We start from the raw sequence: 54,803 nt of genomic DNA, 5'->3' as shown, positions 1-54,803 counted from the left end.
ACTCGCGCTCGGGCTGGCCGTCTTCCGGCAACGCCAGAGGGAGGCATAGCGCGGTCCACAGGCGGGGTGGACCGACGTCGGCACCCCGCCCGGGACCCGGCCACCCCTCCAGCCGGCACAGGACACTGATCAGGCGGCGAGTGGGGCCGCACCGAAGGAGACGGCGAAGCGGCGGCACCAGATCGTGACGCTGGTCAGGGAATCCAGGTCAGCGGAAGCGGGGATCGGGTAGTTGGCATTGCCCTTGTTACCTTTGAGCTCGCCGAGTTCCAGCCACTCACCGTCGTCGAAGACCCTCCATTCGCCTTCCTTGACCGGTTGGTCGCTGAGCCAGACGCGCAGATCCGGCCCATCGGAGGTATCCAAGTTCTCGATCCGGAGCACCCGCTCCCCATTGGGAAGCTGCAGAACCTTCGCAACTCCGGAAGTCTCATGTTCATGGGTGATAAAGGTGCCCATAGACAGAACACGCGGCCCCTCCGGAGAAGCCGCCGGGGTCGCGACGTCTCCCGTCATGTCCTCCCCGGTCATGGTCGCCTCCCCGGTGGGGGCCTGTCCGGTCGCAGCCACGGGTGGCGGTTCGTTCACCTCGACCGTGGTGAACAACCGCCAGGGTTGAAACAGGTACAAGGCCACGGCGACCCCGGCGGCGACCACGATCCAGGTCACAGGGTGGCGGAACACGTTCCTCACTGAGGTCCCTCTCATTGCCCGATCCCGGACAAGCCCACTTCTCGGACAAGCCGTTCTCGGGCGAGTAGTCCTTGACAAACTCGCTCCCGAACAGCAGAGCATGTGAGAAAGCCGACAAGGCCTGTGTTCCGTCTTACGACAGTCTTACGACCTCCGCTCTGGAGAGAAACAGCGCCGGCGAATGGCGGGTCTGCGTTGAATTTCGCATCAAGTCGAGAATCGGGCCGCGTCGTCCTCCAGGCGGAGGGGGCCTGATCACGCCCGCGCCCCTCGCCGTCCCCACCGCCCGACCCCCCCGGGTCCCGCAGTAGCGCTTCTTCGACGCTGCAACCGCCCATAAGCGGTACGGCCTCTACCGCGACTTGGTAAGGCCGGGCGTACGCGTACGAGCCGGGGGTACGAGCCCCGCGGGGCGGACCGACAGGTGGGGAGGCGGGCTGGTGGAGCTTTCCGGCCTCCCGTTGGTGACCGGTCCGGACCTGGTGGCGGCGCGTACTCAGATGGGCCTGTCTCTTGGCTGGCACATCATCGTCGCGTGTCTGGGAGTCGGCATGCCGGCCATCACGCTGCTCGCCGAATGGCGGGGCCACCGGACGGGCGACGTACGCTACCGGTTGCTGGCCCGGCGCTGGGCCAAGGCGATGGGGGTGCTGTTCGCGGTCGGCGCGGTGTCGGGCACGATCCTGTCCTTCGAGATGGGCCTGCTGTGGCCGGGACTGATGGGCGTCTACGGCGAGGTCATCGGACTGCCGTTCTCGCTGGAAGGCATCGCGTTCTTCATCGAGGCCATCTTCCTGGGCATCTACCTCTACTCCTGGGACCGGCTGCCGCCAGTGCCGCACCTGCTGTCCGGTGTCCCGATCGTGCTGGCCGGGGTGGCCAGCGCGTTCTTCGTCGTCACCGCCAACGCCTGGATGCAGCAGCCCACCGGTTTCGACACCCGGAACGGGAGGATCATCGCGGTGGCCCCGTGGGCCGCCATGTTCAATCCGGCCACCCCGCCGCAGACCACGCACATGATCCTGGCCGCGTTCATGGTCGCCGGCTTCGCGATGGCCTCCGTGTACGCGGTGGCGATGCTGCGCGGGCGGCGGGACGCTTACCACCGGCTCGGCCTGCTCCTGCCGCTGACCGTCGCCGCGATCGTCACCCCCGTGCAGATCGGCGTCGGGGACTGGGCGGCCCGCTTCGTCGCCGAGAACCAGCCCGTGAAGCTGGCGGCCATGGAGGGCGTCTTCGAGACCCAGCGCGGCGCGCCGCTGCACGTGGGCGGCATCGCCATCGACGGCCAGTTGCGTTACGCCCTGAAGATCCCGAGAGGGCTGTCCCTGCTCGCCCACGGCGACCCGGATGCCGTGATCGTGGGCCTGAACCAGACCCCCAAGGCCGACTGGCCGCCGATCAACATCGTGCACCTGGCCTTCCAGGCCATGGTCGCGATGGGCTTCGCCCTGCTGCTCCTGGCCGTCTGGCTGGCGGTCTCCTGGCTACGCCGCCGCGAGCCGCCCTCCTCCCCTTGGTTCCTGCGCGCGGTCGCGGTGTCGGGACTGGCGGCGGTGATCGCGCTGGAGGCGGGCTGGATCGTCACCGAGGTCGGCCGGCAACCCTGGATCGTGTACGGCGTGCTCCGCACCTCCCAGGCGGTCAACCCGGCCCCCGGCCTGGTCTGGGGCTTCGTGCTGGTGACCCTGGTCTACTTGGTGCTGACCGTCGCCACCGTGTACGTGCTGCGCCGCCTGGCCCGGGACCAGCCCGTCCCGATCGCCCCGCAGGAACCCGACGTAACCGGTTTCAAGGTCACCTGACCATGCTTCCCGAGATCATGATCGTCGTCCTGTGGATCGGCCTGACCGCCTACGCCTTGTTCGCCGGAGCCGATTTCGGCGGCGGCATCTGGGATCTGCTGGCCGGGCGATCCGCGGCCGGGCGCCCGCAACGCGAGCTGGTCGAGCACTCCATCGGCCCGGTCTGGGAGGCCAACCACGTCTGGCTGATCTTCGTGATCGTGCTGATGTGGACCGGCATCCCGTCGGTCTTCGCCGCGGTCGCCTCCACGCTCTACATCCCGCTCACCCTGGTCGCGCTCGGCATCATCGCCAGAGGCTCCGCCTTCGCCTTCCGCAAGGTCAGCACCCGCCTCTGGCAGCAGCGCCTGTTCGGCGCGGCCTTCGCGTTCTCCTCGCTGGTCACGCCGTACTTCCTGGGTACGGCGGCCGGTGCGGTGGCCTCCCGCCGGGTGCCCCCGGGAATCGCCGAAGGTAATCTGGTGACCAGCTGGAACAACCCGACCTCGATCATCGCGGGACTGCTCGCGGTCGGCGTCACCGCCTACCTGGCCGCCGTCTTCCTCACCCGCGACGCCCAGCGGCTCGGCCGGCACGACCTCGCCGAGGCCTTCCGCCGCCGCGCCCTGATCACGGGCTGCCTGGTCGGCCTGCTCTCGGCCGCGGGCCTGATCGTCCTCTGGCTCGACGCCCCACGCCTGCTCACCGAACTCACCACCGGCCGCGCCCTCCCCCTCCTGGTGCTGTCGGTCGTATCCGGCCTGGCCTCCCTCCCCCTCCTCTGGCGCCGCGCCTACCTCGCCGTACGGCTGACCGCCGCGCTCGCCGTGGTCGGTCTGCTCTGGGGCTGGGGCGTCGGCCAGTACCCGGAACTGCTTCCCGGCGTGACCCTCGACCGCGCGGCGGCCACCGAAACCGTCCTGGCCGCGACGCTCGGCGCACTGGCGATCGGCGCCCTGCTGGTCGTGCCCTCCCTGTGGTGGCTCTACCGCACCTCCCAGCGCGGCCACTCCCCCAGTTGAACGGCCCGCGCCCAAGGGTGAGAATCCAGCCCATGGCGCGTTCGCGACTATTACCGGCTACCCATCGGATTGATCCCCCGGCGGGGCGCGAAGTTGACGCCCGGTGACGACTCAGCGGGTGGACAATTCCCGCATCGGCGGCCACAACATTCAGATCGGCCGCGTCGACGGGGATCTCGCCATCTTCCTCGATCGCCCCGGTTACCGGCTGGAGCTCCTCGAACCGCGAGCCATCGCCCATGTGCCTCGCTCGCGCCGTACCCCGTCATACCTGCTCGACGCCCGCCGGGAGATCGTCCCGTACCGGCGCCGCCCCGACGTCGAGCAGCACATCAGGCACTGGCTGCATGAAGACGACGAACCGGCCTCAATGGTGCTCATCCACGCGCCGGGCGGGCATGGGAAAACCCGCCTGGCCGCGCACCTGGCGACCGGCGCGCATACGAAGGGATGGACAGTCGCGCAGGCCGTCCCCAGGACAACAACGCCGGACCACATCAAACCCGCCGAGACGACCGACCGCGAAGGGCTCCTCGTCGTGGTCGACTACGCCGAGCGCTGGCCGCTCCCCGTACTGGTCGAGCTGGTGGACGACCTGGTACGCCGGTGCGGTAACCACCGGCTGCGGATCCTGCTCCTGGCCCGGCCCCAGGCCGAACTATGGGAGAGCATCCGGGCCGAACTGACCAGATCCGCGATCGACCTGCCCGCCCCGATCGCGTTGACCGCGTACGACGCCGGACCGGTCGACGAGATGTTCAACGACGCCGTCGCCGCCTTCGGGCAGCACCTCCCGGAACTGGCGTCGAACCAGGCGCCGATCCCGGTGCCCCATCATCTGAAAAGTGTCCAATCCCCCCTGACCGTGCACATGACGGCTCTCGCCGCTTTGTGCGCCAGGTACGACGACGTCCCGCTCCCGGGCCTGGACGACCTGTCCGATTTCCTGCTCGACCACGAGCGCCGCTACTGGCACGCCGACCCGGCGGACACCTCGCGCATCGAGCGCATGGTCCTGGTCGCCTGCCTGTTCGGCCCGCTCGACGACACCGCCCGCGCCCGCTCCTGGCTCCGCCGCGCCCACCTCGCGGACGGCGACGCCGAAGCCGAATCCCTCCTGGGCGCCCACCGCCGTCTCTACCCACCGGACGCCTCCGGGACAGGCCACGCCGTCCTGCCTCCGCTCCGCCCCGACCGCTTCGCCGAGGACTTCCTCGCCGCCCAGCTGAGCCGCCCGCACACCACCGAACTCCTGACCGAGCTGTTCGGCCACGCCACCCCGGCCGAGACCCGCCAAGGCCTGATCATGCTCGCCGCCACGGCGAACCGGCACACCTCCCCCCGTGCCGCCTTCTTCGCCCTCGCCGCCGGCCCGGCCGCCTCCCACGCCGGCGCGCCCGTGGTCGCCGCCGTCGTGCGTCACGCCACCCTTGACCAGGCCATCGCCGTACTGGATGCCCTGCCCGAGCAGAGCGTCGAACTTCTGCGGCCGAGGCGTGACCTCGCGGAGCGGATCGTACGGGAACTGCCCTCCGACGCGACCCCCGAGGTTCGCGCCGCCCAGTTGAGAAAGCTGGGAGCGTCGCGGGCAGCGGCCGGGGACCGGAAAGGAGCACTGGACGCCGCCCTCGAAGCGGTGCGAATCCACAGCGAAGCGCCCCCATCCGAATCGCGTATTCACGAGTACGCCCTGGCCCTGGAGTCGCTCGGAAATCGCCTCGCGGAGGTCGGAGACCGGCAGCTCGCGCTGCACATGACCTCGCTGGCCGCCGCCCGGTACGCGCAGCTCATCGAAATCGACCCGCGCCGTATCCCCGACTACGCCACCGCCCTGTATTACCTCGGCAACCACCTGTCGGCGACGGGCGACCGGACCACCGCGCTCAAGGCCACCCAGCGGGCCACCGACCTCTTTCGGATCATGGCCGAAGTGAACCCGACGTTCCGGCCCCTGCTCGCCGCCGCTCTCACCGATCTGGGCAACCGCCGGTTCGAAACCGGAGATCCGCAAGGCGCGGTCGAATCCGCGCGCGAGGCCATGAGCATTCACCGAATGCCGGCCGAGGCGGAGCCCGGCGCATATCTGCCCAATCTGGCGGGGGCCCTGAGCAATCTCGGGTCCGCGCTCTCCAAAGTCGGTGATTTCCGGGCGGCGCTCGACCACGCCCGTGAAGCGACGGCCATTCACCGCACCCTCGCCGAGGAGGAGCCCGATGCCTACCGTCCCCACCTCGCGAAAAGCCTGAACAATCTGGGTTTACGCCTGTCCAACGTGGGAGATCCGCAGGGCGCGGTGGAGGCCACCCGTGAGGCCGTGGCCATATTGCGTATCCTCGCCCAAGCCGAGCCGGACGCCTTCCTCCCCGATCTGGCCACATCCCTGATCAACCTGGGAGGTCGATTGAGGGACGTCGGAGAACAGTTCGCCGCCCTTGAAGCCGCCCGGGAAGCCGTCACCATCTCCCGTACGCTGGCCGAGGCCGAACCCGACGCCTTCATTCCCTACCTCGGCCGCTCTCTTATCAATTTCGGGCTTTTCCTGGCGGACATCGGTGCCGTGGACAGCGCGCTCGAATCCCTCCAGGAAGCGGTCGCCATCATCCGTGCGCTCACCGAGGCGGAACCCCGCACCTACCTTCCCCTCCTGGCCCTGTCCCTGTTCAACTGGGGAACCGTGCTCGCCACGTCCAGGGACACCCTGGCCGCGATCAATGTAACCAGGGAAAGCATCGAGATCATCCGCCCGCTCGCCGAAACCGAGCCCGCCGGTCACCTCGCCGACCTGGCCAGGTCCCTCATCAGCCTGGGGAACTACCTGACCACCGCAGGCGACCACCTGGCCGCCAGGGAGGCCAGACGCGAGGTCCTCTCCATCACCCGAACACTGGCCGAAACAGACCGCGCGGCCTGTCTCCGCAGTCTCGCCCACAGCCTCCTGTCGTACCTGCGATCGTGCGAATCAAGCAGCGAGCTCCGAGCCGCGACAGTCGAACTCATCGAGGTCTACAAGGAGATGAACCAGCAGTTTCCCGGCAGGTACCACAACTCCTTGGCAAAGGCACACTTCATCCTGCACCTGGTCGGCAAACCAGACAGATAGGAGATAATCCAGCCCATGGCACGTTCACGGTTGTTGTGGGCAATCGTCGGATTGCTCACCGGCCTAGCCTTGGCCGGTTTAGCCGCTTATTTCGTAAAAGTCGGATTGGACGACGCCGACAAGACCGCCAGCGTCATCGGCGCGTTCATCGGCCTCATCGGCCTGGGCCTCGCCGGGTACGGCATCGTTCTGTCCCGGCAAGCGCTACTCCTTTCCAAAGCAGAACCGGAACGTACGCAGGATTCAGGATCCGCGACACCGGAAGCGAAGCCGGCCCCGGGAAGCCAAGTAGTGTCCAACTCCTGGATCGGCGGCGACAACATCCAGATCGGCCAGGCCAGGGACGTGAACATCGACCGCCGACGGGACAGCTGAGCTCGCCGACGGTCAGTTGAGGGCGAGGAGGCTGACGGCGACGGCGGCGATGCCGAGGCCGGTCAGTTGGGTGTGGTGGATGCGTTCGGTCAGGACGATTCGGGCCAGGAGGACGGTGCCGGCCGGGTAGAGGGCGGTGATGACGGCAACGACGGAGAGGTCGCCGGTGCGGGCGGCCAGGAGGAAGGCGAGGTTGGCCAGGGAGTCGAGCATTCCCGCGGCGGCGCAGAGGGCGAGGGCCGGGCGTTGGGGGCCCAGGCGTTTGCGGAGTAGGGCGGCTACCGTCAGGACGAGGGCGGAGGAGACGGCGCGGCCGGTGATGAGAGGGGCGAGGCCGCTGTCGGTGGGAGCCTGATGGAGGCAGATGAGCTGGGCGGCGATGGCGGTGCCCGCGCCCAGGGCCAGCAGCAGGGCGGTGCGGCTGGGGCGGGAGGCGCCTGTGCCGGGGCCGGCGCTGACCAGGACCACGGCTGTCAGCGCGAGCGGGAGGCCGAGCAGGGCGTACGTGGTGAGTTGTTCACCTTGGGCCAGGCCGAGGCCGACCGGTAGGACCGCGGAGACCAGTGCGGTCACGGGAGAGAGCACGCTCATGGGGCCGACGGCCAGGGTGCGGTAGAGCAGTGCGAAGGCCGCGGCCGATGCGACTCCGGAGGCGGCGCCCCAGGCCAGGGCAGCCGGGCTCCAGTGCGCGCCGAGGAGGGGCCAGAGGGCGAGTTCGATGGCGAGGCTGGCGGGGGCTGCGATGATGACGGTGCGCAGGACGTGCGCGCCGCGGGCGCTGAGCCCGCCGAGGAAGTCGGCACAGCCGTAGGCGAGGGAGCTGGCCAGGGCCAGCAGGAGAGCGGTCACGACAGAGGCCTTTCAATAGAACGACCAGAGCGTACATTAAAATGACCGCAGAGGAGGAACGGGAAGCAGTGGGGCAGATGACGACGGCTCTGCAGGCGGTGGCGTCCAACGTGAAGGCGGCCCGGCTGCGGGCGGGCCTGACCGCGGAGCAGCTCAGCAGCCGGGCGCAGGTGAGCAAGGGCGCGCTGGTCAGCCTGGAGAACGCCCAGGGTAACCCCAACCTGGCCACGCTGGTGCGCCTCGCCGACGCCCTGGGCATGTCGGTGTCGGCCCTCACCGAAGGTCCCCAGCACCGGGACATCCAGATCGTCGAGACCGCCGACGTCGAACCCCTGTGGACCGGAGAGCTCGGCGGCGAGGTCCGCCTCATGCTGACCACCAGCGGCCCGGCACCGGTGGAGGTGTGGCGCTGGCGCCTGCACCCCGGTGAGGCGTACCCCAGCCACCCGCACCCGACCGGGGTCGTGGAGACCGTCAGCGTCACCCACGGCTGCCTGATCCTCGTCCTCGACGGCACCGAGCACCAGGTCCCCGCCGGAGCCACCGCCACCTTCGACGCCGACGTCCCCCACACCTACCGAGGCGGCGGCACCGAGCCCTGCGAGTTCCTCATGACCGTGCACCTGCCGCCGCGCACCACCAGCGGATAGCAACCCTCGACCAGACGGCACCGCGGCGAGGAGTCAGGTCGCGCGGCCGTACCACGTCACGGATGTGCCGTTGCTGAAAGATTGGGTCTGGGTGGGGGTGAAGAGTGTGGGTTGGAAGGCTCCGGTGATGGCGGAGATGCCGGCTCCCGCGATGACTGGGTAGGTCTTGATGACCAGTTCGTCCAGTTCGGGCAGCAGTGAGCCCGCGAGGGTGCCGCCGCCGCAGAGCCAGACGTCCGAGCCTTCCTGTTTCTTGAGTTCGCGGACGAGTTCGGCAGGGTTGTCGCGGACGAGTTCCACGGATGGGTCGTCGATCGTGGGGATCGTGGTTGATACGACGTACTGCTTGAGATGGGCGTAGGGGCTGGTGATACCGACGTCGAGGGCGGGCTGGTAGGTGGACTTGCCCATGATCACTGTGTCGAAGTGTTTGTTTGGGGCGTCGAGGGCTATTTGGGAGCGTATGTGGGTGGGCAAGGTCTCGGGGTACTCACTGGCCAGCCAGGCGCCCAGGTCGTTCGGTATGGGATAGAAGTCGAACTCTCCGCTGGGGCCTGCGATGTAGCCGTCGATGCTCATGCCGACGTAGTAGACCAACTTGCGCATGCGATTACTCCGGTTGAAGTACTCTGTGTGTAGTGGTTTGAACGTAGTACTACAACTGGAGTGGTGTCAAAGCGTGGTGCGACAGAATCCTGCGAGGCGGGCGGCGTTGTTGGATGCCGCCATCGACGTTCTGGCACGCGAAGGTGCGCGTGGGCTGACCTTCCGCGCCGTCGATGGGCAGGCCGAAGTTCCTCCTGGAACGTCCTCGAACTACTTCTCCAACCGTGACGATCTACTCACTCAGGCGGGAGCGCGCATCTACGAGCATCTGACTCCCGACGCCGTGACCACCGCGCGAAGCCTCGAAGGGCCCCGCGACCGCAACCGGGTCACCGAGCTCATGCACGACCTGGTGGGCCGGATCACCGGCTTCCGCACCGGCTACCTCGCCCTTCTGGAACTCCGGCTAGAGGCCACCCGCCGCCCGGACCTGCGTGCCGTGCTCACCCGGCAGATCAGAGCCGACCTCGACGCCAACATCGACTACCACTTGAGCTCGGGTCTCCCCGGCGACGCCACCACAGTGGAGGTGCTCTACCTGGCCATGAACTGGCTCATCGTGGAACAGCTCACCCTGCCCGAGGTGTTCGGCGAACAACGCCTGCACGAACTGGTCGAACGAGCCGTGGACCGCCTCGTCCCGGAATCACCATCGCCGTCTGGCAGGAGGAGCAGTGGCCGATCGTAAAGGGGCTGGTGGCGCGGTGATGCGAGCCCACCGCGGACGCGCGGGCGGACGCCGAGGGTTGGACCTCCAACCCCCGTGACCTTGGGGAGACCGGCTGGCGGACGAGCTTGGCCCTGCGGAAGACTCAGTACGTGGATCAGGGCAGTGGTGGCGGCCGTGGCATGACCGCCGAGCGGATCGAGGCGCCCCGGCTCACGCTCACGCCCCTCACCGTGGAGGACGCAGACGACATGGTGGGTGTCCTCGCCAGCGAGGAACTGTATGCGTTCATCGGGGGAGGGCCGCCGGGCCTGGGCGACCTGCGGGCCCGGTACGCCAGGCTGGGCACGGGACGTTCCCCGGACGGCCGGCAGGACTGGCTCAATTGGATCCTGCGGCGCAGGCAAGATGGCCGAGCGGTGGGGACCGTCCAAGCGACTGTGACCGAGGGAGAGCGGCGGGCCGAGGTCGCGTGGGTGGTGGGGACGGCCTGGCAGGGGCGCGGGTACGCTTCGGAGGCCGCTGGTGCGGTGGCCGAATGGCTGCGTGGCCGGGGCGTCGGTCTCCTACAGGCTCACATCCACCCTGGTCACGAGGCGTCCATGAAGGTGGCGGCCAGGATTGGCCTGCGGCCGACGGACCTCTTCGAGGACGGCGAGCGCCTGTGGCATTGGGAACGGGGCTGAAGCCGCGAATCCGATCCCTTTGGAACCTCGGATTCTTGCCGTTACCGACCTGGGCTCACAGCCCCCGTAACCCCCGCCATTAAGTTTCTCTAGAAGTCGAAGTCGCCCGACTTCGCGGCGTCCACAAAAGCTTTCCATGCGGTGGCGCTCACGACGAATGGCTGCTGGTTCGGGGCTTCGGTGTCGCGAATGCCGACTCGGCCGTTGGAGAGGGGAGCCACTTCGATGCAGTTTCCCCCATTGTCTCCTGAGAATGACGCCTTGCGCCAAGCGGCGTTCGCCAGCTCGTCCTTCACGTCCATCTCTTCACCATCGTCTCTCTGATCAGCTCAATCGATGCACGAGCCGGAAGCGCGTCGGCACGCAATGCCTCGTATCTGTCATTGATGACGGCGACGTCGCTCGGGCGATCGGTGACGTATCCCTTTGCCGGGGATTCGACGTATACGGTATCAGGCTGTGACGGTAGCTGGGCGATGACGAAGGCTCCAAGGAGCCCCGCAGTTGAACCACTGGCCAGAGGAACCACCTGGATGCTTACGAAGGGATGGTCTGCCATCTCGGCAAGCTGCTCTAGCTGGCGTCGCATTACATCTTTGCCGCCCAGGGGGCGCCAAAGCACAGTTTCATCGAGAACCGCCCAGAAGATGGGTGGGTTCGACCGAGTGAAGATCGCCTGGCGAGTTTGCCGGGCGACCACGAGTTCCTCGAACTTCTCCCTGGTCATGCCAGGGCGCCCGCTCAGTACCGCACGCATGTATTCCTCCGTCTGAAGCAGGCCGGGAACAAGATTGGGTTCCCAGGTTCGGAGCGTGCGCGCCTGGGGTTCGATGTCCAGCCAGGCGTGGAACCACTTGGGGCTGGCCTCCTTGCTGATCTGGGGCCAGAAGCGGAGGAGTTCGCCGTTGAGGTCGAGGGCCTGTTCGCAGACCTCGATGAACTCGCGGCGGGGGACGCGGTCGGCGCGTTCGATGAATCCGATCAATGAGGCGCTGAAGTTGATCTTTTCGGCGAGCTTCTCTTGGGAGAGTTTTCGGGCCAGGCGATATTTCCGCAGTTCATGGCCGAGTAGTGCGACTGGACCAGCGTCGGGGTTGAGTTCACGGGGGGCCGGCATTATTCCTCCAATCATCGGGTCTTACGTGGTCGCACATAGGTTGTACGAAGATCGGATTTATACGTTCGACCTTCGTGCTGGTTTCTTTCTTTGCATCAATGCTGATTAAGGGCACTCTGATGGCGATTCGTCAAGAGCAGTGGGGACGGGTTTTACAGCTACGGCCGGCGATCTGTACGGCAAAAGGGATAAATCATGATGAGTGTGGAACGGGGGGCGTCGAGGCTGCTCGGGGCCCTTGATCTCCCAGGAGTGGCCACATCGGCCGCAACCGCCCGCCGATACGTCAGCACATTGCTCGAAAAATCGGGATTTGGCCGGATCGACGATGCGGTCCTACTGGTGTCGGAGCTCGTGAGCAATGCCGTGCTGCACTCGGAGTCGGGGCGGCGAAGCGACGGCCGGTTGCTGATGACCGTGTCCATGGTGTCGGCAATGTCGATGCCGATGACGTCGGCACGCAACCAGGCCACCTCCAGTCAGCGCCTACAGTCCGCTCAGCCTTCTCACGCAGCTCAAGGCACCCAGGCCAGGCAGCCCGCTAGGGCCATTCAGACCGCCCAGGCAGCCCAGGCCACTCAAGCCCCTCAGGCCGCTCAAGCCATCGGGGCCGCTGCACCTGATCCGGCCGCTCAAACCGTGCAACCCCTCCAGGCCGTGCAAGTGGAGGTGATCGACGAGGGGTCGGCTGCGGGCAAGCCTGAGCTGCGGGCGACGCCGGATGGGTGCGGTGGGCGCGGGCTATGGCTGGTGGAGCAGATCGCCGCCACCTGGGGTTATCACGACGATCATCGGGGGCGAGTGGTTTGGTTCGAGCTGCGATGATCACCGCGCAAGCCGGGCAGACAATGGGCGGAATCCCGGTGAGCCGTCAGGTCGTGCAGGTCGTCGATCTGATCGTCAGCAGAATTCAGGAGGGGGAGATCCAGGGTCATCGGCGGGTGGCCACCCTCCGGGGCCTGCGAGCCGACCACCGGGTGTCGCGGGAGACGGCGGTCCAGATCATGCTGAAACTCACCTCCTCCGGCTGGGCCTACACCGTTCCGTACCGTGGGACGTTCGCCGTTCCCGTCCATCTGTGGCCGACCAGAAGCCCGTACGGCGTCTCCCGCGGAACACGACTCGACCTCAACGGCGTCGGGACCATCCAGGAACTGGAGTCCAGGCTGGCCGAACACCTGGGTTTCACGGAATAGGGTCAGTCGAGGCCGCGCAGCACGCCCAGGTCGGCGAGGACCTCGTGGGCGCGCTGGGCCTCGATGGACAGCCATCGCGCGAAGTCGCCGCCGGCGAGATACATCGGCGTCCAGTGTTCGCGTTCGCAGCCGGCGTGCCAGGCCGCCGAGCCGTCCAGGTTGGCGCACAGGTCGTACAGGCGGGAACGATCCTCCTCGCGGAGGGCCCCGGGCGCGACCAGGCCCCGCCAGTCCGCGTACGTGAGGCTCGCCCCCGACTCCATGAGGGTGGGCGCGTCGACCCCGCGTACCCGTTCGGGCGCGGACACCGCGAGCACCCGCAGTTTCCCCAGGTGCGGGATGAGATCGCGGTAACCGCCGATCCCGGCCATGAACCGCCCGTCGAGCAGCGCGGTGATCACGTTCGCGGTGTCGGGAAAGGCGGAGTAGCGCAACAGTCGGGCGTCGGCGCCCAGGCCGCGAGCGGTCAGCCCGTACAGGACATGGTCCGGTCCCCCCGCCGAACGCCCGGCGAGCCGCACGGAGGCGGGATCGCGGATGAGCGTGGCGGCGAGGACCTGGAAGTCGCGGAAGCGGGAGTGACGGGGAGCGACGATCAGCAGCCAATCCCCCGCGAGCCGGGCCAGCGGGGTGGTGCTGGCCAGCAGCGCGGTGGCGTCGCTCCCCGCCGCGGCGGTGACCATTCCTGGTCCCGCCAGCATGAGGAGATCGGGTCGGCGGCTCCCGGCGAACCGGGCAATGGTGGTCAGGTCCATGGACTGCGGGCCGATGGTGACGGACGAGACCAGCCGCCGCTTCTCGACTGCGCCCTTGAAGGTGGACGCGAAGGAGTCGGCGGGCGCCGGAACGATGAGCGAGATCGGCGAGGCGACGCGGTCCTTCCGGTGAGCACATCCGGCCGCGAGGGCGACAGCCCCCGCACCCAGCACGAGAAACTCCCGACGCCGCACCGCCCACCCCCCCAAATCCCCCTATATCGCACCTTAAGCGTACATCTCGTCACATAACGTGACATCGGCGGGGTTGCGAGGAGGCAATTAACTAATGTATTAGTTAATTGAGGTGAGGAGAACGTTGATCGAATTCACACTCGACCGGAAGTCGGGCACCGCGACGTACGCGCAGATTGTGCAGCAGGTGGAGCACGCGCTCCGGGCCGGTCTGCTGACCTACGGCGACCAGCTCCCGACCGCCAGGGAGGTGGTCGCCCGGCTGGCCATCAACCCCAACACGGTCCTGCGCGCCTACCGTGAGCTGGAACAACGCGGCCTGGTCGAAGCCCGCCCGGGGCTGGGCACCTTCGTGCGAAGGTCCTTGGCCCGCCCGCACAACCCCCGCCTTGAGGCGGGACTGCTGGCCTGGGTGAGCGAGGCCCGCGCGGCCGGCCTGGGCCCCGACGACATGCGCTCCCTGCTGGAATCGGCCCTGACCGGCCACCTCCGCCAGGCGGACACCGCATGACCGCCCTGGAGGCCACCGGCCTGGGCAAACGGTACGGCGACAAGTGGGCACTGAAGGACGTCTTCCTGACCGTCCCTGAGGGCAGGATCATCGCCCTGGTCGGCCCGAACGGCGCCGGAAAGACCACGCTGATGAACCTGACCGTGGGCCTGCGCCGCCCCACCACCGGCCAGATCCACGTCTTCGGCCGCCCCCCGTACGGCGAGAGCCTCCAGCATGTGGCCTTCGTCGCCCAGGAAAAACCCCTCTACCCGGAGTTCACCGTCGCGGAAACCCTCCGCCTCGGCGAACGCCTCAACCCCCGCTTCGACCAACCGGCGGCCAGAACCCGCCTGGACGAACTCGGCATCCCGCTCAAATCCAAGATCCGCGCCCTCTCCGGCGGCCAGCGCGCCCAGGTCGCCATCACCCTGGCCGTGGCCAAACGCGCCGAACTGATCGTGCTCGACGAGCCGCTGGCCAACCTCGACCCGCTGGCCCGCCACGAGGTGATGGAGGGCCTGATGGCCGCCGTCGCCGACACCGGCATGACCGTGCTGCTCTCCTCCCACGTGATCGCCGAACTGAACGACGTCTGCGACCACCTGATCCTGGTCTCCGGTGGCCGCGTCCAGGTGGCGGGCGACATCGAGGACATCGTGCACCGCCACCGCCTCCTGGTCGGCCCGGCCGGCACGGCTCCCGCAGGCCCGTACGACGTGGTGAGCGAACGCACGACGGAACGCCAGTCCACCTTGCTGGTCCGCATGCGCGGCCCGATCCACGACCCCCGCTGGACGGTCCGCGACCTCGCCCTGGAGGACGTGGTCCTCGGCTACATGCGCGCCAGGGACAGCGTGCACCTGCCCCCACCGACGATCGCCGGCACGGAGGATGTCGCATGACCTGGCTCGCCTTCCGCCAGCACCGCGTCCGCATGGTGACGATGGCGCTGATCGTCGCCCTCTGGGCCGGCCTGGCCGCCGTCGAACACGGCTTCCCCGGCCTGCGCGGCATCTCGGCCGGCCTGTTCCCGTACATCCCGCTGGTGCTGGGCGTCTTCCTCGGCGCCCCACTGGTCTCCCGCGAGTTCGAACGCGGCACCCACCAGCTGGCCTGGACCCAGAGCATCACCCGTTCCCGCTGGTTCCTCCCCCAGACGCTGGTCGCCCTCGCCCTGGCCGTGCTCACCACGGCCGGAACCAGCGCCCTGGCCTGGTGGTCCCTCGGCGGCCTGCCCTGGAAACGCGAGGTCAACGACACCCTGTATGTGCTGACCGGCGCCCTCCCCTACGCCTGGGCGGTGTTCGCGGTCGCCATCGGCGTGGCCTGGAGCGCGATCACCCGGCGCACCACGGTCGCGATGGGCGCCTCCTTCTTCGGGGTGGCCGCCACCCAACTGATCGCGGAGGGCCTCCGCAACCGCGCCGACCGGGAGCTCGACTGGCCCTTGACGGCTCTCCAGTCGGCGGAGGCGGGCGTGCTGACGGCACTGGCCGCCCTGCTCGGGGTGGCCGCCTGGTGGTGCACGACCAGACGGGACCCGGCCTAGCGCGAGGTGTCGGCCCCGTGGAAGTCCAGCCGCGGGTTGCCGTCGAACGCCTCGCGGCAGATCGCGAGTTCCTCGGCGGTGTAGGCGAGGAAGTACACCGTGCGGAGCAGGCTCCGCCGGGTGGACAGGTGGTCGACCGCGGCGCCGAGCAGGACCTCGACGGTGTCCCGCAGGTCGCCGCCGCCCGACCCGGTGCCCAGCAGTGGGAACAGTACGGCGCGGGGGCGCCCGTCCCTGGCGCACAGGGTCTCGGCCAGCGCGCAGGCGTTGGTGACGCACCTGCCGACGTCCCTGACCTGCCGGTACCCCCGCCCGGGTTCGCCCTGTACGGCCGCGACGTGGATGACGTGCTCGACGCCGTTGGCGCCCGCCAGTTGCCCGGGGCCGGTCATGATGGCCGTGCCCGGGTGGACGGGGCGCCGTCCGTGTACCCGGTGTTCCAGCTCGTCGGCGATCGGGTCGTGCACGATGCCGCCACCGCCGTCGTGGCGCGCGCTCTCAAACCTGATGACCGCCGAAATGCAACAGTCGTCGAATCGCGCCATTCGCATCTGTGTGTTCTCAGAATTCACCCAAATCTCAATGCTTTTCACTCGGCGCAGGTCCCCGGTGATGATTCCCAGGCGCGGGCCGTCGACCGTCGGCGGCGGCCGGAGGCGGTAAAGGAACTCGATCTGGTGGTTAAGGTGCCGGGCCGGGCTCGCATTCGGCCGTTCGGCCCCGTCGGCCACCCGCTCCCAGGCGTCCAGCCAGGGGCGTAGCCGGTCGCGTGGCACGCCGAGCACAACAAGGATGTCCTCATATGTGCTTTCGGGGCATAACCGCTGTCCCCGCAGGTAGGGGTCGAGCGTGCTGGGTGCGCGGCCCGTCCGTTTGGCGATCTCCCGTACCGGCATTTGCACCTGGCCCTTTCCGGCGGCACGGCGGCGCAACATGGTCAGGGCGCGGGTGAGTTCTTTCAGGGTGGTAATGCCGACGGGATCGGGAATCTCGTAATCACTCATCCTTTCAGTCTGTATTTCCGGCAAAGAATTGCCAACAAGAACGGCGTCCTGTCCGCGGACGTCCGCGGACAAACGGCCCGCCCGCCGCGGGCCCGCCAGCCGCGGAAAGCTGCTCTGCATCCCATCCCCCGATGAAGGCAGGATGTCATGTGGGCTTATGAAATGGCCGGTGCCGGCGTGCTCTCCCTTACCGAGCGGCCTGATCCCGCGTGTCCCCCGGACGGTCTGCTGCTGCGGACCGAGGCGGTGAGCGTGTGTTCGACCGATGTCTCGTACTACCGCGGACACCTGGTCCCTGAGCAGTGGCCGATCGTGCCCGGGCACGAGTACGTCGGCCGGGTCGTCCAGATCGGAGAGAACCTGCGCGGACGGGTCCGGGAGGGCGACGCGGTCGCCTACTGGGGGCAGACGGACTTCGAGGGGCTGGCCGAGTACCGGGCGATCCTCCCCCTCTTTCCCGGCGACGAGCGGAGCGAGAGCACCTGGTACACCGAGCGGGGTTTCGTGGACGCCCACCAGGCCGCGGCGGTGATCCTGCCGCCGGACTCGACGCTCTCCCGGATGACGTTGATCGAGCCGCTGACCTCCGTGCTGCGGGCCGTGCTGAGCCACCCGCCGCACCCCGGCGACATCGTGGTGGTGCTCGGCGCGGGCCCGATCGGGCTGCTGGCGGCGCAGGTGATGACCAGGTTCTTCGGTGTCGCCGGGGTCATGGTGCTGGAGCGGAACCCGGCCAGGCGGGCGGCGGCGCTGCGGCTGGGGGTGAGCACGGCCTTCGACCCCGAGAGCCAGGCCGAGGTCCTGTCGGGGCTCGCCGACAAGCACTACGGCGCGGTCGCCGACTACGTGTTTGACACGCTGCCACACGTCGGCGCCTCCGATGTCCGGGCCGCCGGGATGCGTCTGCTCCGCGCGGACGGCACGTACGTGATCTTCGGCGCGACCAGCATCCCGCAGAGCGTGGACACCTGGGCCGTGCTGGCCAAGGGCCTGCAGTTGAAGGCCGCTCCGTTCGACGTGCGGGCCTTCCCGATGGCGCGGACCGCGCACGTCATGCAGGTTGCCCAGAATCTGCTTTTGAGCGACATTCTCGAAATGGACTCACTCATCACCGGAACCGTCGACTTCCTGGACGAGGCCGGCGTACGCGGCGTCTTCCACGGCTACGGCACGGCCGGCGGTCTGAAGACCGTCGTCGTGTTCGGCCAGGAAACCCCCGGGGCCGCCTCGTGACCAGGCCGATCCGGTGGGGCGTGCTCGGCACGGGCAACATCGCGAGCGTGTTCACGGAGGATCTGCTGACCTTACCCGGCCACGAGGTCGCCGCGGTCGGCTCGCGGGCGCCCGAGACGGCCGAGACGTTCGCCAACAGGTACGGGATTCCCCGGGCCCACGGCAGCTACGAGGACCTGGCCGGCGACGACGGCGTGGACGTCGTCTACATCACGACACCGCACCACCTGCACCACCCGATGGGACTCCTGTGCCTGGAGGCCGGACGGGCGGTCCTGGTGGAGAAGCCGTTCACGGTGAGCGCGATGGAGGCCAGGGAGTTGGCCGGCCTGGCGCGCACCCGCGGGCTGTTCACCATGGAAGCCATGTGGATGCGGTTCAACCCGATCGTGGAACGGATCCGCACCCTGGTCGCCGACGGCGCGATCGGCGAGGTCAGGGCCGTGTACGCGGACTTCGGCATCGCACCGGAGTACGACCCGGCCGGGCGGCTGTGGGCACCCGAGCTGGCCGGCGGCGCCCTGCTCGACCTGGGCGTCTACCCGGTCGCGCTGGCCTGCCTGCTGCTGGGCGCGCCCGAGCGCGTCCGCGCCCTGTCCACGCCCGCGGCGACCGGAGTCGACGCGGACACCGCGATCCTGCTCGGCTTCCCGTCCGGAGCGGTCGCCCTGCTGCACGCCTCGCTGCTGGCCCACTCGCCGCACGCCGCGACGATCGTCGGCACCCGGGGCCGGATCATCGTGGACGGGCCGTTCGTCCGGCCTGACTCGACCCGGTTGTTCCGGGACGGTGCGCCGCCGGAGACCTGGCGCGAGGAACTGGCCGGGCACGGCTACACCTACCAGGCGGAAGAGGTCGCCCGGTGCCTGCGCGCCGGCCGTACCGAGTCGGACCGTTGGCCGCTGGACCTGACCGTGACGGTCATGGAGACCCTGGACGCGATCCGGGCCGCCGGCTCCTAGTGCTGTGATCGGCCGGGAAGCCTTACGCGCGCTGCTCGCCCGCCGGGGGATCACCTTCCAGCGCACCAAGACCTGGAAGGAGTCCCCGGACCCGGACTTCGACGCCAAGCTGGACCGGATCGAGTACGCCCTGACCCGGCGCCCGGAACGGACTTTCGCCTTCGATGAGTTCGGCCCGCTGGGCATCCGCTCTGCCCATGGGTGGGGGTGGGCGGGACAAGGCCGGCCGGGGCGGTTGCCGGCCACCTACCACCGCACCCACGGGATCACCTAGCCGCCCGTCCGGACGGCGCCCCGATCTATGTGATCCTGGACAACCTGTCGCGCACAAGAACCGGCGCATCCGGGCCTGGGCGAGGAAGAACAAGGTCGAGTTGTGCTTCACCCCGACCTATGCCTCCTGGGCCAACCCGATCGAGGCGCACTTCGGGCCGCTGCGGCAGTTCACCATCGCCAACTCCGACCATCCGAACCACACCGTCCAGACCCGGGCGTTGCACGCCTATCTGCGCTGGCGCAACGCCAATGCTCGCCATCCCGACGTTTTGACCGCCCAGCGCCGTGAACGTGCTCGAGTCCGTAGTGAGAAGGGCATCCGCTGGGGCGGCAGGCCACAGTCAGCCGTGGCGTGACCGCCCAACTCGGTGATCGTTTCCGGTCACAGCACTAGCCATAGGAGTCAGCCGTTCACCTGCAGATGACGCCTCGCGGGCGTGAAAATCTGCGCGGGCCGCCCCGCCGACGCCGCATGGTCTTCCCCCGGTTTTCCGGAACGGTGAGTTGAGAGGAGGCTGGCTGCTTCAGATTGAAGGAGCTGTCAGTGCCGTTCACGTCCAGCTCAGCTGTGATCTTTGCGCCCAGTAGACGTCGGCAGGCTCGGCCAGCGCGGTGAGCCGCTCGAGCTGATCGGGGACGAGGCGGAGGTGCGTGGCCGTGAGATTGCTGATGAGTTGCTCGGCCGTGGCCGCTCCGGACAGGACGATGTCCGCCCAAGGCTGTGCGGCGACGGCTGCGAGCGCCACGGCATCACACGAGACTTTCGCCTCCTGCGCGATGTCGCGCAGGACGGTGGCTTCTGGACCCGAGGCATGGCGATCTGCCAGGCGACCGTTGGCCAGTCCTTCCTTGACGATCACTGTGCACCCAGCGGCGTGCGCCTCGGCAAGTGCGGCGCCCGCCGACGGTTCCATGAGGTTGTAGGTGGCCTGCACGCTGCCGAACAGCTGCTTGCCTTCGACCGTGATCTCCAGTGCCGTGCGGATGGTTTCCGCCTGATCTGGTCCGCTGGCAGACAGCCCGATCGTCACGCCTTCAGTGGCGAGCACGGCCAGTCGCTCATGGAGTGCAGGGTCGGTCAGCGCCGTACTTGTCGGAGTGACCGAGTGAACCTGGTACAGGTCGAGCCGGGTGCCGAGCAGTGCACGTGTGTGCGAAAGCTGTCGTCGAAACGTGGCGAGGCTGTGGTCCTTGACTTCGTGCGTTCTGGCGTCCGTTCTCCAGCCAGCGGTGTAGGTGTAGCCCCACTTGCTGCCGATCACCACGCCTTGCACATCGGGACGGGCATGAAGCCAGCTGGCGAGGAAGTCCTCGGCCATACCGTATGACCGGGCGGCGTCGAAATACCGCACACCTGCGGTGTAGGCGGCGTCCAGCAGCCGGTGGACATGGGCCTGCATCGCCTCGACCGAACGGTCGGCGGGCAGATCCAGGTCACGGCCCAGCGTGATGTAACCGGGACGTCCAACAGCGGCCAGGCCGAGGCCGAAGCGCGCTATCGATGAAGCGTCGGGGCGCTTAAGCGGCATGAACAGCATCCTTCAAGGTCCGAAGGCGCCGCGGGTGGTGTTCTGTGTGTTGCCGGGGCGCCTGGCGGTGGATTGATCTTCGCAGGTACAGGGGTCAAGGCATCGGCGGCCGACAATGCTGCTCGACGAGTTGCCACACCTCTTCCGGGGTCTTGTGGATGAGGGCTGCGGCTGCCGTGGCAGCGCAGGTGTCGTGGCGCAGGCATCGGACGCGGGCGCGGACTTCGTCGACGACGGCGGGCGCGACGGAGAGGCTGTCGCAGCCGAGGCCGATGAGGAGGGGGGTGACAAGGGGGTGTGCGGCGGCGTCGCCGCATACGGAGACATGACGGTCGTGGCGGTGCGCGGCGGTGACGACCTGGTGGATGGCGTTGAGCACGGCGGGGTGCGCGGCCATGGCGGGGGTGGCGGCGGGGTCGCGGCGGTCCAGGCCCAGGATCTGACAGGTCAGGTCGTTGCTGCCGATGGAGAAGAAAGAAGCCTCGCGGGCGAGGTCATCGGCGGCTGCGACGGCTTCGGGGAGCTCGACCATGATGCCCAGCGGGGGTGGCGTGACGCCGAGTTCCGCGGCTGCGGCGTGCAAAAGCGCGCGGCAGTGGCGAAGTTCGTCGACGCTCGCGACCATGGGGATCATGACGCGCAGGTCGGTTCCGCCTCCGACGCTCAGCAGGCTGTGGAACTGGTCGGCGAACGCCTCGGGCTGGGCCAGCATGAGGGGCAGGCTGCGGCCAAGACGCCCATCCTCCCGGCCCGCGGCGAGAAACGGCGGCAGTTTGTCGTCGGCGAAGTCCAGGGTACGGACGGTGACTACCTTTCCGGCAAGGGCGCGCAGGACGGGGACCAGGGCAGCGGCGTGCTGCTCGCGGGTGGGCCAGGCGCGATGGTTGAGGAAAGGAAGCTCGGTGCGGAGCAGGCCGACGCCGTCGGCGTTGGCGGTCAGCATGGCGCGGGCGTCGGCCGGGGTGGCGACATTGGCCCGCAGCACGACCCGGCGGTGGTCGAGTGTCTCGGCGGGCAGGTGACGTTCCTCGGCAAGCGCAAAGCGGCGAGCGCGAGCGGCGTCCATCGCGCGGAGCGCGGCGGTGCGTTCGTCGTCGTCAGGATGGACGATCGCGGTCGCCAGGCCGGCGTCGAGGAGGATCTCCTGCCCCTCTGGTTCGTCGAGCAAAGCGGAGTCGACAGCGAGCAGGAGGGGGATGCCCTGGGAGCGGGCGACGATGGCGGCATGGGAGTTGGGTCCGCCGGTCACGGAGATGGCGGCGGTCACTGTCCGGCCGGGTTCCAGCAGGTCTGCCGCGCCGATTTCGTGGGCAACCAGGACGAGGGGCCGGTCGGGCGCGGGATCGGTGTCGCCGTGCAAATGGGCCAGGACGCGGCGGCCGACCTGCCGGACGTCGGCGGCGCGTTCGGCCAGGGTCGGGTCGTCCAGGGCGGCGATGAGTCCGGCATAGGCGTCGACGGCCTGCCGGACGGCGACAGCCACCGGCTGTCTTTGGTGCGTTCGCTTGATCGCCTGTTCGCGCAGATCGTGATCCTGCGCGATGTAGCCGTTGACCTCCATGATGTCGGCCTGTTCGTCCTTGCCCTGCTCGCGCAGCGAGGCGGACAGGTCGAGCAGGCGGGTGGCGACGGCGTCGAAGGCGTCGACGATCTGCTGGGCAGGGTCGCCGCTGGTGCGCCGAGGCAGGAGGGTGGGGGTCGGCGGGCGGTCCGTGCGGTGGAGAAAGCCCAGAGCCGTTCCGAACGCGGCCGTATGCCCGATGTAGGCGCGGCGGATCATCGGGCCACCGTCTCAGCGAGAGCGCGGAAGATCAGGGCGGTGGAGGTAGCGCCAGGGTCCTGATGGCCGACGCTGCGGGCGCCGAGGTAGGAGGACCGGCCTTTGCGTGCCTGCAGGGGGGTGGTCGCGCGCATGCCCTCCTTGGCAGCGTCCGCTGCGGCCCCTGCTGCGGCGGCGAAGTCGCCACCGGAGTCGACCTGCAGCTGGAAGGCGGCCACCGCAGGGGCATAGGCGTCGATCATCGTCTTGTCGCCGGGTGCTGCCGCACCGAGCTTCTGGACACTCTGCAGACCAGCGGCAAGGGCGGCCGCGAACTGCTGCGGGTCGGCTGTCGGCGCATCCAGGGCCTTGCCGATGGCGCGGAAGGCGCTGCCGTACAGCGGGCCGGACGCGCCGCCGACGCTGGAGATGAGCGTGGTGCCTGCTTTGACCAGTACGGCCCCGACGATGTCCGCCTCCATGTTTGCCACGGCCGTGGTGACGGCGGAGAAGCCGCGGTGCATGTTGATGCCGTGGTCGGCGTCACCGATGGCCGAGTCGAGCTGGGTGAGGTAGTCCTTGTGCTGGTCTACGGCGGCGGCGATGGCCTGCACCCAACTACGGGCGAGGTCGATGTCCACGGGATCTCCGTTCGTGATCGGTTATACGGCTGTTGACGGTGGGCAGGGCCGGGGGCGAGACCGTCTCGGGGGGCTGGGAGTGTGGATGGGGAGGTCCTATCCCTCCTCGTACGGGCTCGCCCCCGACTCCGCTAGGTGCCCCAGCGCAGGGCTGGGGTGTTCACGGGTGCGTCCCACAGGGCCAGCATGTCAGCGTCGGCCTTGCACACGGTGATGGAAACACCCGCCATGTCCAGGCTGGTCACATAGTTGCCGACGAGGCTGCGGGCGATGACGACGTTCTGGCCCGTCAACGCGGTGGCGACCTCGTTGAAGACCACGTACAGCTCCAGCAGCGGGGTTGCGCCCAGGCCGTTGACCATGACGATGGTCTCGTCTCCCGCGGCCAGGGGCTGGTCGGCGAGGATCGCTTCCAGGGCGGTGGCCACGATCTCCCTGGCGGGGCGGAGCTTGTCGCGCCGGCGTCCGGGCTCGCCGTGGATGCCAACGCCGACCTCCATCTCGTCTTCCGGCAGGTCGAAGCCGGGCTTGCCCGCGGCGGGGGCGGTGCATGCGGTCAAGGCGACGGCGAAAGACCGGGAGCAGGCGTTGACCCGGCGTCCCATCTCGGCCACCGCGGCCAGGTCGGCACCCTGTTCGGCGAGCGCGCCGACGATCTTCTCGACGAAGACAGTGGCTCCGGTGCCCCGGCGTCCGGCGGTCCAGGTCGAGTCCTGGACGGCGACATCGTCGTCGACCACGACGGTCTTCACCATGATGCCTTCCTCGGCGGCCAGTTCGGCGGCCATCTGGAAGTTCAGGACGTCGCCGGTGTAGTTCTTCACGATGAACAACACTCCCGCCCCGCTGTCCACGGCCTGGGCCGCGGCCAGCATCTGATCGGGGACCGGGGAGGTGAACACCTCACCGGGGCAGGCGGCGGTCAGCATGCCGGGTCCGACGAAGCCGCCGTGCAGGGGCTCGTGCCCGGAGCCGCCGCCGGAGATGAGGGCCACCCCGCCGGCTCTGATGGTGCCGTCGGCGCGGGTGATCACCTTGTTCTTCGCGTCGACACGGAGTTCGGGGTGGGCGGCGGCGATGCCTGCCAGGGCTTCGTCCAGGACTGTTTCGGGGCTGTTGATGAGCTTCTTCACGACAGGGTTCCTTGGGCAGCGGCGGGCTCGACGTTCCGGTTCTCGGATCGCGTAATGGCGGTGGCCTTGCGGCGGGCGTTGAGCGCGGTGTAGAGGACGCCCGCGGCGATGGCGCCGATCACCTCAGCGCCGAGATAGACAGGCAGTTGGTCCCAGTGGATCGTTCCGCCGAACAGCTCTCCGGTGAGCATCGGGCCGAGCGTCCTGGCCGGATTGATGGACGCCGCGGTGGCAGGTGCCACCGGGATGATGATGGCGAACACGCCGAGTCCGATGGCCAGGCCCGCGAAGCCGCCGGCCGCGCGCCGATCGATGGCCCCGAAGACGACGAAAGCGAGGATGAACGTGCCGACTGCCTCGGCGAAGAACGCCTGTCCCGGGCCGACGCCGGTGCCGTAGGCGGCGATGCCGAGACCGACGTCGACCGCCTTCTTCCCCAGCACCCCGACGATCGCAAGAGCACCCAGCAGCGCCCCGGCCACCTGGGCCGCGATGTAGCCGGGCACGTCCCGCCAGGGCATCTTCTTCGTGACAGCCAGTGCCAGGGTGATGGCAGGGTTGATGTGGCAGCCGGAGACATGGCCGATCGCGTAGACCATGGCGATCACGGCGGTGGCGAAGGCCAGCGAGATCATCCCCAGCTGCGCCATCGTGAACGGTGCGTCGCCGCCGACGATGAGCGTTGCGGGGACCGAACCGACGCCGATGAACACCAGTACGGCGGTGCCCAGCATTTCAGCGAGAAGTTTCTGTAGGTAGGTGTTGTCGTCCATGGATGGCGTCCAGTCCCCACGCGGGGGCTGGGCGTCTCACCTCCTCGGCGTTGAGCAGACTATGTGGGGGGCCGCCAGGTGGTCGGGCCAGGGCTGGCGGGCAGCTCAGGGGAACCGGACAGCTCACCGCTTCCCGCAATGCGTTCATCATGGATGAACGGTGTTCCGAAAGTTAAGCCCGTGTTTCGAGCCTGTCAAGAGGGTCGGCCGACTATCGGGACCCGGCGCACGGAAAAGGCCCCACGGCGACGCGCCGAGGGGCCCAGGACAGGGTGCGGAAGGGCTTGCCGGTCAGGTGCCCGCGCTGCGGGCGCCGCCGCGAGGGGCGCCCAGGTCTCGGGAAAGGTTTCTGGCGGTCTCGCGGACCGCGACGGCGAGCTCCTGACGTGCCGGTTCGGCCAGCAGGCGCTCGACGGGGCCGACAATGCCGATGGCGCCGACCACCTCACCGGAGCGGTCGAAGACCGGGGAGGCGATGCCCGCATCGCCGATGGCCGACTCCTGGTCTTCGAGCGCGTACCCGGTCCTGAGGGTCTCCTTGAGCTGACTGACGAGCACCCCGGGGTCGGTGATGCTGGCACCGGTGAGTACCGCCGGCTCGCCCGCGAGCAACCGCTCCCGCTCGGACGCCGGGGCGAACGCAACGATGGCCTTGCCCAGGGCGCAGGTGCTCCAGGGAATGCTGGCTCCCACCTCGAGGATCTGCACGGCGCCCACGGGGCGGAAGGCGTGGTGCACCACCAGCACGTGGTCACCGGTGAGCACCGCCACCCATGCCGCCTCATTCGCCCGGGTGGCGAGCTGGTCAGCCCAGGTCAGCGAACGGGTCCGCAGCTCTTGGGTGTCCAGGTAGGCGTTGCCCAACTGCAACAGGTCCGGGCCGAGCTGGTACTTCGAGCTCTCCCGATCCTGCACCACCAGCCCCTCGGCCTCCAGCGTGCGCAGCAGCGCATGCACCGTGGGCTTGGCCACGCCCAGACGGTCGGCCAGTTCGGTCACACCCAGCCTGGGTCCGGCGGAGGCGAGCTCCCGCAAGATCTGCACTGCCCGATGTACCGCCTGCACCATCGAAAAATCTCCTGGTTCAGTATTGATGAACAGCGTTCCGGGATTTAACGTAGCTGTTCATGACCACCACTGTCGGCATCGTACTCGTGTCCCACAGTGCCGAGCTCGTCGCAGGCCTGCACCTGCTGCTGAAGCAAATCGGCTCCGACACAGTCCCCCTTGCCACCGCCGGAGGAACCGACGACGGCCGGATCGGCACCAGTTACGATCTGGTCCTCGCCGCCATCCGGCGCGCCAACGTCGGAGCCGGCGTCATCGTCCTCCCCGACCTCGGCAGCTCCGTCCTGACTGCCCGAACCGTTCTGGAAGACCATCCCCACCCCGATGTCACCCTCGTCGACGCGCCCTTCGTCGAAGGAGCCGTCGCCGCGGTGGTCGCTGCCGCATCCGGTGCGGATTTGAAGACCGTCGTTGAAGCCGCCGAGGAGGCCCGCAATGTCCCCAAATTCTGACACCACCACGACCGCCACGACCATGGCGATTCACGAAGTCACCGTCGTCCTGCCCGCCAACCTGCACGCCCGCCCAGCGGGCCAGCTCGCCCGCGCCGCAGCAAGGTTCACCAGCGTCATACAACTGCAGCACAGCGGCCGCACCATCAACCCGACCGGCGTGCTCGCCGTGATGGGGCTTGGCGCCACAGCCGCAAGCAGCTTGACCATCCGGGCCGAAGGCCCCGACGCAGAACAGGCCGTCACGGCATTGGCCGACATCCTCGCCAACGCCGAATAGCCCGCCCGGCCGCTGCCACCGTGCCGAACGAGCCGCTGCTCCGCCATGCGGAGCGAAGATACGAGCTCGCCACCTGAAAGTGCTTCCGAGCTGGGAGGATTGGGCTTGTCTAAGGCCCTGTGCGCGCCAGATCGAGAAGTACTTTCCATGCGAAGACCATCGCACCGGCCTCCACCATGCTCGGCATGCTGGGGTCCACTTTGGCGCCGTCCGGACGGGCGGCGCGGATCGACTTCAGCGCGGCCCAGGTGTGGTCGATGCCCTTGCGGCGCCGGTTGACTCCCCACAGCAGGTCATCGCCGACCGAGTAGCAGCCGTGGAAGTAGGTGATCCCGTGGGTGCGGTGGTAGGTGGCCGGCAACCGCCCCGGCCGGCCTTGTTCCGCCCACCCCGACCCGGCGGTGGGACGGATGCCCAGCGGGCCGAACTCATCGAAGGCGAAAGTCCGTTCCGGGCGCCGGGTCAGGGCGTACTCGATCCGGTCCAGCTTGGCGGCTACGTGCGACCCCGGTGATCGTTTCCGGTCACAGCACTAGCCGCCAACTCTAGGGCGTGCGGCGGCCGGCCAGGTCGTCGAGCATGTCGGCCGTGGTGGTGGCCCCGAAACGGACCGCCCCCGCCTCGGCCATCTCGAAGAGCACGTCCAGGGTGCGGACGCCGCCCGCCGCCTTGACCTTGACCTTGGGCGAGACGTTCGCCCGCATGAGCCGGACGTCGGCGAGGGTGGCGCCGGAGGGCGCGAAACCCGTGGAGGTCTTGACGTAGTGGGCGCCCGCCTCCTCGGTCAGGCGGCAGGCGCGGATCTTCTCCTCGTCGGTCAGGTAGGCGTTCTCGAAGATGACCTTGATCACCGTGCCGGGCGCGACGCCGACCACCGCGGCGATGTCGTCGGCCACAGCCGCGTCCGCTCCCCCGCGCAACCGGCCGATGTTGAGCACCATGTCGAGCTCCGCGGCCCCGTCGGCGATGGCGGCCTGGGCCTCGGCCACCTTGACCGCGGTGGTGGAGGAGCCGTGCGGGAAGCCGACCACCGTTCCCACCAGCACGCCGCTGCCGGCGAGCCGCTCCGCGGCCAGGGCGACGTCGGCGGGCTTCACGCAGACCGAGGCGACCTGGTAGCGCGCCGCCAGGTCGCAGCCCTCGGTCACCTGGCGGGGGGTGAGCTCCGGGCGCAGCAGCGAGTGGTCGATCATCTTGGCCACTTCGGCGACGGACAGGTCGGCACAGTTGAGGGCGGCGACCGGAGGGGTCAAGACTGCTCCGTTTCCACTGCGACGGGTTCGACGACGAAGGCGACGTCCAGCCCGTAACGGGACGCCACGTACCGCGAGTCGGTGAGTTCCAGGGGCTCGTCGTGCTGGTCGAGGATCAGGCGCTGCTCCACCAGGAGTGCGCTGCCCTCGGCCACCTCCAGCACCTCCACCTCGTCCGGCCCGGCCGTCGCGGCGGTGATGCGCGCGTGCCCCTGTGAGGGCACGAAGCCGAGCGAGGTCAGCGTGGCGTGCAGGGAGGCGGTGCGCAGGTCGGCGTCGAGCAGGGCCGCCAGCTTGGCGGGGAAGACGGCGTGTTCCAGCGCCACGGGCACCCCGTCGGCCAGCCGGGCCCGGGTGATCGCGACGACCTTGGCGCGCCGGGCCAGCCGGAGCCGGCCGATCTCCTGGTCGGTGGCCGTGCGCAGGCCGGAGGCCAGCAGCCGTGAGCTGGGCACCTGGCCGCGCCGCCGGATCTCCTCGCTGAACCGGACCAGGTTCTCCGCCCGCCGGGTGGTCGGGGCCGGTGCCACGAACGAGCCACGGCCCGACTCGCGGTAGACCAGCCCGGCCGCCACCAGCCGTTGCATCGCCGCCCGGGCGGTCATCCGGCTGACGCCGAACTCCTCGCTCAGCTCGCTCTCCGAGGGCAGCAGATCGTGCGGGCGGCCCGCCGCGACACGCGCCCGCAACGCCTGCTCGATGAGGAAATAGTGCGGTACGAACGCGTCCTGCGGCGTTTTCGCCATGCCCACCACGCTAGCAGGCTAGCTGTATATACAGCTAGCCTGCTAGCCTGATAACCAGGACGGCCCGCACTCGGGGAGGGGTGCGGGCCGTACGGGGTTCTGATGGATCAGGGTGGATCAGGTCGTGCAGCCCGGGATGCTCGGCAACTGGGTGTTGCCGTTCGGGCGGGAGGCCTGGAAGCCGAAGTCGGCCGACTGCCCGCTGGCCAGGTTGCCGTTGTGGGACACATTGCTCGCGGTCACGTTCTGGCCGCTGACGCTGATCTGGGCGTTCCAGCTGCCGGTGATGGCGTGCCCGGACGGCAGCGTGAAGTTGAACGTCCAGCCGCTGCGGGGGCCGTTGACCGTGACGTAGGCGACGTAACCGTTGTTCCAGGTGTCGAAGCGGACCGAGCAGGTGCCGGTTCCGCCGCCGCCACTGGTGGTGGTCACCGAGACGGTGTTCGACTGGGGTGAGGTGTTGCCGGCGGCGTCGCGAGCGACCACGTAGAACTGGTACTGCGTGGAGGCCGACAGACCGGTCACCGCGAAGCTGGTGCCGGAAGCCGTGCCGATCTGGGAGAAGGTGCCCGAGGTGCCCTGACGGCTGAACACGTTGTAGCCGGTCACCCCCACGTTGTCGGACGAGGCCGACCAGGACAGGTTGGTGCCCGACGAGGTGGTGCCCGAGGCCGTCAGGTTGCCGGGCGCGGTGGGCGGGCTGGTGTCGCCGCCGCCACCGCCGGAGGTGGTCACCGTGACCGTGTTGGACTGCGGCGAGGTGTTGCCGGCGGCGTCCCTGGCCACGGCGTAGAACTGGTACTGCGTGGAGGCCGACAGGCCGGTCGCCGCGAAGGTGGTGCCGGAGGCCGTGCCGACCTGGGTGAAGGTACCCGAGGTGCCCTGACGACGGAACACGTTGTAGCCGGTCACCCCCACGTTGTCGGAGGAGGCCGACCAGGACAGGTTGGTGCCCGACGAGGTGGTGCCCGAGGCCGTCAGGTTGCCGGGCGCGGTGGGCGGGCTGGTGTCGCCGCCGCCACCGCTGGTGGTGTAGGTGAAGGAGTTGATGGTCAGGCCGGTGCCGCCGATCCAGGGCTCGAAGCCGGCCTGCACGCTGGTCAGGTACCAGGAGCGCTGAGCGTAACCGCGGTTCACGGCGTCGCTGTAGAACTCGTTCACGTTCAGGTCGAGCGTGGTGCCGACCGAGCTCCGTACGTACGAGATCACGTTCCAGCCGACGTTGCCGTACCAGACCTGCCAGCTGGTGCCGGCCAGGGTGACGGTGGCCACCTGGGAGCCGATGGGCTGCACCCCGCCCTGCCGGTTGAGCCAGATCATGATCTCGGCGCCGGTGTTCTGACCGTTGGTTCGGGGGGTCGGATCGAACCAAAGGTCATAGGAGGCGTTGTAGGTGCCGCTGGACGGATAGCTGTAGCTGACCGAGCTGCGGATGTTGTTGAACGCGGGGTTGCTGGCCTGCATCGGCAGGCTGCTGCCCGTGGTGCAGGCGGCGTAGTGGCACCCGGCGAAGATGGCCGGGTACGCGGCGGGCGCGCCGTTGGTGGCGTTGTTGTGGTTGGCCGAGGTGATGGTGAAGCCGCCCGCCTGGTTGACGTCGATGCACTGGGACGTGCTCGCCCCCCAGACGTTGTTCATCACGATGTACTTGCCGGACTGGATGGTGGTGGAGCCGAAGGTCTCGCAGATCACGGGGGCGGCGTTGGCCGGAAGGGTCCCGGCGAAGATTGCCGCGAGTAAGACCGCGAGCGTCAGACCTATCCGTTTGAGTTGGTTCACAGGTCCTCCTGGGGTGGCGTTGGGAGCGCTCCCAGAGACGCTAGATCCGCGTCGGCCGCACGCCTAAGAACCGTCCGGAGCGCGCCCGCCTGACCAGGCGGAACACCATGGGTAAGGCTGAAACTTACACCTCGTGCAGGGCAGGGCGGACCCGTACGCCGTCCAGCAGCAGGCTCAGCAGGCGGTCGGCCTGGCCGGGGTCGTCGGGGAAGCGCTCGGCCACCCAGGCGATGCCGTTCAGCGATTTGACCAGGTCCTGGATGGTCAGGTCGGGACGGGCGACCCCGGCGTCCTGGGCCTGCCGGAGCAGCGCGTCACCGGAGGCGGTGATCAGGTGGCAGGTGCCGTACAGCGGGGAGGCGGGGTCCTTGAGGCCGATTATCAGCTCGGCACACAGACCCCGGGTGGTGGCCATGTGGGCGATCTGGGCGTGCAGCCAGACGCGCAGGGCCTCGCCGGGTTCCTCCTCGCGCAGGCGCTCCCCCTCGGCCAGCAGCGCGTCGATGCTGTCCCTGAGCACGGCGACGATCAGGTCCTGCCGGGCCGGGAAGTGCCGGTAGAGGGTGCCGATGCCGACCCCGGCCGCCTTGGCGATCTCCTCCAGCGAGGCGTCGATGCCGTGCCGGGCGAACGCCTCCCCGGCTTCGGCGAGCAGGCGGTCGTAGTTACGGCGGGCGTCGGCGCGCATGGGTGACTCCTTGATAACCGGAGGCGTCCTCCGTATATTTACCGGAGTCGGCCTCCGAATAGTTTACCGCCGAAGGACCCCCATGACCACGCGCCTGCGCGTCACCTTGGCGATCATCGCCGTGACCCAGCTGATGCTGATCCTCGACTCCACCATCGTCACCATCGCGCTCCCCGGCATGGCCGCCGACCTCGGCTTCACGCCGACCGGCCTGTCCTGGGTGATCAACGCGTACATGCTCGCCTTCGGCGGCCTGCTGCTGCTCGGCGGGCGGACCGGGGACATCCTCGGCCGGCGCCGGGCCCTGCTCTGGGGTGTGGCGATCTTCACCGTCGCCTCGTTGGCCGGCGGCTTCGCGACCACGCCGGAGTGGCTCATCCTCTCCCGGATCGCGCAGGGCGCCGGCGGCGCGCTGGCCGGTCCCGCCACCCTGGCGCTGATCACCGGCAACTTCCCGCAGGGCCCGGTACGCACCCGGGCGCTGGCCGTGTTCACCTCGGTCGGCGCGGCCGGGGCGGCGATCGGGCTGCTGGCCGGTGGCGTGCTCACCGACTGGGTCTCCTGGCGCTGGGTGATGTTCGTCAACGTGCCGATCGGCCTGCTCATCGCCCTGTTCACACCGCGCTTCGTGGGCGAGACCCCACGCCAGCCAGGCCGGTTCGACCTGGCCGGGGCGTTCACCTCCACCTTCGGCATGACCGCCCTGGTGTACGGGCTGATCCGGGCCGCCGCCCTGGGCTGGGACGACCGGCTCGCCCTGGGCGCCTTCGTGCTGGCGGTGGGGCTGCTGGCGGCGTTCCTGGTCACCGAGCGCCGCGCGGCGCAGCCGATCATGCCGCTGCGGCTGCTCGCGGCGCCCGAGCGGGCCGCGGCCTACCTCGGCATGATGCTGCTCCCGGCCGCGATGATCAGCACCTTCTTCTTCCTGACCCAGTTCGTCCAGAGCGAGCTGGGCTTCTCGCCGCTGGCGGCGGGGCTGGCCTTCCTGCCGCTGACGGTGGCGATCTTCGGGGTGTCGCAGCTGACGCCGCGGCTGGTGGGCCGGATCAGACCGTGGCGGCACGCGGCGGGCGGGATGGTCCTGGTGGCCGCGGGCATGCTGTGGATCTCCCGGATCGATCCGGGCACGGGGTACGTGACCGGCATCCTGGGGCCGATCGTGCTGCTCGGGCTCGGCATGGGCGGCGCGCTGATGCCGCTCAGCATGACCATCGTCAACGGGGTCGCCCAGGAGGACGCCGGGGCCGCCTCCGGGCTGCTCCAGGCGATGCAGCAGCTGGGCGGGTCGGTGGGGCTGGCCGTGCTGATCACCGTGCACGCGGCGACCGGGCGGATCGGGACCACGTTCCTGGTCGCGGCCGGGCTCGTCGTGCTGGCCTTCGTGGTCACCGTGACCGTGCGGCCCCGGGCGTCCGGTACGGTCGCCGCCGTACCGGACGCCGCGGAACCGTCTATTCCACGGTGACGCTCTTGGCCAGGTTGCGGGGCTTGTCCACGTCGCGGCCGAGGGCGACCGCGGCGTGGTAGGCGAAGAGCTGGAGCGGGATGGTGAGCAGGATCGGGTCCAGCTCGATCTCGTTCTTGGGGACCACGATGCAGTCGTCGGCCTGGTCGGTGGTGCGGTGGCCGACCATGAGGATGCGGCCGCTGCGGGCCCGGATCTCGCCCAGGGTGGTCAGGTTCTTGTCCAGGAGCTCGTCGTCCGGCACGATCGCCACCGTCGGCATGTCCGGATTTATCAGGGCAAGTGGGCCGTGCTTGAGCTCGCTCGCCGGGTACGCCTCGGCGTGCACGTACGAGATCTCCTTGAGCTTCTGGGCGCCCTCCCTGGCCACGGGGTAGCCGCGCACCCGGCCCACGAACATCATGCCGGGGCAGTGCGCGTACTTCAGGGCCAGCGCCCGGATGTGCTCCTCCTGGGTGAGGATCTCCTTGATCTGCTCAGGCAGCCGCCGCAGCCCGTCGCAGATCCGCCGCCCGTCCGCGGGAGACAGGTCGCGCACCCGGCCCAGGTGCAGCGCCAGCAGCGCGAAGGCCGCCGCGGTCGAGGTGAACGCCTTGGTCGAGGCCACCGAGACCTCAGGACCCGCGTGCAGGTAGACGCCGCCGTCGCACTCCCGGGCGATCGCGCTGCCCACCGTGTTCACGATGCCCAGCACCCTGCCGCCCTTGCGCTTCAGCTCCTGTACGGCGGCCAGCGTGTCGTAGGTCTCCCCCGACTGGCTGATCGCGACGTACAGCGTGTCCGGCTCGACCACGGGGCTGCGGTACCGGAACTCCGAGGCCGGTTCCGCGTCGGCCGGGATGCGGGCCAGCTCCTCGATCAGCTGCGCGCCGATCTGCCCCGAGTAGTACGCCGAGCCGCAGCCGATGATCTTCACGCGCCGGAACGAGCGGGACTCCCTGGCGTCCATGTTGATACCGCCCAGGTGGGCGATGTGAAAACGGTCGTCGATCCGGCCGCGCAGGGTGCGGCCCACCGTGTCGGGCTGCTCGGAGATCTCCTTGAGCAGGTAGTGCTCGTAGCCGCCGGTGTCGTAGTGGCCGGTGTCCCAGTCGACGGTGAACGGCTCCTTGGCGGTCTCCCTGGCGTCGCTGGTGAAGGTGGAGAAGCCGTCCGCGCGGAGCACCGCCAGCTCGCCGTCCTCCAGGTGCACGACCTGGCGGGTGTAGCGGACCAGGGCGGCCACGTCGGAGGCGGCGAACATCTCCTTCTCGCCGATGCCCAGCACGATCGGGCTGCCGTTGCGGGCCACCACCACCTCGCCGGGGCGTTCGGCGTCGATCACGGCGATGCCGTAGGTGCCGACCACCAGCTTGAGGGCCCGGCGCACCGCCTCCTCCAGGGTGTCGGTCTCCTTGGAGGTGCGGGCGATCAGGTGCGAGAGCACCTCGGAGTCGGTCTCGCTGCGGAAGACGACCCCGTCGCCCTCCAGGCGCTGGCGGAGCGCGTCGGCGTTCTCGATGATGCCGTTGTGCACGATGGCGATGCGCTCGTCGGCGCACAGGTGGGGGTGGGCGTTCTGATCGCTGGGCACGCCGTGGGTGGCCCAGCGGGTGTGGCCGATGCCGAGCGTGCCCTTGAACCGGGCGGGCACGGCGGCGGCCAGGTCGGCCACCCGGCCCTTGACTTTGCGCATTTTGAGGGACTTCGCGGACTTCTCCACCACGGCGACGCCGGCGGAGTCGTAGCCCCGGTACTCCAGGCGCTGCAAGCCTTCGAGCAGGATCGGCGCGGCGTCCTTCGGGCCGACGTAGGCCACGATTCCGCACATAGCTCTTACCCTCCGTAGATGATCCGGCGGAGCTGTCGCAGCGACAGCTCCGGCGCCGCCACCCGCCTGGTAGGCAGTTCGGCGGCGATCCTTTTGAAGATTTCGTCGTTGGCGAGGCCTCGGGACTTCAGTTCGGCGTGCCGGCGGCGGACGTAGGCCTCCACCGGTTCGCCGAAGTAGGCGAGCACGTCGGCGACCACTCTCGCGGCCTCGCCCGGGCCGAGCATCGTGGTCCGGGTGAGGTGGGCGATGAGGTCGTCGTACGGCATCGGGACAGGACCTTACGGAGGCGGGGCGGGGTTTTCCAAGAATCCTGCCCGAAATCGGGCAAGACTACACTCCAACCTCGACTCGCCGACGTGACCCCTGTCAACCCCGAGTCCGGATTTATCCGGATTTATGTGCTTCCATTAACGCAACACGACAAGTCGTTGGGGCTGCTGTTGGGTGACCTCACAATGTGACAGACGGGGTCATATCTGCACACTGAGTAGGTGCTAGATCCTGCCTTAGCCAGCGAACTCGACTCTGTCCCCGACTACGACCGTTTCGCCACCGTGGACGAGGTCCACGAGGGCCTGATGCGCCTCGCCGCCGCCCATCCCAGCACCGCCGTACTCCGGCGGATCGGCACCTCCCGGCTCGGCGACCCCATGCTCTGCCTGACCGTCGGTGACGGCCCCCGCGACGTGATCGTCGCCGCCGGGCCGCACCCCAACGAACCCATCGGCGGCCTCACCGTGGTGCACCTGGCCGGGCGGCTGTGCGCCTCCCCCGCCCTGCGCGCCTCCGCCACCTGGCACATCGTCGGCTGCCTCGACCCGGACGGCACCCGGCTGAACGAAGGGTGGTTCGCGGGCCCCTTCACCAAAGCCCACTACGGACGGAACTTCTACCGGCCCGCCGGGGACGAGCAGGTCGAATGGACCTTCCCGTTCGCCTACAAACGCTCCTACTTCGACCGGGTGCTCCCCGAGACGCTCGCGCTGATGCGGCTGATCGACGCCACCCGGCCGGCCTTCATGACCACGCTGCACAACGGGGAGCTCGGCGGCGTCTTCTACTACCTGTCCCGGGCCGAGCCCGAGCTGCAGGAGATCCTCAGCGAACTGCCCAGCCGGTACGGCCTGCCGCTGCACGTGGGGGAACCCGAACATCCGTCCATCACCCAGCTCGCTCCCGCGATCTTCCTCAGTCCCAGAATGGAGCACGCGTACGACTACGCCGAGGCGCTCGGGCAGGACCCGACCGAGCTGATCACCGGCTCGGCCTCGGACACCTACGCCGCCCGGTACGGCACGCTCTGCCTGACCGCGGAGCTTCCGTACTGGATGGACCCGTCCGCCGACGACACCTCGCCCACCGACATCCTCTACAGCGACCTGATCAAGGCCCAGGGCGCCGACCTCAGGGACACCGCCGCCGTGCTCCACGAGGCCCTGGCCGGGGTCTCCGCCGACCTGGCCACCAACTCCCCCTTCATCCGCGCGAGCCGGTTCTTCATCCCGATGCTCGCCGGAGTCGCCACCACCGACGAGCAGCGCGCCGCCGACCCGGCCGCCGACCGTCCGGCCACCGGCGCCGAGCGCTCCTCGTGCCGGGACCTCGTACACAGCTACCGGCTCCGGTTCGGGGGGATCCTGCTCCGGGCCCTTGATGGGGAGATCGCCATCGGCAACGGGACGCCCGCCATCCGGTGGCACGCCCGGACGCTCGGTGCGACGTACGAGAAATGGTGCGCCGAGGCCGAATCCCAGACCTCGGCCCAGACCATCCCGATCAAACACCTGGTCGCCCTCCAGTACGGCGCCATCCTGGCCGGCGCCCACCACGCCCTCCGCACCTGACCCGCACGCAGCACCCTCCCCGCGCCGCTTCCGCCAGCACCCTCTCCCCTCCCCTCCCCCGGTACGCCCGACGGCACGCACACCCAGCCCAACGCTTGCCCGAAATATCCCGAAATATCAGGCTTCGTGCGCTACTGGAGCCCGCCACGGACAGCAGTGATGCGCTGGGTGTTGAAGCCGAGCCAGTGCATCCGGCCCACGTAGCGCGCGTGCTCGACCTTGAGGCAGCGGTCCATGATCACTGTCACGCCGCCGTCCGCCGCGATTCGCGCGCCCTCCTCGTTGATCACGCCGAACTGGCACCAGAGCGCACCGGCGTTGATCGCCACGGTCTCCCGCGCGATCCCCGGCAGCGCGTCCGGCGCGCGGAAGACGTTCACGAGGTCCACCGGCACGGGCACGTCCAGCAGGCTCGGGTAGCACGTCTCGCCGAGGATCTCCGTTTCGCGGGGGTTCACGGGGATCACGCGGTAGCCGTGCCGCTTGAGGTAGTAGCCGACGAAGTAGCTGGCCCGCAACTCGTTGCTCGACAGGCCCACGACCGCGATGGTCCCCGCGCTGTGCAGCACGCGCTGGATCGTCAACGGGTCCTGGTAGCGTCCGAGATCGTTCATGCGCCGACCACCTCCGTTCCCGCGGTCGCGGCGACGTACCCGAAACCCTGTTCCAGGTCCCAGATCAGATCTTCGACGGACTCGGTGCCGACCGACAGCCGCACCGTCCCCGGCGCGATGCCGGCGGCCCGGAGTTCCTCGTCGCTCAGCTGGCGGTGGGTCGTGCTGGCGGGGTGAATGATCAGGCTCTTCGCGTCGCCGACGTTGGCCAGATGGGACCAGAGCGTCACGCCGCGGATCAGGTCCTGCCCACCGGCCCGCCCACCGGCGCAGTCGAACGAGAACACCGCGCCGGCGCCACGCGGCAGGTACTTCTCCACGAGTGGCAGGTACCTGCTCGACGACAGCCCGGGGTAGGTGACGTTGGACGCCAGTTCGTGCGATTCGAGGAACGCCGCGACCGCCCGCGCGTTCTCGACGTGCCGTTCCATCCGCAGCGACAGCGTTTCGAGCCCTTGCAGGAACAGGAACGCGTTGAGCGGCGCGAGCGCCCCACCGAGATCCCGCAGGGTCTCGGCGCGCAGCTTCATCAGATAGCCGTAGGTCCCGAACGTCTCGTGGAACTGCAGGCCGTGGTAGGCCGGCGACGGATCCGCGACCACGGGGAACCGCCCGTTGGACCAGTTGAACGTGCCGGCCTCGACGACGACCCCGCCGATGCTCGTGCCGTGGCCGCCGATGAACTTGGTGGCCGAGTGGATCACGATGTCGGCGCCCCACTCGATCGGCCGGCACAGGTACGGCGTCGCGAAGGTGTTGTCCACGATCAGCGGCAGCTCGTGCTCATGTGCGATGGCCGCCACGACCTCGATGTCCAGCACGTTCCCGGCGGGGTTGCCGATCGTCTCACCGAAGAAGGCCTTCGTGTTCGGGCGGACCGCCCGCCGCCACGCGTCCGGATCGTCGGGATCCACCCACGTCAGTTCGACGCTCATCTTGCCCAGCAGGTGCTTGAGCTGGTTCACCGTCCCGCCGTACAGGGCGGCGGAGGACACGACGTGGTCGCCCGGCTGGAGCAGCGTGAAGAGCGCGGCGGCCTGCGCGGCGATCCCGCTGGCGAAGGCCACCGCGCCGCAGCCGCCTTCGAGGTTGGCCACCCGCTCCTCGAACACCGCGACGGTCGGATTCATGATCCGCGAGTACGTGTTCCCGTACTCCTGCAGGTTGAAGTACGCCGCCGCCGATTCCGGATCTTCGAACACGTAGCTGGTGGTCTGGAAGATGGGCACCGCACGCGCGCCCGTGTTCGGGTCGGGCCGTTGCCCGGCGTGCAACTGTCTCGTCTCGAATCCGAACGCGCGGGCTTGCTCGGCACGGGGGAACTTGTCGGTCACCAGACCCTCTTCCTCGACCTCATCCTCCGGCGCCTTCTTCCAGAAACCGGCGGATAATGGGCGTCTGACGCGCTTCCTCCAGCAGGAAGCAGTCGTGGCCGTACGGCGCGTCGATCTCCTGGAACTCGACCGGCTTGCCGAGGGCACGCAGCGCGTCCTCGATCTCCCTCGACGCGGACGGCGGGTACAGCCAGTCGGAGCTGAAGGCGATCAGCAGCGTCCGCGCCGAGACGCCTTCGAGCGCCCGTGCGAGCGATCCGCCGCCGTGCTGCCGCGCGAGGTCGAAATAGGTCAGCGCCCGCGAGGTGAACAGATAGGTGTTGGCGTCGAAGCGCTTGACGAACGAGTCGGCCTGGTGGCGCAGGTAGCTTTCGACCTCGAACTCCGGTTCGCTGATCGTGTGGCGGATGTCCTCGGAGAACTGCAGCCGCCGCCCGAACCGCTCGTTCAGCGCCGGTGCGGACAGGTACGTGACGTGGCCGACCATCCGCGCCACGCCCATGCCGGCGTGGGGGGCGCGGCCGGTGCCGTAGTAGTGGCCGCCCTGCCAGGCGGGGTCGCCCATGATGGAGCTGCGCGCGATCGCGTTCCAGGCCACGCCCTGCGAGTGCAGGGCGTGCGTGCTGGCGATCACCACGATGGCGTCGACCTGGTCGGGATACAGGACCGCCCACTGCAACGCCTGCATCCCCCCGAGCGACCCACCGGCCACCGCCGCGAGCCGCTCGACACCCAGGACGTCCAGGAACGCCCGCTCGGTGCGCACCATGTCCGCGACGGTGATGACGGGGAAGTCCGACCCGTACGGCCTGCCGGTCGCCGGGTCGATCGACGACGGCCCGGTCGTCCCGCTACAGCCGCCGAGCAGGTTCGTGGAGACGACGAAGTAGCGGTCGGTGTCGAACGCCTTACCGGGGCCGATCATCCCGTCCCACCAGCCGAGTCCGCTGCCCGCCGCGCCGTCGCGGTCCGCGGCCCCGAACCCGTCACGGGTGCCTGTCTGGGGCGGCGTCTTCGCGAAGCCGGCCGCGTGGGCGTCGCCGCTGAGCGCGTGGCAGACCAGGATGACGTTGTCGCGCGCGGGGGAAAGGGTGCCGTAGGTCTCGTAGGCGACGCGGACCGGGTGCAGTTCCCGCCCGCAGTCCAGCCGCACCGGTTCCGGCAGGTCGAGGTACCGCGTTTCGACGATGCCGACCGAACCGGCGGGAAACGTCGACGCCGAGACCATGCGGGGAATCCTATCTAGCGGCGATCCTGGCAGCCAAGGTATTGTCACGTATTCCTATGGGAAATTCGGGGAAGCCGCGAAAGGGACATCACGCGACATGACCACGATCGACAACGGAGTCAACGTCCAGGCGCTGCTCGACGCGCGCGAGGCCTTGAAGGGCGCGCCCGAGGCGGCCCAGTTCACCTGGCGGGCCTCCGCCAAGTGGCAGAACGGCGTGCACAGCACCGTCACGATCCAGAGCTTCCACGGCCTCGGCCAGGAGCAGAGCCACAAGAGCGAATCGGTGTTCACCGCGGACCACCCCGAGGTCTTCGCGGCGGAGGACAACGGCATCACCCCGATCGAGTACCTCCTCGTCGGCCTGGCCAGCTGCCTGACGGCGGGTGTGGCGTCGGTCGCGCAGAACCGCGGCATCCAGCTGCGCTCGGTCGAGTCGACGGTCGAAGGCAACCACGACATCCGCGGGATCCTCGGCGCCGACAGCGACGTACGCAACGGCTACAACGACATCAAGGTGACGTTCAGCATCGACGCGGACGCCTCGAAGGAGGACATCGAAGCGCTGGTCGCCCAGTCCCAGAAGCGCTCGGCCGTGTTCGACGCCCTCACCAACCCCACGAACGTCACCGTCGAAGTCGCCTGAGGGAGACCCGGCCATCGAACGCACCACCGCGGTCGTCATCGGCGCGGGGCACGCGGGACTCGCCGCGAGCCACTTCCTCCACGGCCGGTCGATCGACCACGTCGTGCTGGAGCGCGGCGAGGTGGCGAACTCCTGGCGCCGCGAACGCTGGGACTCCCTGCGGCTGCTCACCCCCAACTGGCTGAGCCGCCTGCCGGGCCATCGCTACCGAGGCCCGGACCCCGACGGCTACATGACGATGGGCGAAGTGGTCGAGTTCATCGAGCGCTTCGCCACCGTCACCCGCGCTCCCATACGGACCGGTACGAACGTCACGTCGGTGCGACGCACCGATGACGGGTACCACGTGACGACGAGCCACGGCGACATCGGCTGCCGGGCACTGGTCATCGCGAGCGGCGCCTGCAACCGGCCGACGGTGCCGCCGTTCGCCGACGCGGTCCCGGCGTCGGTCGTACAACTGACACCGTTCGGCTACCGGGGCCCTGCCCAGCTCCCCGACGGTGGCGTACTCGTCGTGGGCGCGTCGGCGACCGGCGTACAGCTGGCCGCCGAGCTGGCGCGGTCCGGCCGGCCGGTGGTCCTCTCGGTGGGAGAGCACGTGCGGCTGCCGCGCCTGTACCGCGGACGCGATGTGCTGTGGTGGATGGACGCCGCGGGCGTCTGGGACCAGCGCCACGACGAGATCGATGATCTGACGCGGGCCCGGCGGCTGCCCTCGCCCCAACTCGCCGGAACCGCCAAGCGCAGGACGCTCGACCTCAACGCGCTCACCGCGATGGGCGTCGAACTGGTCGGCCGCTGGGCGGCCGTGCGTGACGGCCGTGCGCTGTTCTCCGGCGGCCTGCGCAACGTGTTCTCCCTCGCGGACCTCAAGATGCGCCGCCTGCTGGACACCTTCGACGAGTGGGCCAGGACGCACGGCCGCGACGCCGAGGTCGACCCTCCCGAGCGCTTCGCGCCGACCCACGTGCCCGAGTCGGCGCGCTGGCAACTCGACCTGGGCAGCGGCGAGATCCGCACCATCGTGTGGGCGACGGGCTACCGGCCCGACTACGGATGGCTCGACGTCCCCGTGGTCGACCCGAAGGGCCGGCTGCGCCACGAGGGCGGCGTGGTCGACAGCCCGGGACTGTACGCGCTGGGTCTGCCCGTACTGCGACGGCGCAAGTCCACGTTCATCCACGGCGTCGAGGACGACGCGCGCGAGGTGATCGACCATCTCACGCGTCACCTGGCCGCACGCCGCTGATCCCGGACCGGAGGTGGCGACCCGGGTCCCCCCGGGTCGCCGTTCGGTCACTTCCGTAACGGCGCCAATGCCTCCGACCAGGCCACCACCTGGTCGAACGTGGCGGCCATGGCGTCCACCTGATGCGCGCCGGGGGTGAGCGTGGTGAACTTCTCGAAGTCGGTGTAGAAGGAAAGCGCCACCTGGGACCTCGTGGTCGCGAGCTGGACCTCGGCGGCGATGAGTCTCAGGTGTTCGACGGCCCGGACCCCGCCGACGACTCCGTAGCTCACGAATCCGGCCGCCTTGTTGTTCCACTCCGCGTACAGGTAGTCGATGGCGTTCTTCAGCACGCCGGTGGTCGAGTGGTTGTACTCGGGGGTGACGAACACGAACCCGTCGAATCCGGCGATGACCTGTGACCACGCCTTGGTGTGCGGGTTGTCGTAACGGCCGCTCGACGCGGCGATCGGCTCGTCGAGATGGGGCAGGGGGTGGTCGATGAGATCGACGATCTCGAACGTCGCGTCCTCCCGCCCCGCCGCCTGGGCGAACACCCAGTCGGCCACTGCCCTGCTGTAACGCCCCGGTCGTACACTTCCGACGATGATGGCGATTCTCGTCACGGCTCACTCCTTACGATCGTCTTTCTGGACGGCCTGACGAAAACGGCCGTCACCGTCCGAGTGAGCAGTGCGACGATAACGTTAATTCCACCAGATTGAGACGCACTATTTAGTGCATTACGCACTTAGAAGTGCATATTGCGAAAGGAGCGAAATGATCCTTCCCAAGGTTGCCCTGGACGCGTCTCCCTGCGATGATGCGCAGCTTCAGTCCGTGATGCGCGGCCTGCTCACCACCATCGGCGACAAATGGAGCCTCGTCGTCATCGCCTCCCTCACCGCGGGCGAGCAGCGTTTCACCACCCTCCTGCGCGCTATCGACGGAATCTCCCACCGCATGCTCACCAAAACCCTCCGCGACCTGGAACGCGACGGCCTGGTCACCCGCCAGGTCTACGCCGAGGTACCACCCCGCGTCGAGTACGCGCTCACCCCCTTGGGCCGCACCCTGCTCGACCCGATCAACGCCCTCAGCGACTGGGTCGCCGTCCACGGCCGTACGATCCTGGAGAACCGCGCCTCGCCCCAATGATTTTGTCGACCATCAATGTCGGCTTGTCAGGTGCGGAAACGAAATGCCACTCGACCCCCAGCCAGGATCACGACCTCTTGGCCGGCTGGGCGCACTGCCGCCTAACGGGCATCTCGGAGCACTTTCATGAAAGCGCGCATCCACTCAGGATGGTCCGGCCAGGCGCGACCGGTCACCAGGTTGCCCTCCACATGCGCCGGGCTGTCCATCCAGACGGCGCCGGCCTGCTCGACATCCGGTGCGCACGCCGGGTACGCGCTGCACTCCCGGCCCTTGAGCACCCCCGCCGCGGCCAGCACCAGCGGCCCGTGACAGAGCGCCGCGATCGGCTTCCCGCTGTCCGCGAAGTGCCGGACGATCTCCCGGCAGACCGGGTTGTTCCTGATGTACTCCGGCGCCCGGCCCCCCGGCACCACCAGCGCCTTGTACTCCCTCGGCTGCACGTCCACGAACGCCAGGTCGGCCCGCCAGACATGCCCCGGCTTCTCGGTGTAGGTGTCGAATCCGTCCACGAAGTCGTGCACCACGAACTGCAGCTTCTTGGCCGTCGGAGCCGCGATGTCGACCTGGTACCCCTCCTCCAGCAGCCGCTGGTACGGGTACATCACCTCCAGATCCTCCGCCGCGTCACCGGTCACGATCAGGACCTTCGCCATCGCCCCTCACCTCCGTGGTCAGCTTCCCCTCCACACCCTGACCAGGTTCACCAGAACTATTCCCTAGAACCAGACAAAACGGACATTTGGCCATCCAGAGAGCACACCAGGAGTGTTCATGAGCGCCCATGCGCGCACGAGCGCCCGCAGAACGCGATAAGGTTTCTTCCGTAGCCCCGGGCTCGCGGGGTGATCGCGGAAGTGGCTCAGTGGTAGAGCATCACCTTGCCAAGGTGAGGGTCGCGGGTTCGAATCCCGTCTTCCGCTCGGTGGAGTGGCCGAGAGGCGAGGCAGCGGCCTGCAAAGCCGCGTACACGGGTTCAAATCCCGTCTCCACCTCCAGGGACCGTCACGGAGACCCCGCCCGGTCCGCTAAAGTAAGACCAGCGTCGCCAACGGCGACCCTGCGGAAGTGGCTCAGTGGTAGAGCATCACCTTGCCAAGGTGAGGGTCGCGGGTTCGAATCCCGTCTTCCGCTCGCAGTCCCGGACGATTAGCTCAGCGGGAGAGCGCTTCCCTGACACGGAAGAGGTCACTGGTTCAATCCCAGTATCGTCCACCAGCTCCCGTAGCACACCAGGTCTGACCTAGTCAAACAGGAGACAAAGCCCCAGCTCACGGCCTACGTCGCGAGTCTGGGGCTTCTTGTTGTTTCGGGTCCTTCGCGGTTCATGTCAGCACCTGTGCTGACGTTGTGCTGACCCGTCCCCGGTGGCCCTGGCTCTGGTTCCAGGGAGAAACCACCGCTCAGGACCATTTCGCCAGCACCGGCAAATGGTCCCGCTCGGTTCGGACGTACGCCGTGAGGTTGAACGACTATGGGCCGACCCACTTCGGCACACCTCGTCGCGATGGCTGGCGACGACGCAAGGAGTCCAACGCCCGCGCCCGCATCTGCTTCGGCCCCAGCGTCCAGGGGCTTCCTCATGTCCGGGAAGGGTTGACATCCTCGTCTTGGTCTCCCACCGTCGATGTTGCTAGCTATCCTTAGCAATCACCCGGAAGGATCACGCAATGCGCCTACGATTCCTAGGTACCTCGTCAGAGAACGGCGACTGTCCCGCCGCGTACGAGACCTCTCGCGGTACGGTTGCAATCCAAGGGACGATCATCCTTGACCCTGAGACGCTCGCAGACGCCGTCAATCTCGGACCGACAGAAGCGATCATTGAGATTCCCCGTGAGATGCTCAAGTTCATCCCGAAGGAGTAACGCGCGTGCCGGAGCTGGTCAGAGGTGAACGCTTTCAAGAGCTGTTCACTTCGTTCCGATCAACTGCCCAACGGCTTGAAATGCGCGACTGGTATAACTCTCCAGTCGAGCGGGAGCCGCTACGGCGTTTCCTCGATGGGAATCCCGATCCGGAATGGGCAAGACGGCCATGGCTCCAAGCGATCCGCGCAGCGACAGCGGAGGGGCGGCGCTTCCAGCGAGTTCGCATAGTCTCCCTTCCGCTGTCAGATTATGCTCGTTTCGGGCTCTATGGAGCCCAAGCCAATAACCGAGCCGGGGAAGACATACGCTATCTAGACCGCGAAGCTGCGATTAAGGCAGGAATCCCGCAGTTCGATGTCTGGTGCTTTGATCGTACGCTTTCGGCAGTCCTTCATTTCGATGCTGAAGACGGGTCGCTTCTCGGTGCCGAACTGATCGATGATTCTGCCTTGGTCACTGAGCATTGCCGCTGGTTCGATCTCGCTTGGACCCTATCGACTTCTCGTGACGAATTTGCCGCACGTGTCTAGCAACATACGGCAAGCGAGAGAAACACTGGGCCTGAAGCTCAGGGAGATCCGGTTAGACGCGGGCTTGAGCGGCAAGGAACTCGCCAAACAGGCAGGGTGGCAGGCATCCAAGGTCAGCAAGATAGAGCTTGGAAAGCAGACGCCCACCGACTCTGACATCCGCCTTTGGGTCAAGCTAGCGGATGCTTCGGATAAAGAGCGGGACCTGATCGCCGAACTCCGGTCCCTGGAATCGAAGTACATGGAGTGGAAACGCCGTCTGCATGCTGGTGTAAAGAATCGACAGGAAGAGATTCGACAACTCGAATCACAGGTCACCCGGATTCGCGCGTTTCAGTGTTCCGTAATACCCGGCCTTCTCCAAATCCCTCCTTACATAAGGGAGCGATTTAAGCAATCGGTTAAAACATGGGGCGCCCCGGATGATATTGAAGAAGGCATAAGAGCGCGCCTGCGACGGCAAGATGTCCTATACGTGGCCGATACCCATATCGTGATGACCGAAGCCGCGCTTCGGTATGGTACTGCACCCAAAGAAATACTTATTGAGCAGCTAGATCGACTATCTGTTGCCACTTCTCTGCCTAGATTGAAGCTCGGCATCATCCCTCTGCGAGCGTCGTATCCGGTAACCCCTCTGCATGGGTTCCACATCCTGGAAGATCACACGGTACTCGTGGAGACGCTTGCTGCGGAACTGACTCTTATGCAGCCTAGCGAGATCGAACTTTATGTGAAGGTATTTGATGCTCTCGCGGAAATCGCACTCTATGGACAGAGTGCGCGCCGTATTATCACAAAGGCGATTGCTGACCTGAGCGCAGAAGGTTAGCTAGTTGCTTCGGGATGCCAGGGGATGGGACGCCACGACATTTTCTAGCAATCTGGAGCAATCTTGTTGATGGGCCATGACAGGGCCACCTACCGTCGGAGCAAGGCCCCGCACAGCCCGCCGAACGCCACCGGCCGCCGTGCAATCCACCGGGGCCGGTGAACAGGTGAACCCGGCTGATAGGTGCGGTGATGGCCACAACGACAGGCAGCGTCTTAGGGACTCTCGACCTGGTAGGTAAGCCTGAAAGCGTTCATGAAGCACGTCACTTCGTTCGCAGGCTCCTCGGCGACGGCTTCCCCCGACTCGATGACATCGCCCTACTTACCTCGGAGTTGGTCACCAACTCGATTAGGCACTCAAGGTCCGGGAACGGCGGACAAATAACCGTCGCGGTGGCCGAAGGTCCCGGCTTCATCCACGTCGATGTGATCGACGAGGGCTCAGAAGAAGACAAGTGGCCGTGTGTCAGCCCCGACCCGTTCGGGGAGGGCGGGCGCGGCCTTGTTCTGGTCGCGGCCATGGCTCGCGCCTGGAGCTACGCCGACGACGAGGCGGGTCGCGTGGTGTGGTTCGTCATGGACCTGACCGCGAACGCTGAAGGCAGGGCGGGCTGATGAGCGGGGTGGCTGCGATCGGCAGCGACGAACACGCCCTGAGAGAGCTGGAAACGTTGGTGGTCCAGCGCGGCATGACTACGGCCTACTTCCCCGGGCCGGACGGGGCCGGGGCAGCACTCCCGAACCTGATGGTGTTCGACACGGGGGGCGCGGAGCGAGCAAGGGTCACCATCGCCCCCCGGGCGCGAACGTTCATGGTGTCGCTGTTCAAGACAGAGTCACCGCGCCTACTGCCGGTCCGGAACGCCACGGATGCGGCGGGAATGATCTGCGGCCACCAGGACAGCCCTACCAATCCCGGGGCGACGCCGGACGGGTAGGGGATGCAGCTCCTCCGGCGGCCGACGAGCCGCCCGCGTTAATGCCCCCGTATGGCGCGGGATGTGGGCCTGCCGGAGGGGAAAGGCGCGGCGGGGCGGATGGACTCCTGAGGGGGAGGTTCCCGCCCCGCCGCCCGCCAGCCTCGGGGGGAGGGAGGTGAATCAATGAGTCAGAACGGTTCGGAGCCGGAGCCACCCCCGCCGCTGCCTGTCCGCCGCTGCGGAATGTGCATGGGGGGTGCATGTAACAAGTGCACCGGCACAGCGTTCTTGGAAGACGACGTGAAATGCGAATGCAAACACGGGCAATGAGGAAATGGCGAACTACAGCGACAACTGCAAAAGCGAAGGCATTGAAGATCACAATAAGTGCCCAGGCTGTGACTGTACTTGCCACCAGGCGGAAGGTCGGCTTTCCGCCCCAATGACCCTCCAGGGAACCAAATTCGCATACGAAATGAAGGGAGGTGCAAATGGACATTTACGCCGTAGAACTGACAGGCGCCGCGTTCCGTCGCCTCTGCGGCGGAAACCAGCAGGAAGAAGACCAAGAAACCTGCGTGGAAATCGCGCCCATTCCGGGCCTGCCGGACGCGTTCGCGTTGCGGGACAGCAAGAACCCCGCAGCCGGTACGCTGCGATTCTCGCGGGATGAGCTGGACGGCTTCGCCGCCGCTGTAGGGACGCTGTAAACACAGAAATAGGCCCCCGCGCGTCCTCACGCGGGGGCCGCTGTTCATAACGAGGATTGAATGCCGGGGCATTACCACGCATACCAATGGAGCGGTCAAGCCTCGTCCCTGGACAGGGCGGACGGGGCCCGCAGGCCACCGCTCCCGCCGACACCGCCGGACGAGTTCCGCAACTCCCCACTACCGCCCTACCGGATGTGCGATTGGCTTCTGAAGCCCCCGACGTACATCAAGGCGTCGGGGGACCTGGAAACCGTGCTCGGCTGGCTAGGGGAGCAATGGCGGCAACTCTCGCCGTCCTTCGCCTACCCAGACCAGGAACAGCGTTTGGGTGGGGCTGACGAGCGACTTCAGTACGCCCGCGAAGCGCTGACGCACTGCGGAAGCATGGCGTGGGGTCACTGGCTGAAGGGGGAGCGCTACAGCCATACCGCCGTCGTCGGCTGCCCCGACAGACACGCCCCCAACTACCGATGTCCGGCAGGCCGGTAGTCGTGTACGTCATGTCTTTCACGTACATACGTAGGCGGGTGACGTACACACGGGGTAGGCCCCGGCCGAAGCCGGGGCCCTACGCGGAGGGTCAAGCCACCTCGTCCAGGTCATCGAGAAGGGCGTCCCACTCGTCATCGCTAGGAGCCTGGAAGACCAGGGCGGGGGCCTTGGCCCACGTGCCGACCTCCGGGGACGGCTTGGGCTTGGGTGCCATGCTGGCCCGAAGGGCCTCTTCCTGAGCCTTGTCAGCGTCGTACGCCTCCCACAGGTCCTCCCAGTCCTCACCCAGACCGGCCACGGCGGGGAGTTCCCTCGTTTCGTCGATCTCTTCGACGGCGGGGGCGGGCAGGGCCGGGAGTTCATTAATTCCCTCTTCGGCCGCCCCGTCGGTAACGTCCAGGTCCACGTAGCGGTAGATCATGCTGGGCCGACCCATGCCACTCTGGCTCTTGGTGACCTCGATCGTGTCGAGCTGGGCGACGATATCGCGTAGCTCGCTGGCCTTGATGTTCAACGCCCGGTAGATCTCAGTGGCCGTGCGGCCGGTGTTCCCGGCCTCCCGGATGAAGTTCTCGACCTTGACCGACAGCGACGCTTCCTCGGAGGCTTCGGCTTCGGGCAGGACGTAGGCGATGGTCTGAATCGAGTAGGTGACCAGCGCGAGAGCGGCGTCAAAGTCGCGTTCGCTGACCTCGTCGCGGTGCTCGGACAGGGCGAACAGAGCGGCCAGCCGGATCATGTACGCCATCGCCCGTTCGGCGTACTGGCTCATGGCTTCGGTGGAGATCATCGCTTCCACGATGGGCCGGTGCTTGGACTCGAAGACGTGGGCCACGTACCGGGGCACGGTCACGGTGTCCACCTGGCGGGCGTAGTCGCCAGCCTGCCGCAATGCCCGCGCTGCCGCCCTGACGACCTCGTGCGCGTCGGAGGACTCGAAGACCGGCAAGGTCTTGGACTGGTTGACCCATACCGGCAGAACGCGGTTCCAGGTCCCCCCGGTAGCGTCCTTACCACCGGAGACCGCAGCCCAGTTCTTGGGCTGCACGTGCATGATCAGGCCCAGGTGGGGACGGCGTACCCGCAGGTCATCTATCTTGGTCTTGTGGGGCGATGGTCTGGGCGTCGAACGCCTTGCGGAGGTAGACGCCCACCTTGGCGTCACGACGCGCATTGGACAACAGCGCGTCCCCCTCCTCCTCCACGAACAGCACCGGAGTGGCAAGGGTCCCTTCGGCACGGTCCGCCAACTCCGTGATGAGCCCCAGCCCGGTAGCGGGAAGGCCGTCTACCACGCTGTTTTCGGCGAAGCTGGCGAAGGCCGCTTCGACCACGCGCATGGCCATGCCGGTAGCCGTTCCCTTACGGCCCTTGCCGGAGACGCCCACAAGGACGCTCCACAGAGCCAGCGGGGAAGAGCCCTTGCCGGTCTCCACGGTCGGCCCGTGGCCGATGTAGGCGCTGTAGGCCGACATCAGGGACATCATCACCCCCACTTTGGCCCCCTCGGTGTAGGGGTCCAGCGCGTTGGTGATCTCACCGAACAGGCCGTGGAACGCCTCGGGGCTGATGACAGGCTGGTTGTCGTGCATGGCTTGGTAGCCTTCCTGTGCTGGCCCACAGCGTGAGTCTTTGGAGAGAGAGGAGCGTTGTGGGCTGGTCTGTGTTCTGGGCCGACTTCATTAGTTCGTGAGAATCGTCATCACGTTGCGGCGGCTTTGCGCCGGTCGAAGTCGGACAAGACAGGAAGTTAGGGCACGGCTTATTGGCCTGTCAATAAAGTCGAGCGACTTTCTTAGTTTTGTCTGGGCGTGAAGAGAGAAGAAATAACCCCTCTGACCTGCCCTTACTTCATTCTTGCGTGGCCACGCTCACAGCGTTAGGTGCAGGTGCGCGTTTGCGCACGTCAGCGGATGGGTGGGGGGGTACATACATATGCCCGCCCGCGGGCCCGAGGGTCCTGCCTCCTCCGACCATGTACGAGTCTGGGAACTCGCTGGAAAGCCCCCATGGGCACTTCGCAGAAAGAACGAATATTCCAACAAACCATACCCAACTGGCCTTTTGAGCCTGCGGCGAGTTCGCTGTTGATTAGGAGCGGCGGTTGCCCGCCGACCCCAAAACTGCCCGGGAAGGCAGATGCACGGCTCTAGATGTGCCCTCCTGGAGGTCCCCCCGCCTGCCGTGGTGGCCGTCAAGCGTCCGTCACTCGACTTGTACCGTTCGGGTAGCAATGTCCGATGAGCACTGTTTGGACATCTTTTCCTCATCGACTTGACCTGTGGCGCCGGGACCTGTATTAGTGAGCTTGCGAACGCCCGTTCAAGTCTTTAAGGACTATTGGAACGGGCAGGAGAAGAATGAGCTACGTGGTCGCCTTGATACTGGCGGGCCTCGGGTCGGCAGCGGTCTACGCGGTCCTGACCTTCGTTTGCGCGATGGTCGCGATGTTCTCCAAGGATGAGCGGCGTAGTGACATCGCCCAAAAGCTGTTCGACACGCTTATGCGTCGAGGGAAGGGCCCGGAAGCAGCTCCGGAATTACCCCGCGGAACTGGGGATGCGTCTTCGCCACCCGATGAAGCTCCTCCGAGTAACGAAGCCCTGGTATGAGTCTTGCCGATAGAAACAAGAAAAGCCCCGAGCCGTCCCGCACGGGAACGAACTCGGGGCTGGATTTTGAGCTGGTTAGCTCCTGAAGGTCATGACCACTTGACGGCGGCCTTGAGAAGGCCCTCGGAGTTGAGCACAGCCACGTCCGGGGTGACCGGCTGAGCGCCGCCAGGGAAGGACAGCACCCGTGCGCCGTACAGGTGCAGGGCGTCAACCTGGTTGCGGCGGTACTTCTCCACCGGCTGACTGCGGAAGTTCGTGAACTGGCTGGCGAAGGTGGTGAACGCCCGGTGGCCGGCCAGGATCTCCACACCTGCCGGCATCGCCGTCGTGGACACGACCGTGAACCCGGCCAGGGAAGCCACCACGCCGTGAGCGGTGGCCCCGCCTTCACCCAGAGCGGCGGCGTTGGCGACGTCCGGGGCGCGCAGAAGGTAGCGCTTCACCTTCGGGGAGACGACCGCATACCGGCCGCCCGGGACCTTGGCGGTGTCCAGGCGCTCCATCATGTCGAAGACGGCTTCAAGCAGCGCCTCGCCCTTGTCCTGGCTCTTGGCGATGCCGCTCACGTCCACCTGGGGCATCGCGGTTGCCGAGCCCGCGACCTTCGCGCCGACGAAGGTATCGGTCTCGTTGGCCAGGGACTTGATGGACTCCTGGGTTGCGGGTGCGGTGAGGGCTCCGGAGACTTGAACCTTTTCGATGTCGCGGACATAGAAGGCCACATAATCGGCCTCGCTGACGTCAACGAACTGTTCGACCGTCTGCAAATCCTCGATCGTCATGCCGTCCGTGTCGGTGTACTTGCCGACGCTGGGCCGGATCAGGCCGTTGACAACGACCCGGTCACCCTTTTCGCTGATGTCGCCTTCATAGTCGCGGTTGCACACCAGCGGAGAGGCCCACACCAGAAGCGGGTCGAACTGGGTAAGAAGTTCGTTGCTCCACTCGGTCGGCACCCATGAATAGGTGCCCTCGTGGGCATAGTCGGGCATCGGGTTGATTGCCAAGGGAACGTCCTTTCAGGGACAGTCATCGACGCTGGCGGGCGTCGAGAGGGATGCTCGGTCGAGATGAGCCGTTCCGTCCCTGTGGACCGATGCCGAGGTTCTGAGCGAACTTGGGCCGAGTGGGACCGAAACGGCTGAGGAACCCGGTAAGTGCGGCAGAGTCGATCTCTCCGGCCTCCGTCACGAAGGCGGTGAGGTTGAGCGCGGCCATGGCCTCGTCATCCAGTTCGACACCGCGCTCGCTGGCGATGGTGCGGATCTGGGTCAGGGTGTCCTGTTCGCGTCTCTGGGAGATGATCTGCTCCAGTTCCGCGACCTTGGCCGTAGCGGCCTCCAGGTCAGCGGTGGCCTTCTTCCACCTGTTCTCGTTGACGCGGGAAAAGTACTTCCACCGTTCCGCGTCGTTCTCGAACTGCGGGGTTCCATCAACGTCGGCGACCTGCTCCGTTACGGTGGTCGCCTCAGTCGTGCTGTCGTCCATTTCGGATCTCCAATCGATGCCGACCCGTTCCGGGCGGCGGGCATGAAAAAAGGCAGCCCGGAGGACTGCCTTTACTGAGGGATCAGACGCCGTCAGCCTTACGGGCTGGGCCCCCTCACTCACATGCATATAGGGCGGACAATGACAGAAGGTCCGGACATGGAACCTGTGATGTGTGTCACAGGAGATCCCACTCTTGAAGAAGAAAGAAAGAAGTGGGCCCCGGCACGGAGACCGGGGCCACACACAAGTTGAGGAAAGTAAAGAAACTTGGGGGCGTCTCGAAGACGCCCACTAGGAACTCCCCCGTGGGGGCGGCCCTGAACCGGCCGCCCCTCCTGGATGAGGTTCGTCGTTACCCTCCTCACCCTCCTGTCATAGGAGAAGTAGAGAGGGTGTCGTGTTTGCCCACGCCAGACGGGCAACCCAGTCCGGGAATCGAAAACCATTCAGTCCGATTCCGTAGAACTGGACGGCAGATCTAGGCGGCCTCCCCAGTGTCCGGGCGGGTGATGTATCCGGGCTTGTAGGTGCGGTGGATGGGGCAGAGCGATCCCCGCGCCCTCTGCCGTTCCCACAACTCCCGCACGAGCCACACGCATGTCTCACCTCCTCCCGGCATCATCAACCCGGCCTCACGAAGCTTCTTGAGAGTCGCGTAGACCGTCGAGCGAGAGGCAGGCTTGCGCGTGCCGTCCGGCAGTCCACGACCGAGAATGCGCTGTAGTTCTCCGGGGATGAAGACGGCATGACCGGTGTTGTTGGCCCGGCCTATCGCCACCAGCAACAGCCGGGTATCCAGGGACAGCCCGACCCCCTTCCGGCCGATACTGCTCGCATAACGCTGGAAGAGCTTCCCCCACGCTTGTTCAGGTAGCGTCATGCGCCCATCCGCAGACTCTGGTTATCGGCCCCGTCCTGCCGGAGCGCGTACCCCAGAGCATCCATGATCTGCCTGTACCTGCCCTCCTTCGGAACCAACATCTTGTGGCGATACACCTTGCCATCGACCTCGATCTCATCGACCACCCAAAGCAGGTCATCCACGGTGAGTCGCTGGCGGTCCATACCGCCGTCTTCTGTCTTCCGTTCAGTCATGATCGAATCCCTTCGCTGATGATCGTTTAGAGGGACTGGCGTTCTAGCCAGGTCTCCACGTTGCGCTGTCTGAATCTGAGGTGCTTGCCGATCTTGAAGCCGGGCAAGCCCCAGGTCTTCCACTGGCCGTAGATCGTGGCCTTGGACACGCCCAAGTAGTCCGCCACGTCGTCAACCGACATGAGTCGATTGCTGCCGCCGCTGCTCAAACGCTGCTCTTTCTGCCGGGGGTGGGTTCCGCGCCCACATGGAGCGCTGGTGGGGGCTGTCGTCCGCTGTTGAGTTGTCAAGGAGCCACTAGCACACGGTTGCAACCTGTTTCCGTGTGCCTGGTTCAACGATAGGCCAGATATGACACATGGCGCAAGCCGGGTGCCGTGTGTTAACTTGGTGATGTGGAACCCATCGACCTCAGCCCTCACGGCTGGACTCTCCCACCCGGCTGGGCCCTCTACCCCGCCGCACGGTACGACAGCCAGCCCGCCGACCTCATCGGCGTCTACGACGTGCAGGGCTGCACAGTGATCATCTCCGCAGACCTCCGCGCACCCATCAGCGGACCCATGGAAGTCCGCATACGAGAGGAGTTCGACCCCGACAAAACTAAAGAACGCGACGGGATCACCCTGGACGTCCTACGAGCCGTCCCCCTAGGCGACGCCCGCAAGACCCTCGCCGAATGGCTGCCACGCCTACGGGCCACCTTCTATCCCGAGGAAGCCCCCCGGCCGCTGCCCGAGCGCGTAGAGACCCCGCATGACTACGCCCTCGTGGCTGCCGAATATGTCCGCCTTATATACACAGGAGAGCGACGCCCGATCCACGTCATGGCCGAAGCCTCCGGCGTCTCCCGCAACACCATCAGCGCCCGCGTCCGCCGCGCCCGGGACATGGGCCTGCTCCTCCAAACCCGCACCGGAACCACCCTCAGCGCCGAACTCACCTCCACAGCACAGCAACTGCTCTCCCAGAAAGAAACCTAAGTGGCCAACCTGCTCAAGAAATGCGAATGCGCCGACACCAAAGCCGCGCGCAAACTCGACCTCCGCAGTTCCGACGACCGCAAGACCGCTGAACGCACCTGGAACAAGTGCCCGCACTCCTGGACCGTCCGCTACCGGCTCGGAGGCCGGGGCACCCCCCAGAAAGAGCAGTCCTACCCCCACGAGATGAAACGCGACGCCGAAGCATTCATCCTGGAGATCAAGGCCGACAAGGTCACGGGCCTACGCCGCACCCTGGACCCCAAGGCGGGCAACATCCTCTTCTCCGACTGCACCACCAAGTGGTTGATCGGGCGAGTCCTCAAGCCCAACACCCTGGAGCGCTACCGCTCCTACCTCCGCAACCACATCACACCCGCGCTCGGCCACCTCAAGCTCAACGGGATCAAGCGGCAGCACATCAAGGACCTCATCACCACGATGCGGGCAGACGGCTACTCCCCCAGTACCGTCAACGGCTGCTACGCCGTGATCAACTCGATCATGGATGAAGCCGTACGAGACAAGCTCATCCCCGAGTCCCCCTGCACCGAGATCGAACTCCCCACCGCAACCAGGCGGAAAGACTTCTACGTCCCCACCTGGGCACAGA

General features: G+C 67.5%; 62 protein-coding genes, 4 tRNA genes and 2 pseudogenes (2 of these 68 cut by a window edge). 36 read left to right on the top strand and 32 right to left on the bottom strand.

Annotated features, from left to right (window positions below; translation table 11 throughout):
• Positions 1-49, top strand: the final stretch of a protein-coding gene (locus tag KIP79_RS07380; RefSeq protein ID WP_214103915.1) for a DUF1349 domain-containing protein. The gene continues 1,448 nt to the left of window position 1, outside the view; the window shows 49 of its 1,497 coding nt (coding positions 1,449-1,497); its start codon lies beyond the left edge, outside the window; the stop codon is at positions 47-49.
• Between the two features lie 80 nt (positions 50-129).
• Here KIP79_RS07380 and KIP79_RS07375 read toward each other — a convergent pair whose 3' ends face one another.
• Positions 130-693, bottom strand: a complete 564-nt coding sequence (locus KIP79_RS07375; protein ID WP_308169610.1) for a DM13 domain-containing protein — start codon at positions 691-693, stop codon at positions 130-132.
• Between the two features lie 440 nt (positions 694-1,133).
• On the opposite strand from KIP79_RS07375, the gene KIP79_RS07370 reads away from it, so the two are divergent.
• The 4 genes from KIP79_RS07370 to KIP79_RS07355 all read left to right on the top strand — a co-directional run bounded on the left by KIP79_RS07370 (position 1,134) and on the right by KIP79_RS07355 (position 6,974).
• A complete protein-coding gene (locus KIP79_RS07370; RefSeq protein WP_308169609.1) occupies positions 1,134-2,498 on the top strand; it encodes a cytochrome ubiquinol oxidase subunit I in 1,365 nt (454 codons plus the stop codon).
• Positions 2,499-2,500: 2 nt separating this feature from the next.
• Positions 2,501-3,499, top strand: a complete 999-nt coding sequence (locus KIP79_RS07365) for a cytochrome d ubiquinol oxidase subunit II (RefSeq protein WP_214103913.1) — start codon at positions 2,501-2,503, stop codon at positions 3,497-3,499.
• Positions 3,500-3,602: 103 nt separating this feature from the next.
• Positions 3,603-6,599, top strand: a complete 2,997-nt coding sequence (locus tag KIP79_RS49255) for a tetratricopeptide repeat protein (protein ID WP_214103912.1) — start codon at positions 3,603-3,605, stop codon at positions 6,597-6,599.
• A 15-nt stretch (positions 6,600-6,614) separates the two neighbouring features.
• The gene (locus KIP79_RS07355) at positions 6,615-6,974 is read left to right on the top strand and encodes a hypothetical protein (protein WP_214103911.1); all 360 of its coding nucleotides are present in this window, start codon (positions 6,615-6,617) and stop codon (positions 6,972-6,974) included.
• Between the two features lie 12 nt (positions 6,975-6,986).
• Here the strand turns inward: KIP79_RS07355 and KIP79_RS07350 are convergent, their stop codons facing one another.
• Complete coding sequence (locus tag KIP79_RS07350; RefSeq protein WP_214103910.1) at positions 6,987-7,823, bottom strand: EamA family transporter; 837 nt, start codon at positions 7,821-7,823, stop codon at positions 6,987-6,989.
• A gap of 77 nt (positions 7,824-7,900) precedes the next feature.
• Here KIP79_RS07350 and KIP79_RS07345 point away from each other — a divergent pair, with 77 nt between their 5' ends.
• A complete protein-coding gene (locus KIP79_RS07345) occupies positions 7,901-8,473 on the top strand; it encodes a helix-turn-helix domain-containing protein (protein WP_214103909.1) in 573 nt (190 codons plus the stop codon).
• Positions 8,474-8,506: 33 nt separating this feature from the next.
• Here the strand turns inward: KIP79_RS07345 and KIP79_RS07340 are convergent, their stop codons facing one another.
• Positions 8,507-9,079: a dihydrofolate reductase family protein gene (locus KIP79_RS07340; protein WP_214103908.1), complete on the bottom strand. Its 573-nt coding sequence runs from the start codon at positions 9,077-9,079 to the stop codon at positions 8,507-8,509.
• 76 nt (positions 9,080-9,155) lie between these two features.
• Here KIP79_RS07340 and KIP79_RS07335 point away from each other — a divergent pair, with 76 nt between their 5' ends.
• Both KIP79_RS07335 and KIP79_RS07330 read left to right on the top strand, forming a co-directional pair.
• Complete coding sequence (locus tag KIP79_RS07335) at positions 9,156-9,767, top strand: TetR/AcrR family transcriptional regulator (protein ID WP_214104018.1); 612 nt, start codon at positions 9,156-9,158, stop codon at positions 9,765-9,767.
• A 131-nt stretch (positions 9,768-9,898) separates the two neighbouring features.
• A complete protein-coding gene (locus tag KIP79_RS07330) occupies positions 9,899-10,432 on the top strand; it encodes a GNAT family N-acetyltransferase (protein WP_308169608.1) in 534 nt (177 codons plus the stop codon).
• An 89-nt stretch (positions 10,433-10,521) separates the two neighbouring features.
• Here KIP79_RS07330 and KIP79_RS07325 read toward each other — a convergent pair whose 3' ends face one another.
• Positions 10,522-10,734 carry a DUF397 domain-containing protein gene (locus tag KIP79_RS07325; RefSeq protein ID WP_214103907.1) on the bottom strand — a complete coding sequence of 71 codons (213 nt, stop codon included), beginning with the start codon at positions 10,732-10,734 and terminating at the stop codon, positions 10,522-10,524.
• Positions 10,725-11,549, bottom strand: a complete 825-nt coding sequence (locus KIP79_RS07320) for a helix-turn-helix domain-containing protein (RefSeq protein ID WP_214103906.1) — start codon at positions 11,547-11,549, stop codon at positions 10,725-10,727. The genes KIP79_RS07325 and KIP79_RS07320 overlap by 10 nt, the downstream gene beginning before the upstream one ends.
• Before the next feature lie 195 nt (positions 11,550-11,744).
• Here KIP79_RS07320 and KIP79_RS07315 point away from each other — a divergent pair, with 195 nt between their 5' ends.
• Positions 11,745-12,374, top strand: coding sequence for an ATP-binding protein (locus KIP79_RS07315; protein ID WP_214103905.1), 630 nt, complete (start codon positions 11,745-11,747; stop codon positions 12,372-12,374).
• A 38-nt stretch (positions 12,375-12,412) separates the two neighbouring features.
• Positions 12,413-12,745, top strand: a complete 333-nt coding sequence (locus tag KIP79_RS07310; RefSeq protein ID WP_214103904.1) for a helix-turn-helix domain-containing protein — start codon at positions 12,413-12,415, stop codon at positions 12,743-12,745.
• 2 nt (positions 12,746-12,747) lie between these two features.
• Here KIP79_RS07310 and KIP79_RS07305 read toward each other — a convergent pair whose 3' ends face one another.
• Positions 12,748-13,695 (bottom strand): Bug family tripartite tricarboxylate transporter substrate binding protein, encoded by a 948-nt coding sequence (locus KIP79_RS07305; RefSeq protein ID WP_214103903.1) that lies wholly within the window; start codon positions 13,693-13,695, stop codon positions 12,748-12,750.
• Positions 13,696-13,819: 124 nt separating this feature from the next.
• Here KIP79_RS07305 and KIP79_RS07300 point away from each other — a divergent pair, with 124 nt between their 5' ends.
• The 3 genes from KIP79_RS07300 to KIP79_RS07290 are packed head-to-tail and all read left to right on the top strand — an operon-like array spanning position 13,820 to position 15,737.
• Complete coding sequence (locus tag KIP79_RS07300) at positions 13,820-14,206, top strand: GntR family transcriptional regulator (protein ID WP_214103902.1); 387 nt, start codon at positions 13,820-13,822, stop codon at positions 14,204-14,206.
• Positions 14,203-15,090, top strand: coding sequence for an ABC transporter ATP-binding protein (locus KIP79_RS07295; RefSeq protein WP_214103901.1), 888 nt, complete (start codon positions 14,203-14,205; stop codon positions 15,088-15,090). The genes KIP79_RS07300 and KIP79_RS07295 overlap by 4 nt, the downstream gene beginning before the upstream one ends.
• Positions 15,087-15,737, top strand: coding sequence for an ABC transporter permease (locus KIP79_RS07290; RefSeq protein ID WP_214103900.1), 651 nt, complete (start codon positions 15,087-15,089; stop codon positions 15,735-15,737). Before KIP79_RS07295 ends, KIP79_RS07290 begins: the two co-directional genes overlap by 4 nt.
• Here the strand turns inward: KIP79_RS07290 and KIP79_RS07285 are convergent.
• A complete protein-coding gene (locus tag KIP79_RS07285; protein WP_214103899.1) occupies positions 15,734-16,741 on the bottom strand; it encodes a macro domain-containing protein in 1,008 nt (335 codons plus the stop codon). The two genes, KIP79_RS07290 and KIP79_RS07285, sit on opposite strands and share 4 nt — an antisense overlap.
• Before the next feature lie 147 nt (positions 16,742-16,888).
• On the opposite strand from KIP79_RS07285, the gene KIP79_RS07280 reads away from it, so the two are divergent.
• The 3 genes and pseudogenes from KIP79_RS07280 to KIP79_RS49245 all read left to right on the top strand — a co-directional run.
• Complete coding sequence (locus tag KIP79_RS07280) at positions 16,889-17,974, top strand: zinc-dependent alcohol dehydrogenase (protein WP_214103898.1); 1,086 nt, start codon at positions 16,889-16,891, stop codon at positions 17,972-17,974.
• A complete protein-coding gene (locus KIP79_RS49250; protein WP_214103897.1) occupies positions 17,971-18,936 on the top strand; it encodes a Gfo/Idh/MocA family protein in 966 nt (321 codons plus the stop codon). Before KIP79_RS07280 ends, KIP79_RS49250 begins: the two co-directional genes overlap by 4 nt.
• Positions 18,926-19,568, top strand: a pseudogene (locus KIP79_RS49245) (transposase); the annotation flags it as partial. The gene KIP79_RS49250 and the pseudogene KIP79_RS49245, both read left to right, overlap by 11 nt.
• 195 nt (positions 19,569-19,763) lie before the next feature.
• On the opposite strand, the gene KIP79_RS07265 reads toward KIP79_RS49245, so the two are convergent.
• From KIP79_RS07265 to KIP79_RS07240, 6 genes are all read right to left on the bottom strand, one after another.
• Positions 19,764-20,741, bottom strand: a complete 978-nt coding sequence (locus KIP79_RS07265; protein ID WP_250212813.1) for an aldo/keto reductase — start codon at positions 20,739-20,741, stop codon at positions 19,764-19,766.
• Between the two features lie 94 nt (positions 20,742-20,835).
• A complete protein-coding gene (locus KIP79_RS07260) occupies positions 20,836-22,521 on the bottom strand; it encodes a putative PEP-binding protein (protein ID WP_214103895.1) in 1,686 nt (561 codons plus the stop codon).
• Positions 22,518-23,141: a dihydroxyacetone kinase subunit DhaL gene (dhaL, locus tag KIP79_RS07255; protein WP_214103894.1), complete on the bottom strand. Its 624-nt coding sequence runs from the start codon at positions 23,139-23,141 to the stop codon at positions 22,518-22,520. The genes KIP79_RS07260 and dhaL overlap by 4 nt, the downstream gene beginning before the upstream one ends.
• A gap of 131 nt (positions 23,142-23,272) precedes the next feature.
• Positions 23,273-24,274 (bottom strand): dihydroxyacetone kinase subunit DhaK, encoded by a 1,002-nt coding sequence (gene dhaK, locus KIP79_RS07250; protein WP_214103893.1) that lies wholly within the window; start codon positions 24,272-24,274, stop codon positions 23,273-23,275.
• Complete coding sequence (locus KIP79_RS07245) at positions 24,271-25,047, bottom strand: MIP/aquaporin family protein (protein ID WP_214103892.1); 777 nt, start codon at positions 25,045-25,047, stop codon at positions 24,271-24,273. The genes dhaK and KIP79_RS07245 overlap by 4 nt, the downstream gene beginning before the upstream one ends.
• A 291-nt stretch (positions 25,048-25,338) precedes the next feature.
• Positions 25,339-26,115 carry an IclR family transcriptional regulator gene (locus KIP79_RS07240; protein WP_214103891.1) on the bottom strand — a complete coding sequence of 259 codons (777 nt, stop codon included), beginning with the start codon at positions 26,113-26,115 and terminating at the stop codon, positions 25,339-25,341.
• 59 nt (positions 26,116-26,174) lie between these two features.
• Between KIP79_RS07240 and dhaM the strand changes: the two genes are divergently transcribed.
• Both dhaM and KIP79_RS07230 read left to right on the top strand, forming a co-directional pair.
• Positions 26,175-26,567 (top strand): dihydroxyacetone kinase phosphoryl donor subunit DhaM, encoded by a 393-nt coding sequence (dhaM, locus tag KIP79_RS07235; RefSeq protein ID WP_214103890.1) that lies wholly within the window; start codon positions 26,175-26,177, stop codon positions 26,565-26,567.
• On the top strand, positions 26,551-26,847 hold the full coding sequence (locus tag KIP79_RS07230) for an HPr family phosphocarrier protein (protein WP_214103889.1): 297 nt from the start codon (positions 26,551-26,553) through the stop codon (positions 26,845-26,847). The genes dhaM and KIP79_RS07230 overlap by 17 nt, the downstream gene beginning before the upstream one ends.
• A gap of 145 nt (positions 26,848-26,992) precedes the next feature.
• Here KIP79_RS07230 and KIP79_RS49240 read toward each other — a convergent pair.
• From KIP79_RS49240 to KIP79_RS07205, 5 genes and pseudogenes are all read right to left on the bottom strand, one after another.
• Positions 26,993-27,367, bottom strand: a pseudogene (locus KIP79_RS49240) (IS630 family transposase); the annotation flags it as partial.
• A 25-nt stretch (positions 27,368-27,392) separates the two neighbouring features.
• Positions 27,393-28,100, bottom strand: a complete 708-nt coding sequence (gene deoC / locus KIP79_RS07220) for a deoxyribose-phosphate aldolase (protein ID WP_250212811.1) — start codon at positions 28,098-28,100, stop codon at positions 27,393-27,395.
• Complete coding sequence (locus tag KIP79_RS07215; RefSeq protein ID WP_214103888.1) at positions 28,097-28,846, bottom strand: GntR family transcriptional regulator; 750 nt, start codon at positions 28,844-28,846, stop codon at positions 28,097-28,099. Before KIP79_RS07215 ends, deoC begins: the two co-directional genes overlap by 4 nt.
• A gap of 117 nt (positions 28,847-28,963) precedes the next feature.
• Positions 28,964-30,625: a GH12 family glycosyl hydrolase domain-containing protein gene (locus tag KIP79_RS07210; protein ID WP_214103887.1), complete on the bottom strand. Its 1,662-nt coding sequence runs from the start codon at positions 30,623-30,625 to the stop codon at positions 28,964-28,966.
• Between the two features lie 124 nt (positions 30,626-30,749).
• On the bottom strand, positions 30,750-31,313 hold the full coding sequence (locus KIP79_RS07205) for a TetR/AcrR family transcriptional regulator (protein WP_214103886.1): 564 nt from the start codon (positions 31,311-31,313) through the stop codon (positions 30,750-30,752).
• An 82-nt stretch (positions 31,314-31,395) separates the two neighbouring features.
• On the opposite strand from KIP79_RS07205, the gene KIP79_RS07200 reads away from it, so the two are divergent.
• Positions 31,396-32,778, top strand: coding sequence for an MFS transporter (locus KIP79_RS07200; protein WP_214103885.1), 1,383 nt, complete (start codon positions 31,396-31,398; stop codon positions 32,776-32,778).
• Here KIP79_RS07200 and glmS read toward each other — a convergent pair.
• Positions 32,765-34,588, bottom strand: coding sequence for a glutamine--fructose-6-phosphate transaminase (isomerizing) (gene glmS, locus KIP79_RS07195; protein WP_214103884.1), 1,824 nt, complete (start codon positions 34,586-34,588; stop codon positions 32,765-32,767). The two genes, KIP79_RS07200 and glmS, sit on opposite strands and share 14 nt — an antisense overlap.
• 5 nt (positions 34,589-34,593) lie before the next feature.
• On the bottom strand, positions 34,594-34,857 hold the full coding sequence (locus tag KIP79_RS07190; protein ID WP_214103883.1) for a hypothetical protein: 264 nt from the start codon (positions 34,855-34,857) through the stop codon (positions 34,594-34,596).
• A gap of 225 nt (positions 34,858-35,082) precedes the next feature.
• Here KIP79_RS07190 and KIP79_RS07185 point away from each other — a divergent pair, with 225 nt between their 5' ends.
• The gene (locus tag KIP79_RS07185; protein ID WP_214103882.1) at positions 35,083-36,435 is read left to right on the top strand and encodes a M14 family zinc carboxypeptidase; all 1,353 of its coding nucleotides are present in this window, start codon (positions 35,083-35,085) and stop codon (positions 36,433-36,435) included.
• A gap of 131 nt (positions 36,436-36,566) precedes the next feature.
• Here the strand turns inward: KIP79_RS07185 and KIP79_RS07180 are convergent, their stop codons facing one another.
• From KIP79_RS07180 to metX, 3 genes are read right to left on the bottom strand one after another with little or no spacing between them, the layout of a single operon-like run.
• Positions 36,567-37,049 (bottom strand): CoA-binding protein, encoded by a 483-nt coding sequence (locus tag KIP79_RS07180; protein ID WP_214103881.1) that lies wholly within the window; start codon positions 37,047-37,049, stop codon positions 36,567-36,569.
• Positions 37,046-38,383 (bottom strand): O-acetylhomoserine aminocarboxypropyltransferase/cysteine synthase family protein, encoded by a 1,338-nt coding sequence (locus tag KIP79_RS07175; protein ID WP_214103880.1) that lies wholly within the window; start codon positions 38,381-38,383, stop codon positions 37,046-37,048. Before KIP79_RS07175 ends, KIP79_RS07180 begins: the two co-directional genes overlap by 4 nt.
• A gap of 19 nt (positions 38,384-38,402) precedes the next feature.
• A complete protein-coding gene (gene metX, locus KIP79_RS07170; protein ID WP_214103879.1) occupies positions 38,403-39,611 on the bottom strand; it encodes a homoserine O-acetyltransferase MetX in 1,209 nt (402 codons plus the stop codon).
• Between the two features lie 97 nt (positions 39,612-39,708).
• On the opposite strand from metX, the gene KIP79_RS07165 reads away from it, so the two are divergent.
• Both KIP79_RS07165 and KIP79_RS07160 read left to right on the top strand, forming a co-directional pair.
• The gene (locus tag KIP79_RS07165) at positions 39,709-40,257 is read left to right on the top strand and encodes an OsmC family protein (RefSeq protein ID WP_214103878.1); all 549 of its coding nucleotides are present in this window, start codon (positions 39,709-39,711) and stop codon (positions 40,255-40,257) included.
• A gap of 13 nt (positions 40,258-40,270) precedes the next feature.
• Complete coding sequence (locus KIP79_RS07160; protein WP_308169616.1) at positions 40,271-41,509, top strand: NAD(P)-binding domain-containing protein; 1,239 nt, start codon at positions 40,271-40,273, stop codon at positions 41,507-41,509.
• A 47-nt stretch (positions 41,510-41,556) separates the two neighbouring features.
• Here the strand turns inward: KIP79_RS07160 and KIP79_RS07155 are convergent, their stop codons facing one another.
• The gene (locus KIP79_RS07155) at positions 41,557-42,114 is read right to left on the bottom strand and encodes an NADPH-dependent FMN reductase (RefSeq protein ID WP_214103877.1); all 558 of its coding nucleotides are present in this window, start codon (positions 42,112-42,114) and stop codon (positions 41,557-41,559) included.
• Positions 42,115-42,268: 154 nt separating this feature from the next.
• Here KIP79_RS07155 and KIP79_RS07150 point away from each other — a divergent pair, with 154 nt between their 5' ends.
• Complete coding sequence (locus KIP79_RS07150; RefSeq protein WP_308169607.1) at positions 42,269-42,646, top strand: winged helix-turn-helix transcriptional regulator; 378 nt, start codon at positions 42,269-42,271, stop codon at positions 42,644-42,646.
• Between the two features lie 101 nt (positions 42,647-42,747).
• On the opposite strand, the gene KIP79_RS07145 is transcribed toward KIP79_RS07150, so the two are convergent.
• Entirely contained in the window at positions 42,748-43,302 is a 555-nt protein-coding gene (locus KIP79_RS07145; RefSeq protein WP_214103876.1) for a DJ-1/PfpI family protein, read from the bottom strand.
• 195 nt (positions 43,303-43,497) lie between these two features.
• On the opposite strand from KIP79_RS07145, the gene KIP79_RS07140 reads away from it, so the two are divergent.
• From KIP79_RS07140 to KIP79_RS07095, 10 genes are all read left to right on the top strand, one after another.
• A tRNA-Gly gene (locus KIP79_RS07140) sits at positions 43,498-43,569 on the top strand.
• A gap of 1 nt (position 43,570) precedes the next feature.
• A tRNA-Cys gene (locus KIP79_RS07135) sits at positions 43,571-43,644 on the top strand.
• Between the two features lie 64 nt (positions 43,645-43,708).
• A tRNA-Gly gene (locus KIP79_RS07130) sits at positions 43,709-43,780 on the top strand.
• A gap of 9 nt (positions 43,781-43,789) precedes the next feature.
• Positions 43,790-43,864, top strand: a tRNA-Val gene (locus KIP79_RS07125).
• Between the two features lie 655 nt (positions 43,865-44,519).
• Positions 44,520-45,047 carry a DUF6879 family protein gene (locus tag KIP79_RS07120; RefSeq protein WP_214103875.1) on the top strand — a complete coding sequence of 176 codons (528 nt, stop codon included), beginning with the start codon at positions 44,520-44,522 and terminating at the stop codon, positions 45,045-45,047.
• Entirely contained in the window at positions 45,022-45,879 is an 858-nt protein-coding gene (locus KIP79_RS07115) for a helix-turn-helix domain-containing protein (protein ID WP_214103874.1), read from the top strand. The genes KIP79_RS07120 and KIP79_RS07115 overlap by 26 nt, the downstream gene beginning before the upstream one ends.
• 191 nt (positions 45,880-46,070) lie before the next feature.
• The gene (locus KIP79_RS07110) at positions 46,071-46,496 is read left to right on the top strand and encodes an ATP-binding protein (protein WP_214103873.1); all 426 of its coding nucleotides are present in this window, start codon (positions 46,071-46,073) and stop codon (positions 46,494-46,496) included.
• Positions 46,496-46,819 (top strand): hypothetical protein, encoded by a 324-nt coding sequence (locus KIP79_RS07105; RefSeq protein WP_214103872.1) that lies wholly within the window; start codon positions 46,496-46,498, stop codon positions 46,817-46,819. Before KIP79_RS07110 ends, KIP79_RS07105 begins: the two co-directional genes overlap by 1 nt.
• Positions 46,820-47,292: 473 nt before the next feature.
• Entirely contained in the window at positions 47,293-47,511 is a 219-nt protein-coding gene (locus KIP79_RS07100; RefSeq protein ID WP_214103871.1) for a DUF397 domain-containing protein, read from the top strand.
• Between the two features lie 195 nt (positions 47,512-47,706).
• Positions 47,707-48,003, top strand: coding sequence for a hypothetical protein (locus tag KIP79_RS07095; RefSeq protein ID WP_214103870.1), 297 nt, complete (start codon positions 47,707-47,709; stop codon positions 48,001-48,003).
• 91 nt (positions 48,004-48,094) lie between these two features.
• On the opposite strand, the gene KIP79_RS07090 is transcribed toward KIP79_RS07095, so the two are convergent.
• A complete protein-coding gene (locus KIP79_RS07090; RefSeq protein ID WP_250212810.1) occupies positions 48,095-49,060 on the bottom strand; it encodes a DUF3987 domain-containing protein in 966 nt (321 codons plus the stop codon).
• Between the two features lie 34 nt (positions 49,061-49,094).
• On the bottom strand, positions 49,095-49,598 hold the full coding sequence (locus KIP79_RS07085) for a hypothetical protein (RefSeq protein WP_214103868.1): 504 nt from the start codon (positions 49,596-49,598) through the stop codon (positions 49,095-49,097).
• Between the two features lie 768 nt (positions 49,599-50,366).
• Here KIP79_RS07085 and KIP79_RS07080 point away from each other — a divergent pair.
• A complete protein-coding gene (locus tag KIP79_RS07080) occupies positions 50,367-50,618 on the top strand; it encodes a hypothetical protein (RefSeq protein WP_214103867.1) in 252 nt (83 codons plus the stop codon).
• A gap of 89 nt (positions 50,619-50,707) precedes the next feature.
• Here KIP79_RS07080 and KIP79_RS07075 read toward each other — a convergent pair whose 3' ends face one another.
• From KIP79_RS07075 to KIP79_RS07055, 5 genes are all read right to left on the bottom strand, one after another.
• Positions 50,708-51,628: a hypothetical protein gene (locus KIP79_RS07075; protein ID WP_214103866.1), complete on the bottom strand. Its 921-nt coding sequence runs from the start codon at positions 51,626-51,628 to the stop codon at positions 50,708-50,710.
• A gap of 22 nt (positions 51,629-51,650) precedes the next feature.
• A complete protein-coding gene (locus KIP79_RS07070) occupies positions 51,651-52,109 on the bottom strand; it encodes a hypothetical protein (protein ID WP_214103865.1) in 459 nt (152 codons plus the stop codon).
• Between the two features lie 481 nt (positions 52,110-52,590).
• Positions 52,591-52,992 (bottom strand): hypothetical protein, encoded by a 402-nt coding sequence (locus KIP79_RS07065; RefSeq protein ID WP_214103864.1) that lies wholly within the window; start codon positions 52,990-52,992, stop codon positions 52,591-52,593.
• Entirely contained in the window at positions 52,989-53,207 is a 219-nt protein-coding gene (locus KIP79_RS07060; RefSeq protein ID WP_214103863.1) for a hypothetical protein, read from the bottom strand. The genes KIP79_RS07065 and KIP79_RS07060 overlap by 4 nt, the downstream gene beginning before the upstream one ends.
• A gap of 26 nt (positions 53,208-53,233) precedes the next feature.
• Entirely contained in the window at positions 53,234-53,389 is a 156-nt protein-coding gene (locus KIP79_RS07055) for a helix-turn-helix domain-containing protein (RefSeq protein ID WP_214103862.1), read from the bottom strand.
• 213 nt (positions 53,390-53,602) lie between these two features.
• Here KIP79_RS07055 and KIP79_RS07050 point away from each other — a divergent pair, with 213 nt between their 5' ends.
• A complete protein-coding gene (locus KIP79_RS07050; RefSeq protein ID WP_214103861.1) occupies positions 53,603-54,190 on the top strand; it encodes a hypothetical protein in 588 nt (195 codons plus the stop codon).
• Positions 54,191-54,803: the 5' portion of a tyrosine-type recombinase/integrase gene (locus KIP79_RS07045; protein ID WP_214103860.1), read on the top strand. It continues 593 nt past the right edge of the window; 613 of the gene's 1,206 nt are visible here — the first part of the coding sequence; the start codon lies at positions 54,191-54,193; its stop codon lies off the right edge, out of view.

It is taken from the genome of Acrocarpospora catenulata (genome assembly GCF_018476525.1).
Taxonomy (GTDB): domain Bacteria; phylum Actinomycetota; class Actinomycetes; order Streptosporangiales; family Streptosporangiaceae; genus Acrocarpospora; species Acrocarpospora catenulata.
Note: the sequence above shows the minus strand (reverse complement) of the source record. Positions and strands in the feature narration are given on the sequence as shown.

Coding starts and splice junctions, on each gene's coding strand:
- metX (WP_214103879.1), bottom strand. CDS start 39,611: ATGGTCTCGGCGTCGACGTTTCCCGCCGGTTCGGTCGGCATCGTCGAA.
- KIP79_RS07055 (WP_214103862.1), bottom strand. CDS start 53,389: ATGTCGGTTGACGACGTGGCGGACTACTTGGGCGTGTCCAAGGCCACG.
- KIP79_RS07345 (WP_214103909.1), top strand. CDS start 7,901: ATGACGACGGCTCTGCAGGCGGTGGCGTCCAACGTGAAGGCGGCCCGG.
- KIP79_RS07240 (WP_214103891.1), bottom strand. CDS start 26,115: ATGGTGCAGGCGGTACATCGGGCAGTGCAGATCTTGCGGGAGCTCGCC.
- KIP79_RS07325 (WP_214103907.1), bottom strand. CDS start 10,734: ATGGACGTGAAGGACGAGCTGGCGAACGCCGCTTGGCGCAAGGCGTCA.
- KIP79_RS07280 (WP_214103898.1), top strand. CDS start 16,889: ATGTGGGCTTATGAAATGGCCGGTGCCGGCGTGCTCTCCCTTACCGAG.
- KIP79_RS07060 (WP_214103863.1), bottom strand. CDS start 53,207: ATGACTGAACGGAAGACAGAAGACGGCGGTATGGACCGCCAGCGACTC.
- KIP79_RS07070 (WP_214103865.1), bottom strand. CDS start 52,109: ATGGACGACAGCACGACTGAGGCGACCACCGTAACGGAGCAGGTCGCC.
- KIP79_RS07100 (WP_214103871.1), top strand. CDS start 47,293: ATGGACATTTACGCCGTAGAACTGACAGGCGCCGCGTTCCGTCGCCTC.
- KIP79_RS07095 (WP_214103870.1), top strand. CDS start 47,707: ATGTGCGATTGGCTTCTGAAGCCCCCGACGTACATCAAGGCGTCGGGG.
- KIP79_RS07105 (WP_214103872.1), top strand. CDS start 46,496: ATGAGCGGGGTGGCTGCGATCGGCAGCGACGAACACGCCCTGAGAGAG.
- KIP79_RS07340 (WP_214103908.1), bottom strand. CDS start 9,079: ATGCGCAAGTTGGTCTACTACGTCGGCATGAGCATCGACGGCTACATC.
- glmS (WP_214103884.1), bottom strand. CDS start 34,588: ATGTGCGGAATCGTGGCCTACGTCGGCCCGAAGGACGCCGCGCCGATC.
- KIP79_RS07110 (WP_214103873.1), top strand. CDS start 46,071: ATGGCCACAACGACAGGCAGCGTCTTAGGGACTCTCGACCTGGTAGGT.
- KIP79_RS07260 (WP_214103895.1), bottom strand. CDS start 22,521: ATGATCCGCCGCGCCTACATCGGGCATACGGCCGCGTTCGGAACGGCT.
- KIP79_RS07230 (WP_214103889.1), top strand. CDS start 26,551: ATGTCCCCAAATTCTGACACCACCACGACCGCCACGACCATGGCGATT.
- KIP79_RS07365 (WP_214103913.1), top strand. CDS start 2,501: ATGCTTCCCGAGATCATGATCGTCGTCCTGTGGATCGGCCTGACCGCC.
- KIP79_RS07085 (WP_214103868.1), bottom strand. CDS start 49,598: ATGCACGACAACCAGCCTGTCATCAGCCCCGAGGCGTTCCACGGCCTG.
- dhaM (WP_214103890.1), top strand. CDS start 26,175: ATGACCACCACTGTCGGCATCGTACTCGTGTCCCACAGTGCCGAGCTC.
- KIP79_RS07065 (WP_214103864.1), bottom strand. CDS start 52,992: ATGACGCTACCTGAACAAGCGTGGGGGAAGCTCTTCCAGCGTTATGCG.
- KIP79_RS07190 (WP_214103883.1), bottom strand. CDS start 34,857: ATGCCGTACGACGACCTCATCGCCCACCTCACCCGGACCACGATGCTC.
- KIP79_RS07285 (WP_214103899.1), bottom strand. CDS start 16,741: ATGAGTGATTACGAGATTCCCGATCCCGTCGGCATTACCACCCTGAAA.
- KIP79_RS07150 (WP_308169607.1), top strand. CDS start 42,269: ATGATCCTTCCCAAGGTTGCCCTGGACGCGTCTCCCTGCGATGATGCG.
- KIP79_RS07080 (WP_214103867.1), top strand. CDS start 50,367: ATGAGCTACGTGGTCGCCTTGATACTGGCGGGCCTCGGGTCGGCAGCG.
- KIP79_RS07165 (WP_214103878.1), top strand. CDS start 39,709: ATGACCACGATCGACAACGGAGTCAACGTCCAGGCGCTGCTCGACGCG.
- KIP79_RS07145 (WP_214103876.1), bottom strand. CDS start 43,302: ATGGCGAAGGTCCTGATCGTGACCGGTGACGCGGCGGAGGATCTGGAG.
- KIP79_RS07315 (WP_214103905.1), top strand. CDS start 11,745: ATGATGAGTGTGGAACGGGGGGCGTCGAGGCTGCTCGGGGCCCTTGAT.
- KIP79_RS07320 (WP_214103906.1), bottom strand. CDS start 11,549: ATGCCGGCCCCCCGTGAACTCAACCCCGACGCTGGTCCAGTCGCACTA.
- KIP79_RS07265 (WP_250212813.1), bottom strand. CDS start 20,741: ATGCCGCTTAAGCGCCCCGACGCTTCATCGATAGCGCGCTTCGGCCTC.
- KIP79_RS07205 (WP_214103886.1), bottom strand. CDS start 31,313: ATGCGCGCCGACGCCCGCCGTAACTACGACCGCCTGCTCGCCGAAGCC.
- KIP79_RS07200 (WP_214103885.1), top strand. CDS start 31,396: ATGACCACGCGCCTGCGCGTCACCTTGGCGATCATCGCCGTGACCCAG.
- KIP79_RS07180 (WP_214103881.1), bottom strand. CDS start 37,049: ATGAACGATCTCGGACGCTACCAGGACCCGTTGACGATCCAGCGCGTG.
- KIP79_RS07355 (WP_214103911.1), top strand. CDS start 6,615: ATGGCACGTTCACGGTTGTTGTGGGCAATCGTCGGATTGCTCACCGGC.
- KIP79_RS07295 (WP_214103901.1), top strand. CDS start 14,203: ATGACCGCCCTGGAGGCCACCGGCCTGGGCAAACGGTACGGCGACAAG.
- KIP79_RS07215 (WP_214103888.1), bottom strand. CDS start 28,846: ATGGCGAAAACGCCGCAGGACGCGTTCGTACCGCACTATTTCCTCATC.
- KIP79_RS07090 (WP_250212810.1), bottom strand. CDS start 49,060: ATGCACGTGCAGCCCAAGAACTGGGCTGCGGTCTCCGGTGGTAAGGAC.
- KIP79_RS07290 (WP_214103900.1), top strand. CDS start 15,087: ATGACCTGGCTCGCCTTCCGCCAGCACCGCGTCCGCATGGTGACGATG.
- KIP79_RS07245 (WP_214103892.1), bottom strand. CDS start 25,047: ATGGACGACAACACCTACCTACAGAAACTTCTCGCTGAAATGCTGGGC.